Here is a 48,174-nt window from a genome sequence, read left to right on the forward strand (position 1 = left end):
TCATCCGCGGTCAACTGGCCGACGCCCGCGACGACAGTTCCGACACCTATGAGTCGCACACGGACGGTGCCAAGTCGTCATGACTCGGTTACGGCGTCTCCCGCTCGATGTGTGGTTCGAGCCGCTCATCATCATCGTGCTGGCCGTTGGCTGGGCCATCTGGTACCTCAATACCACGTTCACCTCCACCGAACAGGCCTCGATGACCTGGTCGAGCCTGCAGACAACGATCATCAAACACATCGAGTTGACGTTGTCCGCCACGGTCATCGTGGTGCTCATCGCGATCCCGCTGGGCATCGTGCTGACCCGTGAGTCCACCCGCTGGTTGAACCCGATCGCGGTGAACATCGCGAACATCGGTCAGGCCGCACCCGCTGTGGGGTTGTTGGTGCTGTTCACCTTCTGGCTCGGTACCGGCTTCACCACCGCGGTGGTCGGCCTGGTGGTCTATGCGGTGCTCCCGATCCTGCAGAACACCATCGTCGGCCTCGACCAGGTGGACAAGCGCACCATCGAGGCGGCCCGCGGGATGGGGTACTCGGCGGCACGCACCCTGTTCGAGGTGGAACTGCCGCTGGCCATCCCGGTCATTCTCAACGGCGTCCGCATCGCGCTGGTGATCCTGGTGGGCACCGCGACACTGGGTACCTTCATCGGGGCCACCAGTCTGGGCACCCTGATCACCACCGGGGTCACGTTGTTCCTACCCAAACTACTGATCTCCGGAGCCATCCTGGTCGGCCTGCTGGCCATGATCATCGACTGGCTCGGACGACTGGTGGAGTACGCGGCCACCCCGAAGGGTCTGTCATGATCGCGCGCCGGAGTCGACTGCTGGTGCTCCTGGTGTTGTCGGTGGTGCTGCTGGCCACCGGTTGCGGGCTGGTGAGCTCGTCGGGAACGTTCAAGAAGACGAGCCTGACCGACGGTCAGAAGCCGCTCAGCGGAGCCAAGTTGGTGGTGACGTCCAAGAGCTTCACCGAGGGCGTGCTGCTGGGCAAGATCACCGCCACCTACCTGGCCGCCGCCGGCGCCGACGTCACCGACCTGACCGGTGCTCCCGGTTCGGCGTCGTCGCGTCAGGCCCAACTCAACGGCGACGCCGACATCCTGTGGGAGTACACCGGCACCGGTTGGGTCAACTACCACAACGAGACCGAGACGATCGCCGACCCACAGCAACTGTGGCAGCGGGTGCACGACATCGAGAAGAAGGAGAACAACCTCGAGTGGTTGGCCCCGGCCAACTTCAACGACACGTATGCCTTCGCGGCGTCCGGTCCCACCGCGGCGAAGCTGAACGTCAAATCGCTCTCGGATGTGGCCAAGCTGCCCGTCAATCAGCGCACATTCTGTGTCGACGACGAGTTCTTCAGCCGCTCCGACGGTTTCGTGCCGATGCTCAAGGCGTACGGCATCCCGTTCAACGGTCCCAACGGCGTGCCGGCGGGCAACGTCACCCGTATGGACGCCGGGGTCATCTACACCTCCACCGCCAAGAGCGCGCCCTGCAATTTCGGCATGGTGTACACCACCGACGGTCGGGTGAAGAAGCTGAAGCTGGCGGTTCTCGACGACGACAAGAAGTTCTTCCTGCCCTACAGCGGTACCGCGGTGGTGCGGGAGTCGATCGTGGCCAAGTACCCGCAGTTGCGACAGCTCATCGGTGTGATCTCGCAACGACTCACCGAGAGCCTCATGCAGGACCTCAACGGTCGGGTGGACATCGACGGTGAGGATCCGTCGGTGGTGGCCTACGACTGGCTGAAGAGCCAGAAGCTGGTCACCTAGCTCGTACACCTGGCCGGGGTTGCCGACCTGCGCTGCCGCACCGCGGCCTCCGTCTCCTCGAGCACCAGATCCATGTTGAGCATGGATGCGGCGGTGAACCCCTCGGCCGCCGCGTTGATGACTCCGCCCTGCGCGTTGCGCGCGTTGCCCGCCACCCAGACGCCCAAGACATCCGTGCGGCCCATCGGATCGGCGGCGTAGACGTCGGCGACAGCGGGTCCGAGGGGGTGGTCGGCGCGGCCGACGCCCAACGCATCCAGCACGGCGGAGCGCGCCACCATCCGCGGACCCACCACCACGATCTCGCAGTCCACGACCGTGCCGTCGTCCAGGCGGACACCGGTGATCGCGTCGCCGCCCGTCGCATCGGGGGCGACGACCAGTTCTGTGGCCGCGCCCTCGACCACCCTGATGTCGCGCGCCGCCAGCTGCTCCCGCTGTTCTGGTGTCGGAGTGGGTGCCGTGTTGACCAGATAGGTGATGTCGTCGCTCCACTGACGCAACAGCAACGCCTGGTGGCCGCTCATCGGCCCGCTCCCGAGTATCACCAGCCGCCGACCCCGAACTTCCCAGCCGTGACAGTACGGGCAGTGCATGACGTCGCGACCCCAACGCTCGCGGACGCCGGTCACGTCGGGGAGCTCGTCGGTGAGCCCTGTCGCATCGATGATGCGGCGCGCGGAGATCTGTTCACCAGAGGCAAGTCGCACGGTGAATCCGTCGTCGGTCACGGCCGCCGACACGGCTTTTCCCGTGACGAACCGCCCGCCGTAACGGGCCAGTTCTTCGCGCCCGACGTCGACCAGCTCACCCGGTGGCATGCCGTCGCGAGTGAGAAAGTTGTGCACTCCGTCGGCAGGCGCGTTCCGAGGGGACCCGGCATCGATCACCACGACCGACCGCAAAGACCGACCCAGGGTTATCGCGGCACTCAGACCGGCCGCGCCCCCACCGATGACAACGACATCCACTGTCCGTGCTGCATCTGTACTCATGTTCACAGGATGCAAGCGAGCAATCGACGCGGCAAGGACTCTTGCCGAACTGGCAAATGCCAACCCCTGGACCACGCTGTGAAGTTGTCAAAGAACGCCTGGGACGTTGTCCCGGAATGTCGTCAGGCGGCTGCACCGACTACGTGTGGGTCGAGTCGCATGGTTCGTCGGTTGTGGGCGGGTTGGGGTTGTCGCCTCGGGTCGAGGGTTGCGGGTGGGATGAGCCAGGGGTGGCGGTCGTGGCCGAGGATCACTTCCCATCCCTGGTGGTGCACGGCGGTGTGACAGGACCGGCAGAGCAGGCAGCCGTTGTCGAGGATGGTCGGGCCGCCGTCGGCGTGGTGGATGATGTGGTGGCAATCCGCCCAGGAGGCGGGTGCACCGCATTTCACGCAGCACTGATCACGCACGATGATCGCCTTGCGCACCGCCCCGGTGAACAAGCGTCTCGTAGCCGAGATGGCGGTGGGTACACCGTGCTGGTCGAGGTCGACCCGGGTGATCCCGGCATCGCAGCCGGCCAGCGTGGCCGCCCGGTCGGAGATGGACCCTAACCATCCCAGGCGTGCGGTGCTTCTGTCGGCGACTGGCACGGTGACCACGACTTCGGTCCTGGGTGCTCTCACGGCCGCGTCGTCGGCGGCGGCGCGGGCCGCGCATTCCAGGAGTTGCCCGAAGGCGTCGGCGCGACGTCTGCCCGCGGATCGGGGATCCGGGGTGCCGTCGGGTAGGGGTCGTGGTCGTGATGCGGTGTCGACCGCGCAGATCAACCGTTCCCCGGTGAGAACATCGAGATCGAAGCTGCCTTGCAGGCGTCCGTCGTCACCCTGACGCCAACCCATCTCGTTCAGGGTGGCGTCCTCGGCGGCCGGTATTCCGTCGTCATCGGGTGCGGTCGCGATCGCCGCCGCACGCGCCAGAGCCATCAGTTCCGCGGGACTGGCACCGGAGATCGCCCGACCGACCAACGTGCTCTCCACCGTGGTGATCGCCTCCGAGCCCACCGGCTGCTTGGTACGCGTGCTCACATGTGCGACCCCGCGTACGACCGCGTCGACGTGTTCACCGGAGAGGAACCCATTACTGCTGTACCGATACAGAGAAGCCAACGCATCCACAGCCCGTCCCACCCGCAGACACCGATCCGCCGCGACCGGGGCCATTCCGTTGGCCACCAACAATTCCCGCGTCGTCATCCCGGATCGCTTCGCGACACCGACCCGCTCGGCCTGCGCCGCAAGCACCGCCAACAGATGATCGGTGACCGCCCGCAACCGCACCGCACCACCGATCGCGGCGACAATGTCGGCATCCACATCGCCAGCTGCTCGACCGTCCGCAGCGAACGCATCGACCAGCTGATCACCCACCTCGGTCAACATCTCTGCGTCCATGGCGGTCACCTCTCAGACCGAAACGTTGACACTGAGACCCATCCCACCGGCACACCTTTCGCCACATAATCTCGCGGGAAGGAGTGCGGTCCGCGTTGCTCGTGGTTCATACCCATTGGACGTCACGCGAGTCGCTCCGGTTCCACGAAGTCGAAAAAAGTATCGTGGCACAGGACGGGTCGGCGACTACCCACCCGTGACCGACAGACCTCACATCACTACGATAACTGTTGTATGCCTGCCGATTTCACCACAGGAGTGCCGGATTCATTCACCACCTCACATCGCGTGACGCTACAGTCCGTGAGTGTGAGCGACTGCGAATACCTTCTGGCCGGAGGTCACGCGACCGAAGGAGGCGTTGTCCGACACGGTGACACGGTGCGCAAACCCTGGACGACGAGCACACCCCGGGTACGCGGCTACCTTGTGGCATTGGCGGCGCGCAACGTGCGGGCCCCACGAGACATCGGGCGAGACACGCAAGCACGGCAGATCCTCGAGTTCGTCCCCGGCACGTCGGCGCACGATCACGGAGTTCTGGACGATGACCGCCTCACAGCCGTCGGACACCTCATCCGCCAGATACACTCCGCCAGCGAGTCCATCCCCTTCTCGAAAGATGGCTGGACGGTGTCCATACCGCCACCAGGACCGGCAACCATGCTGTGCCACAACGATCTGGCACCGTGGATCTCATACTGAACGATGAAACCATGATGTTCATCGACTGGGACGGCGCCGGTCCTAGCACTCCGCTGTGGGATCTCGCCTACGCCTGCCAAGCATTCACCGGAATGGACTCCTCCACCGCACCCGACGTCGCCGCTCGCAGACTGAATGCCTTGCTGACCGGGTTACAACGCCGGATCGCAGCTACGTCAACAGCTACCGGAGGCGATGGTTCGGCGAACGCAAGCGATGTACCACCTACTCCACACGTCGGCGCGGAACGCTCGACAACCATGGTCGGCGATGTTCACCGACGGACACGGAGCCTACTGACACGACGCCGTCCGCTAAGTCGACCGGCACCAAGAAGTATGGCATCGAACGGTTGCCACCTGAACTCCCGACCACCCCTACAACTCCACCTCGGCACCTCGACGCGGCGGACACGCCTCGAGCCAGGCGTTCTCGTTCGCATCGAAAACCCGTGCACGGGCGAGGAATCGCACTCCCTCGGGCGCCTCGAGGCTGAAACCCGCGCCTCGCCCCTTCACCACGTCGAGGATGAGTTGCGTGTGTTTCCAGGCGTTGAACTGGTTACCCTGGATCCACACTCGCACCAACGGTAGCGGGTCGGGCAGTGAGATCTCGCCGAGCAGCACGTCGCGTTGCCCGACCTTGAACTCGCCCACCAGATAACACATCGGCGCCGAACCGTCGCAGCAGCCGCCGGACTGGTGGATCATGAGGCCGCCGTGCAGCTCCGACAACTTGGTCAGGAGCTGCACGGCGGAATCGGTCGCCACCACCCGATCAGGCGTAGCAGTCTCTGTCATGATTCCAGCCTAGAAGAATCCCTTAGGGCTCTGGGCGTAACCGACCAGCAGGTTCTTGGTCTGCTGATAGTGCTCGAGCATCACCAGGTGGTTCTCCCGGCCGATACCCGACTGCTTGTACCCGCCGAACGCGGCATGCGCGGGGTAGTCGTGATAGGTGTTCGTCCACACCCGGCCCGCCTGGATCTCGCGGCCCGCCCGGTAGGCGGTGGCACCGTCGCGCGACCAGACGCCGGCTCCGAGCCCGTAGAGCGTGTCGTTGGCGATCGACATCGCCTCGTTGTAGTCCGCGAACTTCGCCACCGACAGCACCGGCCCGAAGATCTCCTCCTGGAAGATACGCATCTTGTTGCTGCCCGCGAACACGGTCGGCTTGATGTAGTAGCCACCGGCCAGATCGCCGTCGAGTTCCAGGATCTCACCGCCGGTGAGTACCTCGGCGCCCTCTTCCTTGCCGATCGACAGGTAGGAGGTGATCTTCTCGAACTGGTCGTTGGAGGCCTGCGCTCCCATCATGGTCTCGGTGTCGAGCGGGTTACCCTGCTTGATGTGCTTCACCCGCTCCACTCCGAGTTCGATGAAGTCGTCGTAGATTCCCTCCTGGATGAGCGCGCGGCTCGGACAGGTGCACACCTCACCCTGGTTGAGCGCGAACATCGCGAAACCCTCCAGCGCGCGCTGCCGGAACCCGTCGTCGGCGATCAACACATCGTCGAAGAAGATGTTCGGGCTCTTGCCACCGAGCTCCAGGGTCACCGGGATGATGTTCTCCGACGCGTACTGCATGATCAGCCGACCAGTGGTGGTCTCACCGGTGAACGCGATCTTGCGGATCCGGTTGCTCGACGCCAGAGGCTTGCCCGCCTCCACACCGAATCCGTTGACCACGTTCAGCACACCTTCGGGCAGCAGATCACCGATCAGCGAGATCAGGTACAGGATCGACGCCGGGGTCTGCTCGGCCGGCTTCAGCACGATCGCATTGCCCGCGGCGAGCGCCGGAGCGATCTTCCAGATCGCCATCAGGATGGGGAAGTTCCACGGGATGATCTGTCCCACCACGCCCAGCGGCTCGTGGAAGTGGTAGGCGACGGTGTCCTCGTCGATCTCGGAGATCGAACCCTGCTGGGCGCGCAGTGCACCGGCGAAATAGCGCAGGTGATCGACGGCGAGCGGGATGTCGGCGGCCAGCGTCTCGCGGACAGCCTTGCCGTTGTCCCATGACTCGGCGACGGCGATCTTCTCGAGGTTCTCCTCGATGCGGTCGGCGATCCTGAGCAGGACCAGCGAACGTTCCGCCGGGGCGGTCTTTCCCCACGCGGGTGCAGCCTTGTGCGCGGCATCCAGTGCGAGGTCGATGTCTTCGGCGGTGGACCGCGCGATCTCGCAGAAGGTCCTGCCGTTGATCGGGGACGGGTTCTCGAAATACTGGCCCTTCACCGGCGGCGTCCACTGATTGCCGATCCAGTTGTCATACCGCGACTCGAAGCTCATCACCGCACCGTCGGTTCCGGGATTTGCGTAAACAGCCATCTGACGTGCTCCTTGTTCTCCGACCGCGCGACCCCACGTCGGCCACGCGACCGGGCAGTTCATCGAAGTCGAGTTCTGTGATGTGGAGCACACGCTACGAGCGTGGTCGTTGCAACAGCGTTGCAGCGTCAGATGCCGAGACGTCGGTCCAACACCCGTACCCGCCCTGCGGCCATCGCACGGTCCGGGTCACCGACCGGCAACAATCCACCGAGACGGTTCCAGGCAGCCACGTCATCGCGTCCGTGTACCGACTCGATCCAGGCGCGGAGCGCACCCACGTCCGCCGACGCCAGCACCGCGGAACGGACGTCCTCCCGCAGTTCCTCGAAAATCTCGGCGACCCCGGGCGCGACGGACACCGCCAAGAGCCCGCCGGAGCCGAGTTCACGAACGGCCGCGAGCACGTCACCATGACCGATGGACTCGCGCACCCCGTCGACGTCGCACCGAATCCTCTCGACCAGCCGATACGGCCGGGAGGTGAGCATCCCGGCGGGTAGATCACGCCGTAACCGGGAGATCTCCGCGCGCACGGTCACCGGATCCACGCCGTTCTCGGCGAGAGCGATGGCGAGTTGCTCGGTGCCCATGCCCTCGCTGAAGTGATGCAACAGCACCAGGATCTCGGCATGTCTGCGGGACAAACTCATCGATCGGACGCCCAGCCGTAATCGGGTTCCGCCGTCCAACACCGTCAATCGGGCGGCAGCAGCTTCGGCGTGGACCGCGGCGAAGGCCGCCGGGTCACCCAGATCGGTCGACGGGTGTCGCAGTTCGCGTTCCACCGCCGCGACCACCGATCGCACCGCCGACAGTGCGAACGGGGCCGCCACCGCACCCCCACCCGTGATGTCGATGACGCCCAGGACGTGGCCGGTGACGGGGTCGTGCACCGGGCACGCCGCGCAACTCCACTCCTGCACGGGTTCGGCGAAGTGTTCGGCGCCGAGGATCTGCACGCCCCGGTCGATCGCCAGAGCCACTCCCGGCGCGTTGGTGCCGACGACCTCCTCGCTCCATACCGACCCCTCGACGAAATTGATCGCCCCGGCACGGTCCCGAGCAGCCGAGTCACCCTCCACCCACAGCAACCGACCCACCTGGTCGGTCAGCGCGACCACCACCCCGGAATCGGCGATGTCGTCGAGCATCAGGGACTGCACCAAAGGACGCACCGCGGTCATCGGATGGCCCGCACGGTAGGAGTTGAAGTCGGCTGCCGACATATCGGCGGTGACGGATGCGGTGGGGTCGGCGCCGCTGCGTACCGAGCGGGCCCAGGAGTCGCGGACAACCTCCCGCACCGATCCACCGGTATGCGAACCGACCTGCCGGAACGACTCGTAGGCGGCGCGAACACGCGACTGGCTGCCCGGACGTGGCGGATCCCGGGGTGGCGCATCGGCGCCGCTGCTCCGGACTTCGCTCATCGATGAGTCTCCCGTGCCGACATCTCCCCACCGATTGTGCCCGCGATCACACCGATACGGCCACCGGGGGTGTGCGTCAGCCGGTGGGGTGCGCCCAGTATGCCGTCTTCGCAACTCGACGAATGCCGAACCGCTGGCATAGTTGGGCACATGACAGCAGAGGTCACCACCGTCCAGGCGGGTCCGCAGAAGGTCAGCAGATCCGTTCAAATCACCGCACCCGCGGCCGAGCTCTTCGCCCTCGTCGACAACCCGCACCGCCACCCCGAACTCGACGGGTCCGGCACGGTCCGCGACATCCCCATCACCGGTCCGCAGCACCTGGCCACCGGTGACACCTTCACGGTGGGGATGAAGCAGTACGGCGTGCCCTACAAGATCACGTCCACCGCCACCGACGTGCAGGAGAACCGGGTGGTCGAGTGGCAACACCCTCTGGGGCACAAGTGGCGCTGGGAGTTCACCGAGGCCACACCGGGCATCACCACGGTCGTCGAGACCTTCGATTACTCCAGCGCCAAGGCAGCCAAGGTGGTGGAGCTGTTGGGCTTCCCCAAGAAGAACGGCGAGGGCATCAGCGAGACCTTGCGCAACCTGGCACAGCGGTTCGGTTGAGCCGCGGTCTCAGATCCCGGATCGACTGATCATCCCGTCGGCCCAGTCCGAGGAGACCGCCACCACTCGCCGCAGCACCTTGGCGTACCGCGGCATCACCTCGTTGGGTCGATTGCGCACGGAGTAGGTCAACCATTCGGCCGCCTCCTCCGGCGTCAGGGTCGGCAGCCGGGAGTACTCGGCGGTGGGGGCGATCATCGGGGTCCGCACCAACGGGTAGTAGACGGTGGTCACCGAGACGCCGGTACCCCGCAGTTCCGCACCCATGCTGCGACCGAACGCCGACAACGCGGCCTTGGACGCGGCGTAGGCCGAGAACTTCGGCATCGCACCGCCGACGATCCCCCAGGTGGAGACGTTCACGATGTGTCCGTCACCCCGGCGCCGCATCTCCGGCAACAACCCGAGGGTGAGCTGCACCGGCCCGAAGTAGTTGATCGCCATCGTCCGCTTGTAGTCGTGCAGCCGGTCGGTGGCGTCGATCACCGACCGCCGGATCGACCGACCCGCGTTGTTGATCAACACGTCGGGACACCCGCCGGCGAGCAGTTCGTCGACCAATCGTGCCGTGTCGGTCTCGTCGGTGAGATCGGCTTTCACGCATCGCACCACCACACCGAAGGCCCGGGCGCGGGCTCCCACTTCGGCCAGCCGCTCACCGTCCCGGCCGATCAGGATGAGGTCGGCACCGGCTCGCGCCAACGACTCCGCTGCGGCGGCCCCGATCCCCGACGACGCGCCGGTGAGCGCGATGAGGCGTCCACCCAGGTCGCGACCACCACCGAAGAGCCCGGCGACCTCACCGACGGTGTAGGAACGCTGCAACGCCAGTCGGGAGGCTCGCTCCAACGCTGCGGCGACCGGCTTCGTGACACCGGTCAATGTGGCGACGATCCCGGAGCAGCGGTTGCCCCGGCCGGAATGCGGGTGATGGCCGCGTGCGCGCGGGCCTCACCGTCGGCGAGGATCCACACGAGCACCCCGTCGGGCGTCTCGGCCGTGGTGATGGTCACGTGCTCGCCATAGGTGATGGCCTTGTTGTACTCGACGATCAACCTGAACGGCCCCGCGAACAGGTCGGGGTGGTCGGGGTAGAGCTCACGAACGGCCAACAGGTAGATTGCGTTGTTCACGTGCTGCTGCCGATCGGTGTCCGAATGCCGCAACGCGAAGGGCCGCTCGGTCCCGGGCTCCGGCGATGCGGTCAGCCACGGCTTCCATCGCAAGCGATGCTCGTCGGTGGTGGTCGACAGTCGATCGAAGAACTCGTCCTCCATCCGGGACGGGCCCTTGGTCTCCATGTTCATGTTGATCCAGAAGGCCTCGGTCTCCACCAGGCCACCCTTGCCGCCCTCGATACGCACCCGCATGTTGCACCATCGCGGAGACAGGCCGGCACACCACCGGGTGAGGGTCACGTCGTCGGGCCATCGGATGGGCCGGAGCACGTCGATCACCGTCCGACGCACCACCCAGAACCGATGCGCCTCGAAGGCACCCGCGTCGATGAGGTGCCGCTCGCCGATCTCCTGCAGGTACCGCGCCATCGAGTCGATGCTGAGCGTCTCGTGTTGATCGACGTCGGTGCTCGATACCCGCCACGACGAACGGAAGACGTAGCCGGTCTCCGGGAGTTCGACCATCGTCCGGTCGGATGACATGCAGGCGTTCCCCGTTCTGTCCGTGGGCCGAGCTGCCTCGGACGTCGTGAGCGCGACGCTACTACCGCTTCTTGCGCTCCACCTTTCCGCGGTCGACACATGTCGCGCGTCGTTGATTTTCTGACACGTCTGTCAGATTTCTGACATAAGTGATAAGTTCGGTCTGTGCCCACCCCACCACCGGAGTCGGACTCCGTCTCGTTCATTCAAGAGCAACGTCGGAGACAGCTCGTCGAGGCGACCATCGCGGTGATCGCCGACGGTGGTGTCGGTCGCGCGACATTCGTCGCGATCGCCCAGCGTGCGGGTGTGAGCCGGGGAGTCATCAACTATCACTTCACGGACCGCGCAGCCCTGCTCGACGCCGTCGTCGTGCACGTGTATGAGCTGGGCAGACAGGTCGTCGGACCACGGGTCGCGGCGGCGGACTCCGCGGCGGCCGAACTGAGCGCGATGATCACCGGCAGCATCGACTTCTATCGGGCATACCCACAGGAGATGTCCGCGCTGTCGTCCATCTTCTCGTCCGGGGAACCCGCACTCACCCGCGATGTTCGCGGCGAGCATCGCAGCGAGGTCGACGAGGTGTCCGCCATCTTCCGCCGCGGTCAACGCACTGGCGAGTTCCGCCCGTTCGATGTGGCCGTGCTGACCGTCGCGCTGCGCGCCACCCTCGACGCCGCCGTCTGGCAGATCGCCGGGGGCACGGATCCCGCTCTGCTCTCCACCGAGATCGACAACCTGTTCACCGCGGCAACCCGATCGGAGAGCCCATGAAACGCATCCTGGCCGCAACCGTGGCCGCGACCCTGGCCACCGCCGGAGCGGTCGCGTGCGACGACTCCTCCTCCCCACACACCGCCGATGCACCGACCACCGTCGTCACCTCCAGCGGCACCCTGCACGGCAAGACGGCGGGTGGTACCCGACAGTTCACCGGCGTCCGGTATGCGAAACCACCGGTCGGTGATCTCCGTTGGACACTGCCGCAACCACCGCCCGACACCACGGCGGACACCGACGCCACCGGTCCCGGCACGCCGTGCCAGCAGAGCGGGAAGGGCGCACTGTCCGGGGCGCTCACCGCACCCGGCGAAGACTGCCTGTTCCTCAACGTGACCACACCGCGGAGGTCGACACAGAACACCAAGCTGCCGGTGATGGTCTGGTGGCACGGCGGTGGGTACACCTCGGGTTCGGGTATCGCCTATGACCCCCAGCGCCTGGCCGACACCGGCAACGTCGCGGTGGTCACGGTGAACTATCGCCTCGGCGTCTTCGGCTACCTGGGACTCCCCGGTCTGGCCGGCTCCGGCGACTTCGGGTTCGCCGACCAGCTCGAGTCGCTGCGCTGGGTCAAGAAGAACGCCGCCGCGTTCGGTGCTGACCCGGACAACGTCACCGTATTCGGCGAATCGGCGGGCGGCATGTCGACGTGCGCCGCGCTGACGTCTCCCGCCGCGCGCGGCCTCATCGACAAGGTCGCGATCTCGTCGGGATCCTGCTATCTACGTTTTCCCACCGGCGCCTTCTATCCCGGCGTTCCCGAACAGACGCCGTACGCCTCCCTGGCCGATAACCTGACCACCGGGACCGACGCCGCCCGCACCCTCGGCTGTGCGGGCCCGAACGCCCTGCGCTGCCTCCGGGCACTGCCCGCCGACCGGTTGTTGACCGTCAACCAGGACTTCACCAATGACCTCGCGTACGGCACGGATCTGCTGCCCCACAACCCGGCCGACGCCGTGCGGGACGGACAGACGTTGCGGGTGCCCGTCATCTCCGGGGGCAACCACAACGAGCACCGGGCGTTCACCGGTGGCGTGGTGCTCGCCGATCCCAAGGCGATCACCGCCACCTCATACCCCGGCCTGCTCGCTGCCGCATTCGGTGACCGAGCCGCCGACGTCGCCCGGCGGTACCCGCTGGATCGCTACGCGAGCGCACCCCTGGCCTGGGCCACGGTGATCACCGACTCCGGTTGGTCGTGTGCGACGGCACGCGCCAATCGTGCGCTGGCCGCACACGGTCCTGTCTACGGTTACGAGTTCGCCGACGAGACCGCGCCCAACGTCGGCGGCATCGACACCCCACTGGTCCCCCAGGGCGCCACCCACGCATCCGATCTGCCGTACCTGTTCGACATCGCCGGCAAGAACCTGGTTCCCACACCCCCGCGTAGCGATCTGTCTCAGCGGATGATCGAGTACTGGACATCGTTCGCGCACACCGGGACTCCTCGAGCAACCAACGGCCCGGACTGGCCGCGGACGGACACCGACACGAGGAACGCACTCACCTTCACCGCGTCGTCGATCGCGATGGGTGATCAATCAACCGACCACCAGTGCGACTTCTGGGACACGGTCACGTCTCCGTGAACGGCGCGTCCACCGGAACCGGCCTGATCGGCGACGACGTGTCCCGGTACCTGCGGTCGGGGTCGTTGTAGAACGGGTCCGCACCCGCCGGGAGGTAGACGACCTCGCGTTGCGCGCGACCGATCGGCTGCCGGTGCACCTCCCAGTAGATGTCGGCGATGGCGTCCGACGCGAAAGGACCGGACTGCGCGACGATCCCGCAGACCGCGACGACGGCAACATGCACACCATGCGGCTTGAGCTGCTTGTGCAGTCCGAGCCCGACGCTGCGCAACGCTGCCTTGCCCGCGGCCAACGAGGCCCACTCCGGGTAGGGCTCCAGCGCAAGTCCGCCACCGGTCAACAGGATCGTCCCCGATGCCGCCGTTCGCATCGCGGGTAACACCGCGTGAATCGAGGCGAGCGCGCCACCGACGTCGGTACGCATCGCCGACAGAAGTTCCTCCACCCCGAGTTCATCGACCGCATCCGGAGTCATGTCGGCGGCGTTGTACACCAGGACCGTCACCGGTCCAAGTTCCTCGACGACCCGGGTGAAGGCATCGGTGAGCGCGGACTCGTCACCGGCGTCGACGCGCACCGAGAGCACTCGGACGTGAGCGGCGAGTTCGGCTCGCACAGATTGCAATCGACGCGGGTTTCGCGCGAACAACGCGATGTCATAGCCCTCTCGCGCGAACCTGCGTGCGACCGCGGAGCCGAGACCCATACCCGCACCGACGATCACGCAGACACCGGCCGAGGTTGTCCGTGGTTCATCGCTCATCTGGACAGTATGTCCACCCGCGCCGATCTTCGTGATTCTGAACTTGCACCCGAACTGATACATGGTCACGGAATGGTCACGGCAAGCTGAGATGCACCTGAGGTCAGCATATGGCTGGATTCCCATAGTGCCAGCGGCGCAATACATCCGAGGCGCACACTGCTGGAACGGAACAACGCCCTCTGAGGTGGCAACGGGATCAGAGGGCCCCAGTGAGTCGTGTGTGACCCATCGCCAATCGCGGTCGGATGTGTTTACCGTGTCAAAGTACGTTGGGATGAACGGAACCGCCGCGTCGGGGATCTTCAGACCATCCACATTTCTCGATCAACCGAGAGGGAGTACAGGGACAATGACTGGTTCCAACACCAAAGATCTGGACGCAGTTGCCACTTCGACCGTTTACGACCGGGACGGCGAGAAGGTGGGTAAGGTCGAGCAGCTCTTCGTCGGCGACGAGTCGGGCCTGCCGACCTGGGTCTCGGTGAAGACAGGATTCTTCGGGTCGTCCGCCTCGCTGGTGCCGCTCGCCGGCGCCAAGCACTCCGGTGACCGTCTCGATGTCAGCGTCACCAAGCAGGCCATCAAGGATGCTCCCGGTCACGACGCCGGGAAGGTCGTCACCGACGACGAGCACGCCAGTCTGCTGAAGCACTACGGACTCACCTCCGAGACCTCGGGCTGGGACGCCTACGGCAAGCACTCCCAGGATGACGGCCACACCGGTTCGGCAGCCGGCGCGGCAGGGGCTGCGGGTGCAGCGGGAGCAGCGGGCGCGGCCTCGGGCCGCACCGACGACGCCGACCTGCGCGACGAGAAGGGCACCCACGGCACCGCCACCCATGACGCCACCAAGCACGGCGACGGCACCATCACCCGCTCCGAGGAGCGACTGAACGTCGGCACGCAGCGTGTGGAGGCCGGCACCGCCCGTCTGCGCAAGTACGTGGTGACCGAAGAGCAGTCGGTGACCGTGCCGGTCACCCACGAAGAGGTCGAGGTCGTCCGTGAACCGATCACCGACGCCAAGGGTGTCGGCGACGTCAAGCTGGGCGACGAGACCGCTGAGGTGACCCTCCACGAGGATCGTGTCGTCACCGACAAGGAGACCGTCCCCGTCGAGCGCGTCGGCCTCAAGGTCAACGAGACCACCGAGGATCAGACGGTCACCGACACCGTCCGCAAGGAAAAGATCGATACCGACACCGGTACCGTCGGTACCAACACCGCCGACACCAGCAAGCACCAGAAGTAATCAACGCCCGAAGGGAGACAGCACATGTCGTTCGTGGACAAAGTCAAGGATTTTCTGGGTAAGCACGACGCGCAGGTCGATCAGGGCATCGACAAGGCAGGCGGCGCCGCCAAGCAGAAGTTCCAGGGTCACGATCAGCACATCGACACCGCTGTGAACAAGGCCAAGGACGCGACGCGGCCGCAGGACTGACCAGGTTGTAGCGCTCAACCGATCACTTACGACGAACGGGCCGGGCACATGGACGTGCCCGGCCCGTTCGTCGTCGTCTGTGCCCTGTGCGGCTACCGCGCGTTGAACAGGGAGTACAGGATCGTCGCGGCCAACAGCGCGAGCGACGAGACCACAGCGGGCCAGAACCACACGTTGTAGAGATCCGATTTCACCGCGACGATCACCCAGATCATCACCAGGACGGCGGTGGTCAGGGTGGACACCATGCGTACCGCCAGCAGCAAGAATGTGACGATCGACCAGACCGTCTCCACGGCGAGTTCCCGGATACGGCGATGCCGTACCCGGGGCGTGGCGGTCGATGCAGTCATCGGAATCTCTCGTGTTCTGTCGGTCGGTGCGAACCCGATTCTCCCGATCCGGTCAACCGATCGCAGCGATTAGTGACATAGGTCACACTAGCATGTCGGTTCGACGGCATCGGATTCGACCTGTCGACGCCGAAGCCGACGCGGGGTCACACTGGATCCATGAACCTGATCCTCAACATCATCTGGTTGATCTTCGGCGGATTGTGGATGGCTCTCGGCTACGTGGTGGCCGGGATCATCTGCTGCATCCTCATCATCACCATCCCGTTCGGGATCGCGTCCTTCCGAATCGCCAACTACGCGTTCTGGCCCTTCGGCCGAGTCGCGGTCCGCGACCCGCATGCGGGCTCGGCGTCGTTGGTCGGCAACGTGATCTGGGTGATCTTCGCGGGAATCTGGTTGGCCATCGGACACCTCGTCACCGGTGTCGCGATGTGCGTGACCATCATCGGAATCCCACTCGGAATCGCCAGCTTCAAGCTCATCCCCGTCTCACTCCTGCCGCTGGGCACCCGAATCGTGGAGACCGACCAGCGCCTCGCCCCGCCGCAGCACTACGCAGCCTGATCGCCTCAGCCCACGTGGGCGTGGTCCGGGGTCGGCACACCCGCGCCCGAGTGGGCGACCGGGCATCCGCGGGGAAAGGTGCCCAACTCGTCGATGCTGAAACCCTGCGGATAGCTGCGCATCGTCGAACTGTCCACTTGCCGTACCCGTTCGGTGCGGACCGGCAGCAATCGGACCACCGTCGCCCGAAGTCGCAGTCCGGCGGTGGCCGACATTCGTTCCCACCGGTGCGGATGCGGATAGCGGAAGGCGTCCAACAGGTGCTCGTCCATGAGGGCGTAGGCGAACCGTCGCACCACCGGGGCGGGAAGCCAGGAAAACGGCACGAAGGTCGTCATCAACTCGAGTGTCGCGTCACCGACCTTCCGGGCGCCCTCGTCGAACGCGAAGTTCTCCGCTTCGTAGGTGTCGAGCAACTCGGCAAACCCGTCGTAATCCCCCGGGATGCCGGAGATGTTCATGTGCCTGCCGAGCGCGCGGTAATAGTTCGTGCCTGCTCGGACCTCGACCTCGCTGACCGGCCGCCAACCGAAGCGCTCGAGCCATCGCACCGGGGTGACGACGAACGTCGCGAGCACGTACAGGAAGTCCTCGTTGCTGATGTCGTAGGCCTTGTGCATCTGATTGATCCGGCGCACCGCATTGCGACCGTCCACCGAGGACAGCCCCGACTGCAACACCTCGTCCAGCAACAGTCCGGTGTCGTCGTAGCGCTTCTGCACCCGCTCGGTGAACTCACCGGTCTCGTAGAGCAGATGCCCCACGGTGGGGACGGCGTAGGTGCGGAAGAGGGCGAAGCTCAACGCTTGCTGTGTGTCCCACGGGAACTCCAGGGTGGCGTGTAGTCGCGCGATCTCCTCGTAGTCGATGTCCGGGTCCAACCGGTTGATCTCAGCGAGTCGGTCGTATCGACGCTCGGTTGCGTATCGGCGCGCCACCGCCCGCACACCCGCGACCACCCCGGACGGACGCGGAAGCGTCGACAGCCTGGACATTATCAGCCTCCTGAGATGCGGATCACTTGATCAGACAGTATGTCCAGCGAGCGTGTTGGTCAAGGTTGTCGCCAGGTGCCGACGGCAGGGTTACCCTCGGATGCGATGTGCAGGAGGCAGCAGTGACGACGGTGACGCCCCGATCCCAGGTAGCGCGGGAAGCCAGGAAACGCGACATCGAACGCCATCTGCTCGAGGGCACCGAACGGTTGATGGGCGACGGTGCTCGTTTCACCGAACTCAGCGTCGACCGCCTCGCGACGGCGGGCGGGATCTCGCGGGCCACCTTCTACGTGTACTTCGACGACAAGTCGCACCTCCTGCAGCAACTCGCCGCACACGCGATGAACGACCTCGCCGACGCGGCCCGGGTCTGGTGGTCGAGCGCATCGCGTCGAGACCCGGCCGACCTCGTCGCCGCCATGGCGGGCATCATCTCCGGGTACCGCACCCATCGACTGGTGATCGGCGCGGTGGTGGAGATGTCGGCATACGACGCTGCGGTGGGCTCCTTCTACCGGCAGTTGCTGGACGGGATCATCGCCGAGCTCACCGACGTGCTGTTGGGGGAACGGGCCTCGGGCACGTTGCGGGCAAGCGTCGACCCGGTGATCACCGCCACGGCCATGACGTGGATGGTCGAACGGACGTGCGTGCAACAGGTGCCGCGCTCAACACCGGCCGACGATCCGGCGCTGGCACACAATCTGGCCGAGATCATCTGGGGCGCGATGTATCTCGAACCTCTCCCGCCGTACGGCCCGACTACGCTGAGCAGTACGACCCCGAACTGATCGCCGACGTCGCAGCGGATACAAGCGTCGGACAGACACGAACGCGTCCGACTCCACACGAACGTGAGGAACATTAATGCATCTCGGTTTCCACATCCCGGTGTTCGACATCGACGGCGGCACTCCCGCGATCCCGGGTGAACTCGCCCGCGTCGGCGCGGCGGCCGAGGCCGCGGGCGCGACCTGGCTGTCACTGATGGACCACTATTTCCAGATCGAGCCCACCGGCCTGCCCGCCGAGGCGAACATGCTGGAGGGCTACACCACCCTCGGATTCCTGGCCGGACACACCACGCAGATCGAGCTGGGACTACTCGTCACCGGTGTCACCTATCGACACCCCGGCCTGCTCGCGAAGATCGTCACCACCCTCGACGTGCTGTCGGGTGGTCGCGCCGCTCTCGGTATCGGCGCCGCCTGGTTTGAGCGTGAACACCTGGGCCTCGGGGTGCCCTATCCGGCCCTGTCGGAGCGGTTCGAGCGGCTCGAGGAGGCCCTGCAGATCACCCAGCAGATGTGGGATCCGGAGAACAACGGCGCCTATTCGGGCAAGCACTATCAACTCGCCGAGACCCTCAACAACCCGCAGCCGCCGCACCGGCCACGCATCCTCATCGGCGGCAGCGGCGAGCGCAAGACCTTGCGTCTGGTCGCCCAGTACGCCGACGCGTGCAACCTGTTCGGCTCGTCGCCTGAGGATGTCGCGCACAAACTCGACGTGTTGCGTAGGCACTGCGACGACGTGGGCCGCGACTACGACACGATCCAGAAGACGATCATGGCGAACAACCCGCGGCCGACTCCGGATACCCGTGACGAGTTCGTACGGGCGATGGCCGCCTACGCCGACCTCGGTATCGACGCCGTGATGGTCACGCCGACCAGCGGCTCGCCTGCCGCCTGGATCGATCAGATGGCGCCCGCGGTGGCCCAGTTGGCCGAACTGGGCTGAGTCGGCCGCGGTTCATCCTCCCGGCAGCAACGACCGGACCGCCTCGATGGTGTCGGCCTGGGCGGCGGTCTTGTCGGGCCGGTAGCGCAGCACCCGGGCGAAGCGCAGAGCGACTCCGCCCGGGTAGCGGCTACTGGTCTGTACGCCGTCGAGTTCGATCTCGACCACGATCTCCGGCCGGAGATACACCGTTGTCCGATCGCGGTGGGTCTCGTGTCGAGGGAACTCCTCGGTCTGCCAGGCCAGCAGCTCGTCGGTGAGACCCTTGAACGTCTTGCCCACCATCACCGGTGGTCCGCCGTCGGGATCGCGCGCGCCGAGATGCAGGTTGGACAGCAACCCGGTGCGTCTGCCGTATCCCCATTCCACGCCGAGCACCACCAGATCCACCGTGTGTTCGGGTTTGACCTTCTGCCAGGCCTTACCGCGGCGCCCCGCCGCGTAGACGCTGGTCAAATCCTTGATCATCACCCCTTCGTGCCCGGCATCGATGGCGGCGTCGAAGTGGTCGGTGAGTTGTCCGGCGTCGGGACGGCGAATCGACGGGATCAGGTGCGGGCCGGCCACCTCGGCCAGAGCATCCAGCCTGGTCTGCAATGTCTCGTCAACGAGATCGGTCCCGTCCAGGTGCAGACAGTCGAAGAAGTACGGATGCAGCAACAGGTCGCCGCTCGCCGACCCGAAGCGCGACATGGTCTCCTGGAACGGACGCGGCCGACCGAAGTCGGTGAGCGCCAGGGTCTCACCGTCGAGCACCACCGACCGACACGGCAAGGCGCGAACCAGGTCGACGAGTTCCCCCACACCAGATGTGATGTCGCGCAGCGTGCGGGTGTAGATGGTGACGTGGTCTCCGTCGCGGTGCACCTGGATCCTCGCCCCGTCGAGTTTGAACTCCACCACCACATCCGCGCCGAGGTCCGTATGGGCGGCCTCCAACGACTCGGCGGGCGAGGCGAGCATCGGTCGAACCGGCCGGCCCACGGTCAATCGGATGTCGGCGAGCGCCGCTGCTCCCCCCGTACGGGCGGTGACAGCGGTGTCGGTCAGTCGACCGGAGAACATGAACGCACGCCGCACCGGGTCCACGGGTAGCTCGGCCGCAGCGGCGAGTGCCTCGACCATGAGTCCTTCCAACGCGCCCTGGCGCAACTCACCGGTCAACAGTCGGATCAGGAAGTCGCGTTCGTCGTCGCTGACCGCCGCGAACAACTCCACCAGCAGTGCGCGGCGTCGTGACGACGACCCGGTCCCCGAGGTGCCCGCCAGTGCGGACAGCTGTCCATCGACCCAGCCGATGGTCGCCCACGGCTCCGCGGCCACTCCGGTCGGGATATCCGACAGTGTGCGCCAACCGATCCCGAGACGACCCTGCCGTGGCTCACCGACCAACCAACCGACCACCGCGGCCAACTCGGTGACCTCCACGGCCCGGAGCAGATCACGCAATGCCGCGATCTTGGTCTTGCGGGAACGCGTGGCCCCGACCTGCGCCGAGGTCGCCACCACGTCGGCCAGCAGCATCTGTGTCAGAGGTTCTCGAGCGTCGAGCGCATGTCCTCCTCGACCTTCTTGCCGATGTAGGTGAAACCCGCAGTCGCGATCGGGTTGATCAGAGGCGCGGCCTTGCTGTTGAAGGTGATCTTGGCGTGATAGGTGATACTCGACGTCTCGTTTCCGGCCTCGCGGATGGAGATGTCGTCGACGCTGGTGGCGGACTTGTTGGTGCCCTCGAAGACCAGATGGTCGGGGTCGTCGCGCACCAGGCGGTAGGTGAGTTCGGTGGTGATGCCGAACAGTTTGCTGACGTTGCGCCAGCAGGTGCCGACCGTGATGTCACCGCCACCGATCTGGCTGCACGACTGCGTCCCCGGATCCCACTGCTCCGCGTGGGCGAAGTCGCGGAGGTAGGACACCACGGTGGCCTGCGGTGCCTTGACCGTGAACGTGCGCTGGATGTCGACCATGATGCCTCCTCGGCGTCGAAGACCGCGACGATCTGCACGGCATTGCCCGACCACCGACGGCCGGGCTCTGCATCGACTCTACGGTCGGGCACCGACGCCGCGGCCGCACGACGACAAGAGGTACGACACCGTGACCGCTGATCACGCGCAGGTCACGACGTCACCCAACCCCGACCTGCGCCACCACGAAGATCCGTCGGAACGGGAAGAACGTTCCACCGTCCTCCCGGCGCGGATAGGCCGCCGCCAACCGGGGTCGCAACTCCGCCAGGAACTGCTCCCACTCGCTGTCGTCGAGAGCCGCGCGGACCGGGGTCAACGCCGTACCCATCACCCATTCGAGCACCGGGTCGGGACCGTCCAGTCGCTGAACGTATGTGGTCTCCCACACGTCCACCGCACACCCGGCTGCGTCCAGCAGGCCCGCGTAGTCCATCGGTTCGTCGACCGTGCCGTCACCACGTAACACCCCACCCAGCCGGTCCCTCCAGCGGTCACCGGCCGCGAGCTCACGGATGGTCACATGCGACGGGGACCCGAAGTTACCCGGCACCTGCATGGCGATCCACGCACCGTGAGGCAGCTCGGCGGCCCAGCGTTGCAGCAGTTCTCGATGCTCGGGAACCCATTGCAGGACCGCATTGGTGATCACCACGTCGGAGTCCGCGGGTGGCGTCCAGTCACGGACGTCCGCGACCGCGGCATCGAGACCGCGCTCCCGCGCCTGCTGCACCATTTCCGGCGAACTGTCGAAGGCATCGAGTTGTGCCTGCGGCCATCGGTCGCGCAGTCCGACGGTCAGATTGCCGGGGCCGCACCCCAGATCGACCACACGTCGCGGTTCGTCGGCTCTGACACGCCCGACCAGCTCGTGGAAGGGTCGACCGCGATGGTCCGCGAATGCCAGATACTGCCGTGGATCCCATGTCATCTGATGACCTCCTCCCCTCTCACAGTACACGCGTACTGTTAAAGTCGCGGTCGGATCGTCCCGACGACCACCGTTCCGTCGACTGTCCGGTCGCGGAGCACTGTCGTGTCGAAACCGTTGTGCTGCAATATTTTCTCTGTCGTTGCGGCCTGCTTGCGCGAGGTCTCGAGCACCACTGTGCCGTCATCGGCCAACCACCATGGGGCATCTACCGCGATTCGACGGTGCAGGTCGAGTCCGTCCTCGCCGCCGTCGAGAGAACGACGCGGTTCGTGCTCTCGCGCCTCCGGTGGCATGAACTCGACCTCGCGGGTGGGTACATACGGCGCGTTGGCCACGACCACGTCGCACTGGCCTAGCAGGTGGTCCGGCAACCCGCCGAACAGGTCGCCGGAGAACACCCGATCAGGCGCGAGGTTGCGCCGGGCACAGGCGACCGCGTCGTCGTCGATGTCGGTGGCGTAGACCGTGGCGTCACTGTTCGTCGCGATCGCGGCGGCCACTCCCGCGCACCCACAGCACAACTCCAGCACGGTGGCCGAGGAGGTCACGTGGTCCAGGGCCGCGCGGACCAGCGCCTCGGTCCGCACCCGGGGGACGAAGACACCGTCGCCCACATGGATCCGCAGCCCGTAGAAGTCGACCGACCCCACGATGTGCTCGAGGGGCGCACCTCCGACCCGCCGTCCGAGCATCTGCGTGAGATGCGTGTCGTCGTGCGCGAAGTCGAGGAGGATGCGAGCCTCCTCCTCGGCGAACACACAACCCGCGGCCCGCAACGCCGCGACCGTCGAGTCGTAGGCTGTGCCGCCTACCGTCATCGGCTCGAGCCCCCGTCGAGCGCCGGAGTACGCACCGGTGAGAACGCGATCATCGTGCCCATCACCAGTCCCGCGGCAAAAGCCAACCCGTGTGCATCTCGCGCGACGATCAGCCCCGCGGCCACCGCGGTGACGACCACCGCGCCGGTCACCGTGGCCGTCGACGGGCGTCGTACCGCGACCATCGCCACGACCGACGCGGCGAGAGCGAATGTCGCGCCCGAATTACCCGCTCCTATCGAGCTGAACAGGTACACCGCGGCGAGGTCGAAGAGCACCGCGCCGAGCACGAAGACCACCAGCGCAGCCCACGACCCCGCTGTCACCACCGCGACCACCGCGATCAGATAGAGGACCACCAGGTTGAACACGGTGCCGAACACACCCCCGTCCTGCACCACCACCGAACTGATCAGTCGCCACAGCTCGTGGTGGATCCGGATCAGATCGGGATCCCTCCGCAGGAGACGCAGCAGTTCCGGCACCGCGAACTGCACCACCGACGGAATCGCGACGATCCCCCACAACGCCATTGCCGTCGGCGGCGGACGACGCAATGCCGACAGACAACCGGGCACCGCCGCGTCCGCGGTACGTAACGCGACGACGATCACGAGCAGATAGGCGAGACCGTTCCACAGGCCGCCCCCGTCGGTGCTCATGCCCCATCCTCCCACGATCGTGATCACCGAGCGTCGACCGCGAGGACCGTTCAGCCCACACGCGCGACCTGCTCGGCCAACCGCATGATCGGCGTCACCGGCGCGCGGTCGGACATCAACACCGTGGCCCTGGGGCGGTCACCACGCACCAGTGACACGTACGCGGAATAACCACCTGTCTCACCGTTGTGCCAGAACGACATCGGCTGCCGTCCGCGCGCCCACAACCATGGGTCGCCGCCGCCGCCGTCCACCGGACTCAACGCCGTCGCCAACCCCGGCACGTCGCCGCCGACCATCGCGGCGGCGAAACGGGCCATGTCGTCGGGAGTGGACACCACCCCACCGGCGGGTGCGTATCCCTCACTCGACCACTGTGCGGGTCGCAACCCTCCACGCCATCCCCGCGGGGCGTGTCGCGCGCGTGTACTGACCCCGGTCGCGGTCATTCCCATCCGAGCCCAGACGCGATCCCGAACAGTGACGTCGTAGGACTCCTCCCCCGATGCGGCCACGGCCAGGTGTCCCAGTAGCGCCGCACCCATGTTGGAGTACGTCCGTACGTCACCGCGATGTCGGATCCGAGCCCGGTCGACTGTCGCGAGCAACCGGTCGCGACCGGTGCCCCGGTACGGGTTCGCCCCCCAGATCGCAAAGGCGAGACCTCGCAGCATCGTGGTGGCATCACCTGGGATACGTGGAAGGCCCGACCTGTGCGTCGCGAGTTGCCCCACGGTGGCTGTGGCGGCATCGCCGGTGAGCGGACACAGTTCACCTGCGGTCGTGTCCGCGGTGAGCACTCCGCGATCCACCGCATCTGCGACGAGCAGAGCCGTGAAGACTTTGCTGACGGAACCCACTTCGAAAGCCGACGTACGATCCGCCCGAATGTAGGCCGAACGCACACTTCCGGGTTCGGCGACGATGACCACCAGTCGGTGGGTCGCGCGAGTGGCGTGGGAATCCAGGAATCGCGCGAGCGTGGGGTCGCCCACGGCTGACGGAGGTCGACGCACGCGGGCGAGACCAGCGAGCACCAACCGCACACCGATCACGCCGGCGACCACCACGGAGATGACGAGATCCGGATCGGTCAGCATGTGGAGCGGGCCGCGATCACGAGACTGACTGACGATGCGGCGCAACCGTGCGAACACCGTTCCGCACGCTCTGCTACCGCCCGCGCATCAGGGTGCGAGCGGCCCTGACCCTCGCCTCGAGACCCGCGATGACATCGCCGACCACCTGGGTCAGCTCCGCGGTCAGGGGGTGTTCGGGACCATCCGGAACCTCGAGCCCGTCATTGATGCGGGCCTGCACGAGGTCCTCCGCCCACACCTGGAATTCGGCTGACTGCGTCGGCCAGACCCGCTCGACCAACTCCACCGTCGCGGGCGTCGCCTCATCCGCGAACTCGGTGTTCCACCGTTGTATCGCCGTCGCGGTCGATCGTCTCCCGGTCGCCGAGTGTTGCCCGTCCTCGACGTCGGTCCGTCCCTGCCCGAGTTGCCGACTCAGCACCGACTCCTCGGCCGACGACTGCGCCTGGGCGTACAACGCCGCGAGCGTCGCCGTCTCGGGTCGCCGACCGCCGTTGGCGGCGCGCCACCGCGCGATGACCGCCACTTCCGTCGCAGCACGGAGGTTCTCGACCGCCACCCGCAGGCGCTCGGTCTCGACGATCACGAACTCCTCGAATTCGATCCGGTCCATCACCGTCAGCTCTTCGCGGTACCGGTCGGTCACCGCAGCTCTGATGTCCACCATGGTCTGTTCCTCTCCCGACTCGTTGATCGCGCAAGGAGACCTCGCAGCCGCGTTCAACATGGGCTGGTCGGTCACGACACCGTCATCATCACCCAGGTCGGCGACTCATGGGTGAGATGGCGGGTGCGACACGCACGGGACGTGGCCGACCGGCTCGGTGTCACCCTCACCCGGACTGTTGGGCCTGCACCCGGTTCAGACCGGACCAGGATGACCGCACGAAAGGGTCGAGAGTTGTGACGAAGTAGGCGACCGCACAGCAGACGAGGGTGGTCGTCAGACCCAGGTGCGACACCGCCACACCGGCGACCAGCGCCCCGAACGGCACCCCCAACCAGGCCACTGCGTTCACGGCACCGAGAACTCGCGCTTGCAGAGCCGGCGCGATCATCTCGTACTGGGCAGCACCCAGCAGTGGGTTGATCGCGCCCGCAGCCACTCCCGACACGACCCATACGGCGGCAACGACCGCAAACGGCAACGGAACCACGAGAACGATGAATCGCGGTGCGCCGGCGAGGAGGAACGCGCACGCGAACGTCATGCGCCGCGGCATACGGGTACCCGCCGCGGCCGTGACGACGGTGCCCACCACCGCGCCCGCGGCGAGCATCGCGAGTAACAAACCGGCCCGCGCCGGCCCGCCGAACTCCGACCGCACCCAGAGCAGCAACAGCAGTCCGCTCATCGCGGCATCGGCGACGTTGCAGACGAACACCATCCCGCAGATCGAGCGCAGCAGTGGTTGCCTCCGCAGGTAGGCCACGCCCTCGTGCAACTCAATGGCTATCTGTTTCACCCCGTCGGATTTCCCGGCGCCCGACTTCCACGTGGGCACCCATGCGGCGACGGCGGCGGCGAGCACCAAGGCCACCGACGACAGCATCACGGTGGCGGGGCCGCCGGCCATGGCGAGTACGGCACCGGCGGTCGGTGCCCCCACGAGCAGCGCAGCCCTCCCGGCACCGTCGATCAGGGCTGCTGCCCGGTCGATACTCGTGCCGGCGGCCTCCGCCACAACGGGCAAAGTCACCCGTGCGGCGATGTCGGCGGGACCACGACTGCACCCCACCACGAACACCGCGACGAGAACCGCCGCGACGGAGAGGTGTCCGACACCTGACAACATCGGGATCACCAGCAGGCAGGCGCCGGATACGGCGTTGTTGGCGATCATCGTCCGTCGGGCACCGAACCGGTCGACCAACGGTCCGCCGATCACCTGCATCACCACGTACGGCGCGATCTCGACGGTCCCCACCAGCCCGGCCATGGCCGGGCTCCCGGTGTCGGTCAGAACCAGCCACGGCACGGCGAGTTGCGAAACCCGTGTTCCCACAGCGCCTGTGGCCTCCACGACCAGCAGCGCCCAGAACCCGCGCCTGCCCGTCATCGCTCCGGTGGTGACTGGTGCGGGTAGGGGAAGAGTTGATACTGCAGCGACACCACGACCGCACCCTCCGGCACGTCGGTCTCTGCTGGGCGGTGTCGTCGAAAGCCTTGCACCAGTTCCTCGATACCCTGCCCGAGTTGGTGCGCTTCGTCCGATGTGAGGCGGAACAGCACATCGCTGATGTCAGCCGCCCGCTGCCATCGCCGCGGCCAGGAGTCGCGCTCGTCCACCCACGCCGTGGTGTTGGCGAACAATCGGTCGATCACAGCACGGGTGAAGTCGATGTTCGCGGCCACGCTGTCGATGTCGTGGTCATCCGCCGGTTCGTACCTGGTCGACACACGTGTTGCTGCCCACCAGCGTTCGCGGCCCCCCGTGCGCTGTACGCCCGGGAGCTCCGAGGTGGTGACGTCGACGATGTGTCCGCCATCGGCCAGCGCACGAAGGTGGTAGCTCGTCAGCCCTGACGATTCGTTCACCGCCGCGGCCAGTCGGGACGCGGTCGACGGGCCCTCGACGCGCAGCATCGCCAGCAATCTCAGACGCAGCGGATGCGCCAGGGCGCGCAGTGCGGCGGCATCGGTCACCATGTCGTCCGGCCGATCCGGATCGTGGTCCATGTATGCAAGGTATCGTTTGCATCGCGGCTTTGCAAGCAAATCCTTGTATACCCGTCGTGAGCATCGGTTAACCTTCGGTGACCGTGATCACGGCTGCACCGACATACGGGAGACGCACTCATGGGTCGCTACCAGGACGCATTCACCCAGGCTGCCGAGGACCCGGACACGTTCTGGCTCGGCGCCGCGCGCGGCGTCGACTGGGTGCACGAGCCGACACGCGCCCTGGACGACCACCACGCCCCGATCTACCGCTGGTTCCCCGACGGCACGCTGAACACCTCGTACAACGCTCTGGACCGCCACGTCGCGGCGGGCAATGGCGACCGCCCCGCGCTGATCTGGGATTCGGCCATGACCGGGGCCTCCCGGACCTACACGTATGCCGAGTTGCTCGACGAGGTGGCACGGTTCGCCGGCGTGCTGAGTGCTACCGGGGTGGCCTCCGGTGACCGGGTGATCATCTACCTGCCGATGATCCCGGAGGCCGCGATCGCGATGCTCGCCTGCGCCCGGATCGGTGCCGTGCACTCGGTCGTGTTCGGCGGGTTCGCCGCCCCCGAGCTGGCAGCGCGCATCATCGACGCCGACCCCGTGGCCGTTGTCACCGCCTCCGGCGGGCTGGAACCCGGCCGCACCGTCGACTATCTACCCATCGTCGCCGCAGCACTCGAACTCGCCGACGCGGCGTCGACCACGGTGGTCGTCAAGGACCGACCGGAGATCCCCGGCGCGGCAGCCGATCACGGCGGCTGGCTGGACTGGGACGAGCAGCTCGCCACCGCGACATCCACACCTCCGGTCACGGTGGCCGCCACCGACCCGCTGTACATCCTCTACACGTCCGGGACCACCGGGAAGCCCAAGGGCGTGGTGCGCGACAACGGTGGCCACGCCGTCGCACTGACCTGGTCGATGAGCAACGTCTACGACATCCACGCCGGCGACGTCTGGTGGACCGCATCGGATGTGGGCTGGGTGGTCGGCCACTCCTACATCGTCTACGCGCCGCTCTTCGCGGGCGCGACCACCGTGATGTACGAGGGAAAACCGGTGGGGACACCCGATGCGGGCGCCTTCTGGCGCGTGATCGACGAGCACCACGTCAAGGCATTGTTCACCGCTCCCACCGCGATCCGCGCCATCCGCAAGGCCGACCCCGACGCCACCGAACTCCGGCGGTACGACGTGTCGTCGTTGCGAACCCTCTTCGCCGCGGGTGAACGGCTCGACCCGGAGACGTTCACCTGGGCAGGCACGGTCCTGGGTGTCCCGGTTGTCGACCACTGGTGGCAGACCGAGACCGGATGGGCGATCGTCGCGAACCTCCGTGGTCTGGAGCCGATGCCCCTGAAGGCAGGGTCTCCCACGGTTCCCGTTCCCGGATTCGTCGTCGAGGTGGTCGACGCGGATGGCACGCCCGTCGGCGCGGGTGACGAGGGCAACATCCTGGTGCGACTGCCCCTTCCGCCCGGCACCTTGACCGGGCTGTGGAACGACGAAGATCGCTTCCGCTCGTCATATCTCCGCGCGTTCGACGGTTACTACCTGACCGGCGACACCGGGTATCGCGACCGAGACGGATACGTGGTGGTGCTGGGTCGCTCCGACGACGTGATCAACGTGGCCGGGCACCGATTCTCCACCGGCAGCTTCGAGGCGGTGGTCGCCTCCCACCCCGCGGTCGCCGAATGCGCGGTCATCGGTATCCACGACGACATCAAAGGTCAACGACCCAGCGGTTATGTGGTTCTCAAAGCCGGCGTGGACATCGACTCCGACGTCCTGCGCGACGAGTTGGTGACCCGGGTTCGCGACGAGATCGGCTCGGTGGCCACGTTCCGTGACGTCACGGTGGTGCCGGCGCTGCCCAAGACACGCTCGGGCAAGATCCTGCGCAAGACGATGCGGCAGATCGCCGACCACGAGGAGTACACCGTGCCGTCCACTGTGGAGGACGCGACGGTGGTGGAGGCCCTGGCGCAGCAGTTGGGTGGCTGACGTGTGATCCTGCTGTCAGTTGCCTGCCAATCCGACTCCCGCTCTCGCAGTCGCGGGCCGGCTGTGACAGCGTGCAAGGTGTGATACACGCGTCGAGGACACGATCGAGAATTTTCGTGGCGGCCATCGGGGCCGTCCTGGTGGGATCCTGTGGGTTCGCCGCGTCGGCGCAGGCCGACACCCCCGCAGCAGACGTCGGGCACTTCGCCAACGGCGGAGTCGCCATCGCCCGCGGTGCCACGCTGCTGCACACGAACACCTTCGGAAAGTACGGCTGCGAGGACTTCGTCGACGCGGCCTACGGCCGGACCACCGCCAACGGCATTCCTCACGACGGCGCGATCGCGTTCTATCAGCAGCTCGCGGCCCGCGGGCTCGGACACTCAAGCCTTCCCGCGCCGACCGGCGCCCTGGTGTTCTCCCAGGGTGAGGACGGCGGTCACGTGGACATCGCGATCGGCAACGGTCAGTATTTGAGCGGTGGAGTGCAAGGGCTGTCACCGGGCTGGGGCGACCGCACCGACATCCAGATCCTGCCCTCGGCCAACCTGGGCTCGTTCCGCGTGGTCGGATGGGCGTACGCCCCGTGGAGCAGCGTCGGCCTCTGATCGAGGTCGGCGTCATCCTGTGCTCGTCAGTCCACCACGAACCGCGCACGTGTGTCTCCGGTCCAGCCCAGTTCGCGCTGACGCCTGATGACGTAGCGACCGGGAGCAATGCCGGTTGCGCCGTGTTCGGGATGGATGAGGTAGGCAACGACCGGCGTGTCCACGATTCCGAGGCTCAGCCCATCGAGATCCTGTACCGGAGAGGACCATTCGCTTTGGCCGCCCTCCGCGACCAGGCTGTGCGGGTTACCTCCCGCCCCGTTTCTCAGTAGTTCCAGACCGATCCGAGGCACCAGTTCTGTACGGGTCCATGCCAACGGCTCGACTGTTCCGAGCAGCATCCGATGGGGTATGACGATCAGGTCGCCCTGCGCCTGAACACCGTCGGACACCGGCACGGAGATCTCGGCGTCCAGATGGTCCAAGACCTCGATGCCGGTCGACGCTGACAGTTCGGACAGAGTGGTCATGTGGTTCATGGGTGCGTCACCTTGATTGATGTGTCGTAGTTTCTGTTGTCGGGCAACGATTGTCATGTCCGTCGGCTCAGGCACGCATATTGTGCGGCGTTCATCCCGTATGTCCATGCCGCAGCGTCGAGAGCAGAGGCGATCGCTGCCGGCACGCGTAGCCCGTACCGGCGTCGATGTCCGTCGCGCTCGTACGAACCGTTCACGGCGAGCAGAATGCGTTCCCTCCTCGCCCAGCCGGATGGGGCGTCGTACAGCTCGACCCTGCACCCCGGGTTGCCGGGGTCGTCGGCACGGTCTACCAGACGCAACCCGGCGTCCCGGATGTAGTGAGCCCACCCGATCCGCTCGATCGCACAGCGCCGTACCTCGACATTGCGTTCGACATTGATGCGATCAATGGTTGGCGCACGAATCACCCACTCGGGCAGAACCGTGCCGTGATGTACGTATGCACCCCGTCCGTCGGCGAAGCCGATGGCCACGCCGTCATCGCAGTGCAGGCGTCGCTGACCGTGTACGCCACCGGGCGTCGGCTCGGTCTCCGTCACGATCGGGCGGTCCGCCATGACGCACACGCGGTCGAAAACCCACCACCAGCCGGTGGATCGGCACAACTCCCCCAGCACATCCAGTAACTCGAGATCACCGTCGTGGAATCGCGTCAGGCCCAGTTGCCGGAACGCGTCGTAGAGGGCGACTCGGTGCACCTCATGCTGCCCGTACCAGCTGAGACAGTTGGGAACGATCGGGCAGAGACCGCGGATTGCCGGGACCACACCATCAATCAGGGACGTCCGAAGCGACCGCGACACCGCCGGGCCGACGACGAGTTCCGGGGCGACTCCCAGCTGTATTGCGGCATCGGCGGACCTGGTACGCGCGATGTCGGCCGATGCCGGGTTCCGCGCGGCCGACACCGACAGTCGGCTGATCACGCTGTCCCGCATGCGCTGGAGCGAGTCTCGAGTCCTCGATGCGATCCGAGGGCCGGGACCGTCATAGCTGCTCTCCGCCAGCACGCGCGGCGCGAGCTTCTCGGCGGCAACCAACTCCAACGCGGCGAGCGGTGATGGCACCCAGAGGAATTCGGGCGGATCACACCCGACCCTTCGATGGAGCTCGATCACCGCAGCTTCTGCTGCGGACCGCCACGACCGATCCGTGGACAGCCCGACGGAGAGCCAGGCATCACATATCTCATCGATCGCCGTGACGAAAGAATCGTCGTATGCGGATGCCGCCCGACCCAGGGCAGCAGAGCGAACCGGTGCGGCGCTCACGCGATGGTGGCGGAGTCCGCCTTTCCGTTGGTCATGGGAGAAGACTCTGGCACGAGGGGCGGATGAGCGCAACCGCCGGCACTGAGACCGCCACACCCGACACCGTCGTCGAAGACGGGCAGCCGGTACACACGGGGTGTCGCGGCGCTGACCGGTAACCGACCCGTCAGGCCGTGATGTCTGCGAACGTCGCCTGCGCCGTCCCGAGCAGCGTCGGCGCGGCGGGAGTCGGGGTCGCGCGCCCGGAGAAGGTGACCGGAATGCCGGGCTCGGTGAGCGTGCCCAGGGGGCCGACCACGGTGTAACACGGTATGTGGGGCTCGGGCATCTCGATGCCGGCGACGTGATCCGGAGCGAACAATCCGTACGAGCGGACCCACATGCAGACTCGGGCCAGATTCACGCGAACTCTCCAGGAGCCACCCTCCACCGCGCGCCGCCGCAGGGCCGCGACCGCCCCCGCCGCGACGAGGTACGCGGCGAGATAGTCGTTGAGCAGGTGCGTGGGTGGGAGTGCGGGTTGTCCGGACGGTAGACCCCGCACCGCACCCTCATCGAGGGCGAAGCCGGTAGCAGCACAAGCGAGTTGGTCGAAGCCACCCCGATCACCCCAGGGTCCGTCGATGCCCCAACAGTGCACATCAGCGGACACGATCCCCGGGTGCCGTTCGGCGAGCTGTTCCGCACCGAGGCCGAATCGCGCGACGTTGCGGTACGAGTTGAGCACAACGTCGGCAGAGGCGAGGAGATTCGCGAATACCGCGCGACCCGCCGGATACCGCAGATCCGCGTAGGCATTCCGCTTGCCACCACCGGTCACGGCGAGCATTCCGATCGGGTCGGGCCGGTCCGGACGCGACGTGTGCACCACATCGGCCCCGAACGTGGACATCAGACGCGCGGCGACCGGTCCCGCGATCACATGGGTGTTGTCGACCATGTTGATCCCGGCCAGTGGCCGCCACCCGTTCGGGTCGGTGGTCGATTCGATCAGCGGCGGTAGCGGTCGCAAGGGTCCATCACCGATCCGTTCCACCTCCACCACCGGACGGTCGGCGAGATACCGCGCCACCGGATGCTGTTCCCACTCGGACGCGGTGTGGGCGACCACCGCCACGCCACCCGCGGCGACAACCCGCTCCTGCAGTTCATGGCCAGTCCACCGCTGGCTCGCGACCCTCATCGCCGATGCCGTGGGCGGGCAGTCGAGGACGGTGCACACCGCTGCTCGCAGGTGCGGGTACGTCGAGAGCAGGAAGATCCAGCCGTCTCGCGTCGGGTAGAAGTCGTTCAATCCGAGCAAGGTCGGATCGTCGGAGAGTAGGTGGGGGCCCACACCGTTGATCTGCGCGAGAAGTGCCGCGCGGAGCTGATCCAACGCGTCGGTTGCGGTGATCGTGATCTGTTGTGGCGCAGCACCGCGGTCCTCGTCAACTCCGGCGACCTGCAATGCGAACGCGCCCATCGCAGCTGCGGATGTGTCGGCGAGGCGGTGTGGTGACGGGCAGATCGGATCGGCACCGATCGTGGTCACCCGGGAGCGGACCGAGCCTTCCCCGAAGAGCACCAAGGCGAGGTCGTCGAGGATCTGGGACGTCGGAGGTAGCGCAGTGGTGGTCATGTCTCGAGTGTCCGTTCGCTCGGTGCTCACACGAACACGTTCCGGATATCCGGACGTACGATGTCAGCGTGACGACGGCAGATCACGGACATCACGGGGTGGACCGCATCGACCGCGTGCTGGATGTGGTGGCCCGTGCCGAGATCGCACCCACGCTCACCGAGGTCGTACAGGCGACGGGATTGCCGCGCAGCACCACCGCCGACCTCGTGAGTGCGTTGCGCCGTCGTGGGTACCTTCATCGGTCCGGCACCCGGTACTCCCTCGGCAGACGTTTGCAGGTGCTCGTCTCGATCGCAGGAGGAGCTCCCGCGGCACCCATCGATCACAGACGACTGGTGGCGCTGAGCCGCACCGCCCGGGCTCCGCTTGCCCTGGCGGTTCTTGTCGGTGGTCAAGTCCTGTATCTCGACACGGCGGGCCCGCGGGCGCCGCAGCGCCTCCAACAGGTGGCCGATGATCATCGCCCGCGTCCGGCGCTACGCACCGCCGCGGGTCGTCTCCTGCTGGCGACCACCGACGCCGCACAACGTGTCGAGGTCCTGCGCGCTGTCGGAGAATCCGACCCCGAGGCCGTCGAGGCGTTCGCCGCCGAATGCCACCACATCCAGCACCTCCGCCGTGCGCGCAGCGACGGGCTCGCGGATCCCGGCATCCGCGCCATCGCCGTACCCGTGTTCGAGGGTGGCGTCGTCGCCGCGGCGCTCGTGGTGCTGGGTCCTCGGTCTTCACGGCACACGACATCCCATGCGTGGCTGGCGTTGGAGCGTGCGGCAGCTCGGGTGGTAGTCGAGTTGGAGGGTGGTGTGGGCGCCGGATGAGTAGAAGGGACTGCGCGATGCCCCGACCCGAGACGCCGCTCGTCCGGTCTCTCACGAACGAGACCGCGTATCGACTGAGGAGAGCGCCGTTCACCTACGACACGATCGGCGTCACCGGGCCTGACGACGGGCATTCGCTCGGTGACGGCTTCCACCACCTGACGAGAACGGCAGTCATCGGCCATGGTGCTGAGGCTTTCCACACGGCGGCAGCGGATCTGCTCAGTTGGCAGATACAGTTACGTGCTGGACTCGGCGTACGTAGCTCGGATCAGGTCATCCGTTCAGGCAGCGTGGCGCTTCTGACTGTGGGCGTCGGCCCCGTCACCACAATCGTGGCTCCGGTCCGCGTTGTGGGCGTGGACACGAGTGCCGACAGGGCAGCCTTCACCTACGGCACCCTGCCGGGGCATCCCGAGTCAGGGGAAGAGCGATTCGACGTCTCACTGCATGAGACTGGCGCAGTACGCTTCACCATCACAGCCGTCTCGCGCCCTCAGAGTCGGTGGGCCCGGCTGGCAGGTCCTCTCGGCTGTGGCCTTCAAAGCTGGGTCACCGATCGCTACCTGGCCACGCTCGTTGTGCACTAGATGGAGTCTTGGACGCATCACAGGGCGCAGCAGTGCCGCGGACGACCCGGAGCGCCGGACCGAACGTTTCTCGGATCGGTCCGTTTGTGCGTGTCTCACAGGCCTGCGCGCGGTATGAAGGATGCTGATGAGATGACGAGGACTCACGCGCAGGACGCATACGACCTCCGTTGCGAGTGGGGTCTCAGCGGTGCCACATTCGCCGCCGCTGACGCCGACGTCGTCGTGGTGGTCGATGTGCTGTCGTTCACGACCGCAGTCTCCGTTGCGATGGATCGCGGAGTGCACGTGTTTCCCTATCGGTCCCAGGACGACTCGTCCCGCGAGTTCGCCGCAACTCATCATGCGGTGTTGGCCGTGGGACGCAGTCAGGGCGGTCCCGGAAAGGTGTCGCTGTCGCCGGCATCGATCCGATCTGCGGACCACTTGGAGCGTCTGGTTCTCCCGTCGCCCAATGGCTCCACAATCATTCACACTCTCACCGATACCGGCACGGTCGTTCTCGCAGCCTCGCTGCGCAACGCGGCGGCGGTCGGTAGGTGGATCAGCGCGCACGCACCGGTGAACGGTGCGATCGCGGTGATTCCATCTGGAGAACGTTGGCCCGATGGTGGCCTTCGCCCAGCAATCGAAGACCTCTGGGGTGCCGGCGCAATCATTGATGCACTCAACGACGGCACGCGGCGCCTATCGCCAGAGACAATGGGAGCCCGTGTGGCGTGGCTCTCAGTGTGTGGCGATATCGTTGCTGCGCTGAACAACTGCGTCTCGGGGCGAGAGCTCGTCGACATGGGTTACGCTTCCGATGTGGCGGTCGCCGCCGAGATCAATCAGAGCACTGCGGTACCGGTGCTGACCGGGGGTGCCTACTTTCAGGGTTATGACGCCTGACCGTTCGCCGATGCTCGATCGGTGCGTGACGTGATGCGTAGTGGCTGGGTGGCTCTCGCATTCATCACCCTCGTGGTCACCATCGGCGCAGGACTGTCGGACGTCTCGCATATCTCTCTCTCGTGTTCCAAGACCGGCAGGTTCAATGACCGCGGCGCGGCAGACGGCGTGTCCTGCTCGGACTCGATCGTGTCAGTGGTCGGTGTCGGCCATCTCGTCGCACTCGCGGTGCTCCTCGTACTGCCACCACTTCCCGCGGCATTCACGCGCCGCAATGGGGTGGGGTGGCTTGTCGTCGTGGGGTACATCGTGGTGGCCGTCGCAGGCTTGACGCAGTGGAGCGGGTTCTGGGGTTTGCTACTCCTCGCCGCTCCTCTGGCCATCGTCGCCACCGTCATCGCGCTGACCGAGTGGCTGACGAGTCTGTAGGCACCACGACACCGTGCGCCTTGCCGCCGCACAAACGATTCACTGTCATCTCGACGCCACCGGAACGGACGACGGCACAGCGTGGTTGACAGTTCCGTTGGTCAGAACCGGCGGGCAATATCCGGTCTCCGTCACCTGGACAGACCGCCCGGAACCGATACACGATGACCGGATATTTGTCGATGTCTGGGCACCGCATACTGCGAAGTGGCCGTCCAGAGCTGTTGAATGCTCTCACGAGCTCGGAAAGGCTACGGCCCCTGTACTCCTTCATCTCACCGGTGACGGTGTACGGCCCAGGTTCGACTCCCTCGTAGAAGCATCGGAGTGCTGAGGTGGGCGACCCGGGCACGAGAGTCGCGGTCGAACCGTCGCCGGCCACCGCGTCTGCCTGCGACGGTGAGCGACTCAGCTCGGCCGGACATTGCTCTACACCCGTTGTTGGGGCCACCGACGGGGTCGGTTGCTGCGAAGTGGCGGCGCAGGCGCCGACCAGAGGGCCGATCGCAAGAACGCCGACTACGTACGCCGCTGTCCTCCGCATACATCTCCACTCGGTCAGGCGATCTCGTGCGTCCCACATTCGGGGGTCGATAGTTGCACCGATTGTCTCGCATCTACCCCACCGCGGCGTCCACATCGACAGGTGTGAACTAAGCGACCCGCCCCCGACCCCGAACGCTCACCATCAGCGCGCTGGCGAGCAGGAACGGGACCGCGCACAACACCGCAGTGGTGTAACCGCCCCGGAGCGGCAGGGTGCTTCCGGACGGGGTGTTCGCCGCCAAGAGCAAACCGGCCAGGGCGCTTCCCAAGCTGAACCCGATACTGCGGACGATCTGGAGGATCGATAGGACACTTGCGGTCTCCGATGTCGGTACCCCGACAAGGACGAGCTGCGGCATCACGGCAGACATCCCACCGACCGCGAAGCCGAGCAAGGCGATACCCACGACGACCGCGATGAATGACCCACTCGCACCGGCGAACACCGCGGTGGCAGCGATCCCGACAACCGCGGACACACCGTACGCACCGCTCGCCGTCACACGTACGGCCAGCGACGGCAGCACCTTCCCGGCGACAAACCCCAGCAACGAGAAAGGGATCAATGCCGCACCCGCCGCAACACCGGGTAACGCGAATCCGTATCCGGCGTCACCCGGCGTCTGCACGTAACGGGTGAACAGGCTGAACAGCACATAGAGCCCCACGCCCGCGATGAGCATCGCCGCATTGGCGCGGACGACACTCCCTCGGCCGAGGAGACGGAGATCGACCAGGGGTTGCGCGGTTCGCATCTCGACCACAACCCAGACCGCGAGAATCACCACCGCCGCAACAAGGACAACCGCAGCGTGCCAGGGGGTCGACCAGAGTGACGGTTCGGAGACGACCACCAGTATTCCCACCGTTCCCAGCGCCAGGAGTACCGCACCGGTGACATCGATCGAGGGATTGGTCCCGGGTTCTTCCGCCGGTAACGCACACCACGCGACGATCACACCGGCGATCGAGAGCACCAACCCGAGCAGATACGCCGCACGCAGGCCTGCGATCTGGTCCGCAAGGCTGATCACCGGATACCCGACGCCGATGCCGACCGTCGACGCGACCGACAACGCGGCGATCGTCGACGCGGCTCGATCTGAGGGTAGATGGGACCGAGCGACACTCATGAGCAGAGGGATGACCGCGATGCCGAAACCCTGGAGTCCACGACCGATCAACAGGACCACGAACGGAAGCGGCACTGCTGTCAGCACTCCGCCCACCACCACGAGCCCCAGGACCACCACGATCGTTCGCCGACGTGAGGGACCGCTGCCGAGCCTTCCGATCACCGGACTGGCGATTGCACCGGTGAACAGGGTCACCGTCAACGTCCACTGCGCTGCACTGAGAGAGACATGCAGCGACGTTGCCACCGGTGTGATCAGCGGTGCTCCCACACTGCCGATCACGGCCGCGGTCAACGCCGTACACACCAGGGCAGCGCTCAGTCGTCGCTGCCGCGGGACCGACAGTTGGTCGTCGGTCGTCACCGGTTCGTGTCTCGCGTGATGTGATCGAACAAGCCCAGTTCGATCCGGGTGCGAACACCCTGTGCCCAGGGCTCGTCGAGTTGCTCAACGTCCATCGCTGCGCCGACGTTGAGCAACATGCCGTAGGCAAGGAACGTCTTCACCGTCACCGCGTCGAGTCCCGTGCCACCATCGGTGGTACCCCACAACCGCGCGAAGCAATCCCGGACCTCGTCGCGCACCTCGGGATCTCCGCAGGCCGCGAATCCCTGGAGTTGCAGCAACAGGCCGGTCCTGTCGGCGAGCAGGTCGAAATACTGTGCGCCCATGGCGGACAGGGCGGCTCGGCCATTGAGATCCGCCCCCGCCTCGTGCATACCATTGCTCACCCGATCGAAGGCCGCACGCACGAGTTCCAGGAACAACGCCTTCTTGGTTCCGAAGATCCGGAACACATACGCCTGGGTTATCCCTGCGTCACGCGCGATCGCCTCGGTGGATGCGCCGTGCAGCCCGTGCTCGGCGAATTCCCTCGCCGCGATGACCAACACCTGGGCACGACGGTCCGCACCGCTCATCCGCTCCGCCATTCGGCTAAGTTACCAGTTACTAACTACTAATCAATACGTTGGCTTGTCGGTGTTCGCGGTTGCCGTCACGTAGCCACCACGGGCATGACCCCGCGCAGGTCCGGCCTGATGACCGCGGCCGCGCCTGCGACCACGAACACCGCAGGCTCCCTGGTGTCGCGTTCCGGGCGCGTCAACTGGATCGAGCTGGTAAATCGGTCCGCAAACTTGATCCGAAGACCCTCCGGTTGGCAGCCGGAGGGATTCTCGTTCTAGCCTGTGAAGCTCTCGTCAGGTATCAAACTATTTGCCGCTCAACGAGTTGCCCAGACTTGGGCAACACTTCCTGCAGCGGAGGGGCAATGTCAGGCAGGCCGCGCTCCAGAGCAACCAGGGAACCGATGTAGTCCACGATCGACATGCCGTGCTCGCCTGCCCCCTCGTCCATTGCCGCACGAAGCGCAACAGTGACAGCAAGGTTGACGCGTCGCATCGGCTGACCGCTGGGGTCTTTGGGTGGTCGTCCTGCCATGCGCCCATTCTTTCGTCAAAGTTTGACGAGACTGGGGAGCGGCACGACGGGCATTGCGCCAACTTCTGCGATGTAGTCTCCCGAGTCTTATCTCAGCGCACGATGCAGGCGGGGCCGATTGGGATACCGGGTTTCACGGTGACGGTCCGCTTGGGTCCACCGGCCGAGGTTTGATAGGCCGTGAGGGTGTGTGTTCCGACGCTGGTGGGTGTCCAGAGCGCGTAAGCGTGACGGTTGACGACGGGCGCGAGGTAGATCTGTTTGCGGTCGTAGAAGTAGTCCTGCGGAAGGAAACGTCCCCTGCCTCCAACATCAGCGAATGACACTCCGCCATTCCATTCATCGGTGCGCGCGACGAGCAGGTAGGTGCAGCCGGTTCCGTATCCGGTGCCCGCCCCCAGCGGAACGACGGTGAGTTGCCCTATGTCGGCGCTGGCGGTCGGCGTTTCGGCAACAGATATTGCGGCAGCGGCGGCGAGCACAGCTGCGGCGACGCCGGCCCGAAAACGGGCGATTCGGTTCATATCCGACCCATCGCGTGACCTACCGCAGTTGTTACCCCGGTGGTCGGCGCCGCGCGGACCCTGGGCAGGGAATCCGAATGACCCCCACGCTGGCCTCACCGCCACGTCAGTTCACCGTTTTCGATTGTCGGTGTCGAACCGTCGAACGCCTCGCCGGTATCGATGGCGGTGGCAACGTCGGCCAGCAGCGCCCCAATGCTTGGCCAGGTAGTCGCGTCGTCGTCAGCGTCGACCTTGTCGAACGCGATCACGCTGTGGGTCGATTCACCCGGCCGACCATCAACCACCCACAGATAGCCGTCGCGCTCGGCGATGGGCACGTACTGGCGGATAAATCCGTAAGCGGGTGGCCCCGAGTACAGCGGATACCCCGACGGGGCCGGGTGTGTGCTGAGCATCATGCTCCATATTTGCGCGATCTGGGCAGCGCTCAACAAGTCCAGGTCTGGGAAAAGTCGAGCCCACTGCCCATCGAAAAACCCGTTATGGCAGGACAGCCACTCCGATAGGTCCCCGTACACACGGCGACAGCGGACCCCATTCGACGCATCGAGTACCCCCGCGACCTGGTCCTCGGGCAACGCCGGTGCGATAGCAGCAAGCGTGCTGTGCGCACGTCGCTGCTGTAACACCGACACCAAGCGATCCCACTGAGTCCGAACCTCACCCATACCGCCATCCTGGTGCACCCGTCGAATGCCTGCGGCAAACACATGCAGACGAAGGGCCCCTTCCCAACCTCTGGAAGAGGCCAGTCGCATTCGCTCACCTGTCGAGGATCGATAACCACGCGTTCACGCGGCTGCGGCATCCATTGGCGCCGACACGGCTACTCGCCGTGGGTTGCCCCTCGGCCCCACCCACTTCCCGTGACACGGGAACTCTGATGCCAGAGATGGGTGACCCGCCTGTTCCTGCAGATATGGTGGCGTCCGACACCACCATCCTGGCGTCGGACGGCCGCCGCGAGAACGACTCAGCGTTAGCGCTCCCCTACATTCGGGCAGGCAGCATCAAGGAGGACGAGCACTTCGCCGCCATGCTCGTCGCCGACGTCGACATCAGCGACATCCAACGGTGGGACACCACCTTCCACGCCGACAGGTCGGTGGAGAGCGTGCAACGACCTCGATGCGCAGCGACCGGTGGGTGGGGTGTTCACCGATCCTGGTGACGCGTTCGACCGGCCTCAGGCCGAGGACCTCGAACGCACCGAGAATGGATCGGGGTGGTGGAGACAGGACTGGCCCCGACTGACGGGTATTCAGGTTGACTCGCCGGTCTGATGCTTCCGAGCGTGGTCCCACCGAACCCCGGGTTGCATCGCCACGGGGCAACGGTGAACCGCGCGGAGTCCAGTACCTCTCGCGACAGGTGTACTCCGGTCAGCGCTTCAGCGAGCGCGAAGCACCCTTCGATGTGGTGGTCGTTGTCGGTATAGTCGCCCGGCTCGACGTAGATCCCCCCGGTGCGGTTGACGATGAGGTCTTTGACCGTCGCACCGGGCCCGTCACCAGACCAGTGCGACCCTGCGTGTAAGACGTGCATCGCGAGCATCGGCTCGAACGCGATCTGTTCGACCCCGTCGCGCCACCAACAGAACCCGCCGTACCCGCCGATGTTCGAATGACACACCAGCTCGAAGCGTTCACCGAGCACCGGCAGCATCGCCACGGGGTCGATACCGACGTAGTAGCTGTCCTGTTGGGCAAGCAACGTCCACTCACCACCGTCGCCGGAGACCGACGCGACTGCCAAGGTCTGCTCGGTTTCCAGATCCACGGACCACGTGCCGTCTTCGACCACGCTGGCACCGATGCCACCACCGACACCGACCACGTCGACCCGTGGTGACACCCAGCCGAGTGCGGTAAGCAGCGACTCCGGATCCGTGCGCACCAGTGCGGCGGCGTAGCCGTTTCCCAGCCACGTCGGGTACGTCTGTCGCAGCCACAGGTAGTCGCGGTAGGTAGGCACCTCACCCACCTCACCAGAGACGAGACGGCGAAGTCCGGCAAATCGAGGTGATGTTTTGCGATGCTCATTGCCATGGCGACGACCTACCGGGACTACCTGTGGTTCAAAGACGACGAGTTCACCGGGTGGCGGGGCAACGGTCACGTCGTCAGTCTCATCCGCGATGCCACTGCCGCTGGCGTTCTCGACGCCCTGGGGGCCGTCGGCCGCCGCCGTACCGATATGGGCTTCAGCGGGTTCGGTCAGCAGGCCATGGAGTTCGAGATGCTTGGCCTGGTCCGACCGGACCCCTACGCCGTGCAGACAGTGCAGACCGTGGGCGTCGCGGACATCGGTGACGGATGGGTACTACTGATCCAGCAGGCCAGTGACTACCTCGGCATCGACGACGAGTTGTTCGGCCCTGTGATCGCACACCACGAGGTCGTCAGCCACTACAGCAACGTCAACGCCAACAACCGGTTCGCGTGGTGGCGCGACGGCAAACGTGTCGTCTCATTTGAGCCGATGAGTCCCACGATGGATCTCGAGTGGGCCCGTGCGACCGCACCCGAGGAAACCGACACCGTGCTGGCGCTCATCGCCGAGGTCGGCGGCATCGAGCTCGACGACCACGAAGGAACGCGGACCGAGTTCTTCCACATCGAGGGCAGTTTCGCCCTGGCCGAACGCCTCACCGGCGTCGAGGTGAGCAAGGAACTCCTCGCATCCGCCGAGTTCACCGTCGCGATGATCCCCACCACGACCCAACCCGACGATCCCTACGCCCACGAGCTACCCCCAAGCGTGCCCCTGCTCGCCGACAGTGCCACCTGGGACGAGGTCTACCTGTTGTACCGGTCCGCGGCGGAGTCGACAGTGCACGCAACGATGGTGCTCACCCAGGGAGGCAGCGGTAGCGAAGAGCGCGATGAGGCCGAATTCTGGTACGCGCCGTTTCGAGGCACACGCCAAGTCGACGCCGACGGACTGCTATGGGTCGACCGGTTTCCGGGCGAGCACTGGCACCGAGGTCCGTACACCCCCAACACCTGGCCCGAGAACTTCATCGCCCTTCAACGGCGCTGGGAACCCGAGACACCATTCCGGTCGCTCCTCGACCCACTCACCCCGGCGACACCGACCGAGGTGAACGGGCGTCGGGCATGGGAATTCGTCCTCCCCGCCGACGCCATGTCCAGTTCAGACCTTGCGGTCGCGTTCGATGCCCACACCGGTATCCCGCTCCGCGCGGAGACCACACACCGCACCGAGGAACTACACGACGTCGTGCTCGACGAAACCTTCAGTGACGACCTGTTCGCAGTACCCGACGAGCACCCTGAATAACGGGTGTGACGTCATGGCGCAGAGACGTGCGGTAGACACCCGGCGGACGCCGCAACCGGTAGCGGTGCGCCTAGTGGCGGGCGGTGTAGCGGTCGTGGGGAACAACCAGCTCGAGCAGGCCCCGCTGCACCAGTCCTTTCAGGCGTCGTTGGGCTGTGGTGTGCTCCACCGATATCCACCCCGCGACACAGCGATCCGCCAGCGTCGATCCGTGGTGTCGGAACCGTCGGAGACCCGGTGATGCACCGCCGCCACGAGATCGGGGTCGTCCCAGCAGGCCACCTGGGCCAGCACGTCAGCGATCAGTGCCCGGTCCTCGGCATTCACCTCAGGTTGATAGCCGCGGAAGCGTTCAAAGACCCGACGCCAATGCTTGTAGCTGTGCGACACATGCCGGGCTGAGTACCGCGTCCCCCGCGTAGCGTCCTGCTGATCGCGTTCCCCGGAACTTCACGAAACACGGGTAGCGGTCATAGAACGGTTTCGCCGTGCGCCACGACCGGATCTTCAGCTCACTCAGCACCCACGCACCCGCGGTGGCCGCATCCGACCGTTCCCCCGGCCAGGGAACCCTGTTAAGCACCCGCAGATGCTCCACCGGCGATGCCCCGCGTGGCACGCTGACGGTGACGGTCGACCACCGAGATCGGTAGCCGCTCAGGTCTCGTCGATCATCTCGATGACCTCGTCGACGCCGGGCGCCAGGAGATAGCACGCGAGAAATGTCGCAGGCTCGTGCGCGGACGCGTTGTCGAAGTGGGCGATCGTCTCGTCGCGAGGCTCGAAGAACGCATCACCCGGATGGAGGATGAGCGCTTCGGTGCCGTGTCGCTGGTATCGGATGGTCCCGTCCAGTACATAACCGGCCACGTCGCACGGGTGTCGATGAACGCCGACCGACTGCCCCCGATCCAGCTCGATCCGGACCATCCGTGCGCTCTCGATGTTCGGGACATCGGCGAGTACCGATTGCTGGAGGTCCGTGCGTCGCATTCAGGTTCCTTCGGCTGGGGGGGATCAACGATGTCGCGGCAACTGTACCAACTAGTATGTACGTCGGTTGCACGGCAGTGGCGTGCAGCCGACTGACCCTCACGTGGTCAGAGACCTGACCACGTGACGTGGCGCGACGTCGAGTCTCATGCGCATCGAGCCAGGTGCCGCATGCCGGGGTGTGCGCACGTGCACGAGTCGACGGCCGCGCAGCTCAACCACGTTGTCGGCCGCGGCGGCGAGGCGAGGGTCGTGGGTGATCACCAGGACGGTGCGATCGACCGCGAGACGACGCAGTGCCTCGACCACGCGTGCGGCGGTGGCCGTATCTAGTCCCGAGGTCGGTTCGTCCAACACCAGGATCGGGGTGTCTCGCAGGATGGCGCGGGCGAGCGCGATTCGCTGGCGTTGACCACCCGACAGCGCGAGGCCCTCCTCGTCCAGGACGGTCGCATACCCCAGTGGCAATGCGCGGATGAAGTCGTCGGCGTCGGCGGCGACGGCCGCGGCGACGACCTGCGACTCCGTCGCACCGGGCTGCGCGTAGGCGATGTTGTCGGCAACTGTGCCTGCCTTGATCGTGGTCTGCTGCGGGAGCAGAGTGACATGTTCACGTACCGACGCAGCGGTCATGGTGCGGATGTCGGTGCCGTCCAGCAGGATCGAGCCGCGTTGCGGGGTGTCGAACCGCACCAACAGACCGGCCAGAGTCGACTTTCCGCTCCCACTCGGCCCGACCAATGCGGTCAGTTCACCGGGGCGCACATCCAGGGAGGCGTTGTCGAGCAGCGACTCGGGGCCATACCCGTACCCGACGCCACGGAGTGACAGTGTGCTGTGGGGTGACACCGACGGCGATATCGCATCGGCCTGGTCGGTGTCCGACGGTGGAAGGTCGAGAAGTTCGGCGACGCGTTCGGCACTGACCACCGCGGAGCTCACCGACAGCCGGAGGTCGGCGATCTCCTGCATTTTCGGGTACAGGTAGCCGAGGTAGCCGGTGAGCGCGACCAACCCGCCGACGCTCAGGTGACCCTGCCGTATCTGCCAGACCCCCATCACCGCGATGATCAGGGTCAGCAGGACCTGGCCCACCGACATCACCGATCCGAAACCCACCTCGACTCGCGACTGGAAGATCCGGGCGCGTAGCCAGTCCTGACCGAAGCCGGCGACGCGAGCGTGTTCGCATGATTGCTGGTTGTAGGCGACGGCGGTCTCGTGACCGGCGAGCCCTTCGTGCACCGCGACTCCGATGTTGCTGTTCGCGGCGCGCTCGAGTCGGGTGGCACGGGTCTGCGCGGTCGCAAACGATCGCGAGATCAGCCACATGACCGGTATGGCGATCACGGCCACCACAGCGACCTGCCAGGACATGATGAACGCGGCGGTTACGAGGCCGACGGTGCTCAGCGTGGCGATCAGCAGCTGCATCAGCCCGGACCCGGTCAGGTGCTCGATCGCTTCCAGGTCGCTGAGATGGCGATTGACGAGGTCGCCGAGACCGTAGCTGCGGTGCAATCGCGGATGCAGCCGTTGCACCCACGCGAAGAGGTGGTTGCGGAGGTTGCGGACGACGTCCTCGGACGCGGCGATCGCGCGGAGTTGCCCGAAGTAGTCGGTCACGGCGCCGACGAGCGTCAGAGCCAGCCACGCGGCGGCCGTGGCGGCGAAGGTCTGCCACGAATCCGACGACAACGCCATGTCGAGGACATCGGACAGCACGAAGATCCCGATGATCTCGGCCACCGCCGACACCACCAGGAAAATCGCGGCGAGCGCGTAACGCCGACGGTGGTGCACTACCAGCGGGGCGAACCGTCGCGCCGCATCCCGAACAGTCACAGTGTCTCCTTCACAACAGTGTTCGCCAGGACTCGGCCCTGGCGAACACTGTGGCGGATAGTGGTACTCGGATCAGCTCCAGACCCAGACCCAACGACGCTCGCTGGGACGCCAGACACGGCGGCGCCGACGCGGCTGCTGCTGGGTGTTGGTCTTGGGTCGATTCTGCTGGATCATCGTAAGTGCCTTTCTCCGAATGCTTTTCGTTGACATGAGAGACACTAGGGACGTTCTCTGCCCGCCGGCTTCTCCGACGCTGGCAGTCTGCTGAGATCGGGATCGTGCCGTGTCGGCACCCGGCAAATGCCGCTTGTTGCCCCGGCCTGCGGAACTCATTGACCGTAGCGTAACGGTGTTGTACAACGGACACATGAGCTCATGCCCGGCGACTGTCACACCGGTGAGCCGCGCCGAACGCGACTCACCGCTCAGGGCGCGCGGGTCGCGGCCGACCGTCTGGGATCGGGTGGGCGGGGTACGCGGTCTGGTTCAGTCGGCGATCCCGTCGGTGGTCTTTGTCAGCGTCCACACGCTGGTCGGGATGGCCTCCGCCGTGGCGATGGCGATAGCGGCGGCTCTCGTGGTCCTGGCTGTTCGTAGATGTCGTGGTGTCACCGTCCGCCCCGCGATCGGCGGAGTGGTCGGTGTGGTGGTCTCCGCCGCCGTCGCCGGTGGCACCGGGGATGCGAGAGACTATTTCTTGCCTGACATCTGGGGTTACACGATCGGGTCCGCGGTGCTGATGCTGTCGGTGATCGTGCGATGGCCGCTCGCCGGGGTGGTGTGGACCGCGATGAACGGCTCGATGACCACGGCGTGGCGTGCGGACAAGCGCGCGCTGTCCGGGTACACGGTTGCCACGGTGGCTGCCGCCATCGCTTTCGCCGTCCGCGCGCTGATCCAGACCTGGTTCTACCGCCACGACGTGGTCGGCGCGATGACGGTGGTACGAGTGGGGCTGGGGTATCCGCTCTGGGGCATGACCGCATTGGTGTGGGCGTGGGCAATTCATCGAGCCGACGGTGGTCGGTGAGTCCGCGCGCCCTGGATCCGAGCGTCCCTGCCGCATTGACGCACGCCGCCATGGAGATCTTGGCTGGCGAAGGGCGCGGTGCGCTCAGCGCGCGACGGCTCGCTCGGGAGGCCAAGACGTCGACGACGGCCGTGTACACGTACTTCGGCAGTATGGACGACGTGCACCGTCAGGTGCGGAAGTACGCGATCGGTGAACTCCTGTCCGAGTTCGACTCCGAGCCGGTGACCGACGACCCGGTCACCGACCTGGCTCGTGTGGCGGCGATCCACGTGCGGCATGGTTGCGCCCATCCCGCGATGTATCGCGTCATGTTCGTTGACCAACCGCCGGATACGGTCGACGATCCGGGAGCGGAGGTGTTTGCGCGGTTCACCGAGCTCATCGAGCGGTGCATCGAGGAGGGACGGTTCCAACCCGATGAGCCGCACCATCCCCACATGTGGGCAGGTGAGCTGTGGGCGATGGCGCACGGAGTCGTGGTGTCTGCGCTCGCCGGGTTGTTCTCGTCCGAACACGCGATGGTCCTACACCAAGACATGCTCTTCCGGCATTGCGTTGGACTGGGTGACGACCGGGCCCGAGCTCGTCGGTCGGTGGAGAGTGTGGCGATTTGAGCAAACGCGGACGGCTGACGACCGGTCAGATGTTCACGCCGCCAACGGTTCGTCGTCGGGTGGTTCGCCGAGGGGTATGAGGTGGAGGTCGTGTTCCCAGCGGTGGCCTTCGGCGAGGTGGGCAGGGTCCAGCGTCAGTTGTTCCCGGAAGGTGTCGCGAAATCGTTGCGCTGTGCGAGCCTGACCGGTTTCCAGGGCGAGTTGGTGGCGGTTGGCGGCGGCGCGCGCGGCGATCGTTCTGTCTTGTCGCAAAATCGGGTTGGGAAGCAACTGTTCTGCGGTGCCGCGTTGTTTCCACCCGACCCGTCCGACCCATTCGGGCGGCCCGGTGTCGGGGGTGATGATCTCGGTGATCCACCCATGCTCGCTGTCATTGACCTGGGCGTGATCGGCATCGCACGCCAGGGCGAGCACGTCGATGTCGGTCAACCCACCGTTCTTCCATTCCTGCACGTGGTGCACCGCGGCGCGGGTGGCGGGTTGATCACAGCCGGGGCGGGTGCAGCCGCGTTGGGAGGCGATCAACGCCATCCGTTGATCCGGGTTAGCGAGTCGTCGTTGCCGGCCGAGGAACAACGGCCGGTCCTTGTCGTCCAACAGGGCGAGGAACGGGCGAGACGTCCCGGCCAGGGCGAGGGCGTCCCGGACGGGGAGGGTGCCGCCGGAGGCGG

Annotated in this window: 53 protein-coding genes (1 of these 53 only partly in view); 21 read left to right on the top strand and 32 right to left on the bottom strand. The window is 66.1% G+C overall.

Going from position 1 to position 48,174, the window contains the following annotated elements:
• The 3 genes in view from BW971_RS18650 to BW971_RS18660 are tightly spaced (each overlapping or abutting the next) and all read left to right on the top strand, a layout consistent with a single transcriptional unit that may run on beyond the window.
• Positions 1-83, top strand: the final stretch of a protein-coding gene (locus BW971_RS18650; RefSeq protein WP_076482570.1) for an ABC transporter ATP-binding protein. It extends 1,138 nt beyond the left edge of the window; 83 of the gene's 1,221 nt are visible here — the last part of the coding sequence; its start codon lies off the left edge, out of view; its stop codon occupies positions 81-83.
• Positions 80-817, top strand: a complete 738-nt coding sequence (locus BW971_RS18655; RefSeq protein ID WP_076482571.1) for an ABC transporter permease — start codon at positions 80-82, stop codon at positions 815-817. Before BW971_RS18650 ends, BW971_RS18655 begins: the two co-directional genes overlap by 4 nt.
• A complete protein-coding gene (locus BW971_RS18660; protein ID WP_076482572.1) occupies positions 814-1,794 on the top strand; it encodes a glycine betaine ABC transporter substrate-binding protein in 981 nt (326 codons plus the stop codon). Before BW971_RS18655 ends, BW971_RS18660 begins: the two co-directional genes overlap by 4 nt.
• Here BW971_RS18660 and BW971_RS18665 read toward each other — a convergent pair.
• From BW971_RS18665 to BW971_RS18690, 5 genes are all read right to left on the bottom strand, one after another.
• A complete protein-coding gene (locus BW971_RS18665; RefSeq protein WP_076482573.1) occupies positions 1,791-2,789 on the bottom strand; it encodes an NAD(P)/FAD-dependent oxidoreductase in 999 nt (332 codons plus the stop codon). The two genes, BW971_RS18660 and BW971_RS18665, sit on opposite strands and share 4 nt — an antisense overlap.
• Positions 2,790-2,911: 122 nt before the next feature.
• Positions 2,912-4,183, bottom strand: a complete 1,272-nt coding sequence (locus BW971_RS18670) for an HNH endonuclease (protein WP_143690459.1) — start codon at positions 4,181-4,183, stop codon at positions 2,912-2,914.
• 1,082 nt (positions 4,184-5,265) lie between these two features.
• Positions 5,266-5,688: a DUF779 domain-containing protein gene (locus tag BW971_RS18680; RefSeq protein WP_143690460.1), complete on the bottom strand. Its 423-nt coding sequence runs from the start codon at positions 5,686-5,688 to the stop codon at positions 5,266-5,268.
• A 9-nt stretch (positions 5,689-5,697) separates the two neighbouring features.
• Entirely contained in the window at positions 5,698-7,221 is a 1,524-nt protein-coding gene (gene exaC / locus BW971_RS18685; RefSeq protein WP_076482575.1) for an acetaldehyde dehydrogenase ExaC, read from the bottom strand.
• Positions 7,222-7,349: 128 nt separating this feature from the next.
• A complete protein-coding gene (locus tag BW971_RS18690) occupies positions 7,350-8,654 on the bottom strand; it encodes a sigma-54-dependent transcriptional regulator family protein (protein ID WP_076482576.1) in 1,305 nt (434 codons plus the stop codon).
• Positions 8,655-8,804: 150 nt separating this feature from the next.
• Here BW971_RS18690 and BW971_RS18695 point away from each other — a divergent pair, with 150 nt between their 5' ends.
• Entirely contained in the window at positions 8,805-9,269 is a 465-nt protein-coding gene (locus tag BW971_RS18695) for an SRPBCC family protein (RefSeq protein WP_076482577.1), read from the top strand.
• Positions 9,270-9,278: 9 nt separating this feature from the next.
• On the opposite strand, the gene BW971_RS18700 is transcribed toward BW971_RS18695, so the two are convergent.
• Both BW971_RS18700 and BW971_RS18705 read right to left on the bottom strand, forming a co-directional pair.
• Entirely contained in the window at positions 9,279-10,151 is an 873-nt protein-coding gene (locus tag BW971_RS18700) for an SDR family NAD(P)-dependent oxidoreductase (RefSeq protein WP_083710362.1), read from the bottom strand.
• Positions 10,148-10,930: an acyl-[acyl-carrier-protein] thioesterase gene (locus BW971_RS18705; protein WP_076482578.1), complete on the bottom strand. Its 783-nt coding sequence runs from the start codon at positions 10,928-10,930 to the stop codon at positions 10,148-10,150. The genes BW971_RS18700 and BW971_RS18705 overlap by 4 nt, the downstream gene beginning before the upstream one ends.
• Positions 10,931-11,095: 165 nt before the next feature.
• On the opposite strand from BW971_RS18705, the gene BW971_RS18710 reads away from it, so the two are divergent.
• Both BW971_RS18710 and BW971_RS18715 read left to right on the top strand, forming a co-directional pair.
• Positions 11,096-11,707 (top strand): TetR/AcrR family transcriptional regulator, encoded by a 612-nt coding sequence (locus BW971_RS18710; protein ID WP_076482579.1) that lies wholly within the window; start codon positions 11,096-11,098, stop codon positions 11,705-11,707.
• Complete coding sequence (locus tag BW971_RS18715) at positions 11,704-13,311, top strand: carboxylesterase/lipase family protein (protein ID WP_076482580.1); 1,608 nt, start codon at positions 11,704-11,706, stop codon at positions 13,309-13,311. The genes BW971_RS18710 and BW971_RS18715 overlap by 4 nt, the downstream gene beginning before the upstream one ends.
• Here BW971_RS18715 and BW971_RS18720 read toward each other — a convergent pair.
• Positions 13,298-14,077: an SDR family oxidoreductase gene (locus BW971_RS18720; RefSeq protein ID WP_159441886.1), complete on the bottom strand. Its 780-nt coding sequence runs from the start codon at positions 14,075-14,077 to the stop codon at positions 13,298-13,300. The genes BW971_RS18715 and BW971_RS18720 overlap by 14 nt on opposite strands.
• A 352-nt stretch (positions 14,078-14,429) precedes the next feature.
• Between BW971_RS18720 and BW971_RS18725 the strand changes: the two genes are divergently transcribed.
• Both BW971_RS18725 and BW971_RS18730 read left to right on the top strand, forming a co-directional pair.
• The gene (locus BW971_RS18725; protein WP_076482582.1) at positions 14,430-15,332 is read left to right on the top strand and encodes a DUF2382 domain-containing protein; all 903 of its coding nucleotides are present in this window, start codon (positions 14,430-14,432) and stop codon (positions 15,330-15,332) included.
• A gap of 24 nt (positions 15,333-15,356) precedes the next feature.
• Positions 15,357-15,524, top strand: a complete 168-nt coding sequence (locus BW971_RS18730) for an antitoxin (RefSeq protein ID WP_076482583.1) — start codon at positions 15,357-15,359, stop codon at positions 15,522-15,524.
• A gap of 92 nt (positions 15,525-15,616) precedes the next feature.
• Here the strand turns inward: BW971_RS18730 and BW971_RS18735 are convergent, their stop codons facing one another.
• Complete coding sequence (locus tag BW971_RS18735) at positions 15,617-15,877, bottom strand: hypothetical protein (RefSeq protein ID WP_234974489.1); 261 nt, start codon at positions 15,875-15,877, stop codon at positions 15,617-15,619.
• A 159-nt stretch (positions 15,878-16,036) separates the two neighbouring features.
• Here BW971_RS18735 and BW971_RS18740 point away from each other — a divergent pair, with 159 nt between their 5' ends.
• Positions 16,037-16,444 carry a YccF domain-containing protein gene (locus BW971_RS18740; protein ID WP_076482584.1) on the top strand — a complete coding sequence of 136 codons (408 nt, stop codon included), beginning with the start codon at positions 16,037-16,039 and terminating at the stop codon, positions 16,442-16,444.
• 5 nt (positions 16,445-16,449) lie between these two features.
• Here the strand turns inward: BW971_RS18740 and BW971_RS18745 are convergent, their stop codons facing one another.
• Positions 16,450-17,439 carry an oxygenase MpaB family protein gene (locus BW971_RS18745; RefSeq protein WP_083710366.1) on the bottom strand — a complete coding sequence of 330 codons (990 nt, stop codon included), beginning with the start codon at positions 17,437-17,439 and terminating at the stop codon, positions 16,450-16,452.
• 122 nt (positions 17,440-17,561) lie between these two features.
• On the opposite strand from BW971_RS18745, the gene BW971_RS18750 reads away from it, so the two are divergent.
• Both BW971_RS18750 and BW971_RS18755 read left to right on the top strand, forming a co-directional pair.
• Entirely contained in the window at positions 17,562-18,233 is a 672-nt protein-coding gene (locus BW971_RS18750; protein WP_076482638.1) for a TetR/AcrR family transcriptional regulator, read from the top strand.
• A 76-nt stretch (positions 18,234-18,309) separates the two neighbouring features.
• Positions 18,310-19,185: an LLM class F420-dependent oxidoreductase gene (locus BW971_RS18755; RefSeq protein WP_076482585.1), complete on the top strand. Its 876-nt coding sequence runs from the start codon at positions 18,310-18,312 to the stop codon at positions 19,183-19,185.
• Positions 19,186-19,197: 12 nt separating this feature from the next.
• Here the strand turns inward: BW971_RS18755 and BW971_RS18760 are convergent, their stop codons facing one another.
• The 9 genes from BW971_RS18760 to BW971_RS18800 all read right to left on the bottom strand — a co-directional run bounded on the left by BW971_RS18760 (position 19,198) and on the right by BW971_RS18800 (position 27,346).
• Entirely contained in the window at positions 19,198-20,709 is a 1,512-nt protein-coding gene (locus BW971_RS18760) for an ATP-dependent DNA ligase (RefSeq protein WP_076482586.1), read from the bottom strand.
• 5 nt (positions 20,710-20,714) lie between these two features.
• Positions 20,715-21,152 carry an SRPBCC family protein gene (locus BW971_RS18765; RefSeq protein ID WP_076482587.1) on the bottom strand — a complete coding sequence of 146 codons (438 nt, stop codon included), beginning with the start codon at positions 21,150-21,152 and terminating at the stop codon, positions 20,715-20,717.
• Between the two features lie 160 nt (positions 21,153-21,312).
• Positions 21,313-22,083 carry a trans-aconitate 2-methyltransferase gene (locus BW971_RS18770; protein WP_076482588.1) on the bottom strand — a complete coding sequence of 257 codons (771 nt, stop codon included), beginning with the start codon at positions 22,081-22,083 and terminating at the stop codon, positions 21,313-21,315.
• 38 nt (positions 22,084-22,121) lie between these two features.
• Positions 22,122-22,904, bottom strand: a complete 783-nt coding sequence (locus BW971_RS18775; protein WP_076482589.1) for a putative protein N(5)-glutamine methyltransferase — start codon at positions 22,902-22,904, stop codon at positions 22,122-22,124.
• Positions 22,901-23,566: a rhomboid family intramembrane serine protease gene (locus BW971_RS18780; protein ID WP_076482639.1), complete on the bottom strand. Its 666-nt coding sequence runs from the start codon at positions 23,564-23,566 to the stop codon at positions 22,901-22,903. Before BW971_RS18780 ends, BW971_RS18775 begins: the two co-directional genes overlap by 4 nt.
• Before the next feature lie 50 nt (positions 23,567-23,616).
• Positions 23,617-24,723, bottom strand: a complete 1,107-nt coding sequence (locus BW971_RS18785) for a serine hydrolase domain-containing protein (protein ID WP_143690461.1) — start codon at positions 24,721-24,723, stop codon at positions 23,617-23,619.
• A gap of 16 nt (positions 24,724-24,739) precedes the next feature.
• Positions 24,740-25,408, bottom strand: coding sequence for a hypothetical protein (locus BW971_RS18790; RefSeq protein WP_076482591.1), 669 nt, complete (start codon positions 25,406-25,408; stop codon positions 24,740-24,742).
• Between the two features lie 91 nt (positions 25,409-25,499).
• Complete coding sequence (locus tag BW971_RS18795) at positions 25,500-26,726, bottom strand: MFS transporter (RefSeq protein ID WP_076482592.1); 1,227 nt, start codon at positions 26,724-26,726, stop codon at positions 25,500-25,502.
• Positions 26,723-27,346 (bottom strand): helix-turn-helix domain-containing protein, encoded by a 624-nt coding sequence (locus BW971_RS18800; protein WP_076482593.1) that lies wholly within the window; start codon positions 27,344-27,346, stop codon positions 26,723-26,725. Before BW971_RS18800 ends, BW971_RS18795 begins: the two co-directional genes overlap by 4 nt.
• A gap of 120 nt (positions 27,347-27,466) precedes the next feature.
• Between BW971_RS18800 and BW971_RS18805 the strand changes: the two genes are divergently transcribed.
• Positions 27,467-29,347, top strand: a complete 1,881-nt coding sequence (locus tag BW971_RS18805) for an acetate--CoA ligase (RefSeq protein ID WP_076482594.1) — start codon at positions 27,467-27,469, stop codon at positions 29,345-29,347.
• Between the two features lie 116 nt (positions 29,348-29,463).
• Complete coding sequence (locus BW971_RS18810) at positions 29,464-29,955, top strand: hypothetical protein (protein WP_234974490.1); 492 nt, start codon at positions 29,464-29,466, stop codon at positions 29,953-29,955.
• A 26-nt stretch (positions 29,956-29,981) separates the two neighbouring features.
• Here the strand turns inward: BW971_RS18810 and BW971_RS18815 are convergent, their stop codons facing one another.
• From BW971_RS18815 to BW971_RS18825, 3 genes are all read right to left on the bottom strand, one after another.
• A complete protein-coding gene (locus BW971_RS18815; protein ID WP_076482595.1) occupies positions 29,982-30,434 on the bottom strand; it encodes a hypothetical protein in 453 nt (150 codons plus the stop codon).
• Between the two features lie 53 nt (positions 30,435-30,487).
• Positions 30,488-31,504 carry a DUF6745 domain-containing protein gene (locus BW971_RS18820; protein ID WP_234974491.1) on the bottom strand — a complete coding sequence of 339 codons (1,017 nt, stop codon included), beginning with the start codon at positions 31,502-31,504 and terminating at the stop codon, positions 30,488-30,490.
• Between the two features lie 370 nt (positions 31,505-31,874).
• Positions 31,875-33,329: a CoA transferase gene (locus BW971_RS18825; RefSeq protein ID WP_076482597.1), complete on the bottom strand. Its 1,455-nt coding sequence runs from the start codon at positions 33,327-33,329 to the stop codon at positions 31,875-31,877.
• A gap of 68 nt (positions 33,330-33,397) precedes the next feature.
• Between BW971_RS18825 and BW971_RS18830 the strand changes: the two genes are divergently transcribed.
• From BW971_RS18830 to BW971_RS20925, 4 genes are all read left to right on the top strand, one after another.
• The gene (locus BW971_RS18830; protein ID WP_200799472.1) at positions 33,398-34,150 is read left to right on the top strand and encodes a helix-turn-helix domain-containing protein; all 753 of its coding nucleotides are present in this window, start codon (positions 33,398-33,400) and stop codon (positions 34,148-34,150) included.
• Between the two features lie 17 nt (positions 34,151-34,167).
• The gene (locus BW971_RS18835; RefSeq protein WP_076482641.1) at positions 34,168-34,740 is read left to right on the top strand and encodes a DUF1990 family protein; all 573 of its coding nucleotides are present in this window, start codon (positions 34,168-34,170) and stop codon (positions 34,738-34,740) included.
• 132 nt (positions 34,741-34,872) lie between these two features.
• Positions 34,873-35,631 (top strand): 2-phosphosulfolactate phosphatase, encoded by a 759-nt coding sequence (locus tag BW971_RS18840; RefSeq protein WP_076482642.1) that lies wholly within the window; start codon positions 34,873-34,875, stop codon positions 35,629-35,631.
• A 21-nt stretch (positions 35,632-35,652) separates the two neighbouring features.
• The gene (locus BW971_RS20925; protein ID WP_083710371.1) at positions 35,653-36,060 is read left to right on the top strand and encodes a hypothetical protein; all 408 of its coding nucleotides are present in this window, start codon (positions 35,653-35,655) and stop codon (positions 36,058-36,060) included.
• Positions 36,061-36,713: 653 nt separating this feature from the next.
• On the opposite strand, the gene BW971_RS18850 is transcribed toward BW971_RS20925, so the two are convergent.
• From BW971_RS18850 to BW971_RS21345, 5 genes are all read right to left on the bottom strand, one after another.
• On the bottom strand, positions 36,714-38,105 hold the full coding sequence (locus BW971_RS18850) for an MFS transporter (protein WP_076482599.1): 1,392 nt from the start codon (positions 38,103-38,105) through the stop codon (positions 36,714-36,716).
• Positions 38,102-38,674 (bottom strand): TetR/AcrR family transcriptional regulator, encoded by a 573-nt coding sequence (locus tag BW971_RS18855; RefSeq protein ID WP_234974492.1) that lies wholly within the window; start codon positions 38,672-38,674, stop codon positions 38,102-38,104. The genes BW971_RS18850 and BW971_RS18855 overlap by 4 nt, the downstream gene beginning before the upstream one ends.
• A 277-nt stretch (positions 38,675-38,951) precedes the next feature.
• Positions 38,952-39,185, bottom strand: coding sequence for a hypothetical protein (locus BW971_RS21340; protein WP_143690462.1), 234 nt, complete (start codon positions 39,183-39,185; stop codon positions 38,952-38,954).
• 92 nt (positions 39,186-39,277) lie between these two features.
• A complete protein-coding gene (locus tag BW971_RS18860; RefSeq protein ID WP_076482600.1) occupies positions 39,278-39,709 on the bottom strand; it encodes a hypothetical protein in 432 nt (143 codons plus the stop codon).
• Positions 39,710-39,804: 95 nt separating this feature from the next.
• On the bottom strand, positions 39,805-40,029 hold the full coding sequence (locus BW971_RS21345; RefSeq protein WP_076482645.1) for a hypothetical protein: 225 nt from the start codon (positions 40,027-40,029) through the stop codon (positions 39,805-39,807).
• Between the two features lie 602 nt (positions 40,030-40,631).
• Between BW971_RS21345 and BW971_RS18870 the strand changes: the two genes are divergently transcribed.
• Entirely contained in the window at positions 40,632-40,883 is a 252-nt protein-coding gene (locus BW971_RS18870) for a hypothetical protein (protein ID WP_076482601.1), read from the top strand.
• On the opposite strand, the gene BW971_RS18875 is transcribed toward BW971_RS18870, so the two are convergent.
• Complete coding sequence (locus BW971_RS18875) at positions 40,868-41,686, bottom strand: DUF6461 domain-containing protein (protein WP_143690463.1); 819 nt, start codon at positions 41,684-41,686, stop codon at positions 40,868-40,870. The genes BW971_RS18870 and BW971_RS18875 overlap by 16 nt on opposite strands.
• Before the next feature lie 72 nt (positions 41,687-41,758).
• Here BW971_RS18875 and BW971_RS18880 point away from each other — a divergent pair, with 72 nt between their 5' ends.
• Positions 41,759-43,015, top strand: a complete 1,257-nt coding sequence (locus BW971_RS18880; protein WP_076482603.1) for a DUF6461 domain-containing protein — start codon at positions 41,759-41,761, stop codon at positions 43,013-43,015.
• A gap of 138 nt (positions 43,016-43,153) precedes the next feature.
• Here the strand turns inward: BW971_RS18880 and BW971_RS18885 are convergent, their stop codons facing one another.
• The 3 genes from BW971_RS18885 to BW971_RS18895 all read right to left on the bottom strand — a co-directional run bounded on the left by BW971_RS18885 (position 43,154) and on the right by BW971_RS18895 (position 45,853).
• The gene (locus tag BW971_RS18885; protein WP_076482604.1) at positions 43,154-43,342 is read right to left on the bottom strand and encodes a hypothetical protein; all 189 of its coding nucleotides are present in this window, start codon (positions 43,340-43,342) and stop codon (positions 43,154-43,156) included.
• Positions 43,343-43,672: 330 nt separating this feature from the next.
• Entirely contained in the window at positions 43,673-44,008 is a 336-nt protein-coding gene (locus BW971_RS18890) for a cupin domain-containing protein (RefSeq protein ID WP_076482605.1), read from the bottom strand.
• A 99-nt stretch (positions 44,009-44,107) separates the two neighbouring features.
• Positions 44,108-45,853, bottom strand: a complete 1,746-nt coding sequence (locus BW971_RS18895) for an ABC transporter ATP-binding protein (protein ID WP_083710375.1) — start codon at positions 45,851-45,853, stop codon at positions 44,108-44,110.
• 400 nt (positions 45,854-46,253) lie between these two features.
• Here BW971_RS18895 and BW971_RS18900 point away from each other — a divergent pair, with 400 nt between their 5' ends.
• Entirely contained in the window at positions 46,254-46,886 is a 633-nt protein-coding gene (locus BW971_RS18900; RefSeq protein ID WP_076482607.1) for a DUF3159 domain-containing protein, read from the top strand.
• Complete coding sequence (locus BW971_RS18905; RefSeq protein ID WP_159441887.1) at positions 46,883-47,503, top strand: TetR/AcrR family transcriptional regulator; 621 nt, start codon at positions 46,883-46,885, stop codon at positions 47,501-47,503. Before BW971_RS18900 ends, BW971_RS18905 begins: the two co-directional genes overlap by 4 nt.
• Before the next feature lie 33 nt (positions 47,504-47,536).
• Here BW971_RS18905 and BW971_RS18910 read toward each other — a convergent pair.
• Positions 47,537-48,174 (bottom strand): HNH endonuclease signature motif containing protein (locus BW971_RS18910; protein WP_143690464.1); only part of this gene is annotated, 638 nt, incomplete at its 5' end.

The sequence above is a fragment of the Williamsia sterculiae genome (assembly GCF_900156495.1).
Classification (GTDB): Bacteria; Actinomycetota; Actinomycetes; order Mycobacteriales; family Mycobacteriaceae; genus Williamsia_B; species Williamsia_B sterculiae.

Coding starts and splice junctions, on each gene's coding strand:
- BW971_RS18655 (WP_076482571.1), top strand. CDS start 80: ATGACTCGGTTACGGCGTCTCCCGCTCGATGTGTGGTTCGAGCCGCTC.
- BW971_RS18660 (WP_076482572.1), top strand. CDS start 814: ATGATCGCGCGCCGGAGTCGACTGCTGGTGCTCCTGGTGTTGTCGGTG.
- BW971_RS18665 (WP_076482573.1), bottom strand. CDS start 2,789: ATGAGTACAGATGCAGCACGGACAGTGGATGTCGTTGTCATCGGTGGG.
- BW971_RS18670 (WP_143690459.1), bottom strand. CDS start 4,183: ATGGACGCAGAGATGTTGACCGAGGTGGGTGATCAGCTGGTCGATGCG.
- BW971_RS18680 (WP_143690460.1), bottom strand. CDS start 5,688: ATGACAGAGACTGCTACGCCTGATCGGGTGGTGGCGACCGATTCCGCC.
- exaC (WP_076482575.1), bottom strand. CDS start 7,221: ATGGCTGTTTACGCAAATCCCGGAACCGACGGTGCGGTGATGAGCTTC.
- BW971_RS18690 (WP_076482576.1), bottom strand. CDS start 8,654: ATGAGCGAAGTCCGGAGCAGCGGCGCCGATGCGCCACCCCGGGATCCG.
- BW971_RS18695 (WP_076482577.1), top strand. CDS start 8,805: ATGACAGCAGAGGTCACCACCGTCCAGGCGGGTCCGCAGAAGGTCAGC.
- BW971_RS18705 (WP_076482578.1), bottom strand. CDS start 10,930: ATGTCATCCGACCGGACGATGGTCGAACTCCCGGAGACCGGCTACGTC.
- BW971_RS18715 (WP_076482580.1), top strand. CDS start 11,704: ATGAAACGCATCCTGGCCGCAACCGTGGCCGCGACCCTGGCCACCGCC.
- BW971_RS18720 (WP_159441886.1), bottom strand. CDS start 14,077: ATGAGCGATGAACCACGGACAACCTCGGCCGGTGTCTGCGTGATCGTC.
- BW971_RS18725 (WP_076482582.1), top strand. CDS start 14,430: ATGACTGGTTCCAACACCAAAGATCTGGACGCAGTTGCCACTTCGACC.
- BW971_RS18730 (WP_076482583.1), top strand. CDS start 15,357: ATGTCGTTCGTGGACAAAGTCAAGGATTTTCTGGGTAAGCACGACGCG.
- BW971_RS18735 (WP_234974489.1), bottom strand. CDS start 15,877: ATGACTGCATCGACCGCCACGCCCCGGGTACGGCATCGCCGTATCCGG.
- BW971_RS18740 (WP_076482584.1), top strand. CDS start 16,037: ATGAACCTGATCCTCAACATCATCTGGTTGATCTTCGGCGGATTGTGG.
- BW971_RS18745 (WP_083710366.1), bottom strand. CDS start 17,439: ATGTCCAGGCTGTCGACGCTTCCGCGTCCGTCCGGGGTGGTCGCGGGT.
- BW971_RS18755 (WP_076482585.1), top strand. CDS start 18,310: ATGCATCTCGGTTTCCACATCCCGGTGTTCGACATCGACGGCGGCACT.
- BW971_RS18760 (WP_076482586.1), bottom strand. CDS start 20,709: ATGCTGCTGGCCGACGTGGTGGCGACCTCGGCGCAGGTCGGGGCCACG.
- BW971_RS18765 (WP_076482587.1), bottom strand. CDS start 21,152: ATGGTCGACATCCAGCGCACGTTCACGGTCAAGGCACCGCAGGCCACC.
- BW971_RS18770 (WP_076482588.1), bottom strand. CDS start 22,083: ATGACATGGGATCCACGGCAGTATCTGGCATTCGCGGACCATCGCGGT.
- BW971_RS18775 (WP_076482589.1), bottom strand. CDS start 22,904: ATGACGGTAGGCGGCACAGCCTACGACTCGACGGTCGCGGCGTTGCGG.
- BW971_RS18780 (WP_076482639.1), bottom strand. CDS start 23,566: ATGAGCACCGACGGGGGCGGCCTGTGGAACGGTCTCGCCTATCTGCTC.
- BW971_RS18795 (WP_076482592.1), bottom strand. CDS start 26,726: ATGACGGGCAGGCGCGGGTTCTGGGCGCTGCTGGTCGTGGAGGCCACA.
- BW971_RS18800 (WP_076482593.1), bottom strand. CDS start 27,346: ATGGACCACGATCCGGATCGGCCGGACGACATGGTGACCGATGCCGCC.
- BW971_RS18805 (WP_076482594.1), top strand. CDS start 27,467: ATGGGTCGCTACCAGGACGCATTCACCCAGGCTGCCGAGGACCCGGAC.
- BW971_RS18815 (WP_076482595.1), bottom strand. CDS start 30,434: ATGAACCACATGACCACTCTGTCCGAACTGTCAGCGTCGACCGGCATC.
- BW971_RS18825 (WP_076482597.1), bottom strand. CDS start 33,329: ATGACCACCACTGCGCTACCTCCGACGTCCCAGATCCTCGACGACCTC.
- BW971_RS18835 (WP_076482641.1), top strand. CDS start 34,168: ATGCCCCGACCCGAGACGCCGCTCGTCCGGTCTCTCACGAACGAGACC.
- BW971_RS18840 (WP_076482642.1), top strand. CDS start 34,873: ATGACGAGGACTCACGCGCAGGACGCATACGACCTCCGTTGCGAGTGG.
- BW971_RS18855 (WP_234974492.1), bottom strand. CDS start 38,674: ATGGCGGAGCGGATGAGCGGTGCGGACCGTCGTGCCCAGGTGTTGGTC.
- BW971_RS21340 (WP_143690462.1), bottom strand. CDS start 39,185: ATGGCAGGACGACCACCCAAAGACCCCAGCGGTCAGCCGATGCGACGC.
- BW971_RS18860 (WP_076482600.1), bottom strand. CDS start 39,709: ATGAACCGAATCGCCCGTTTTCGGGCCGGCGTCGCCGCAGCTGTGCTC.
- BW971_RS18870 (WP_076482601.1), top strand. CDS start 40,632: ATGGTGGCGTCCGACACCACCATCCTGGCGTCGGACGGCCGCCGCGAG.
- BW971_RS18880 (WP_076482603.1), top strand. CDS start 41,759: ATGGCGACGACCTACCGGGACTACCTGTGGTTCAAAGACGACGAGTTC.
- BW971_RS18890 (WP_076482605.1), bottom strand. CDS start 44,008: ATGCGACGCACGGACCTCCAGCAATCGGTACTCGCCGATGTCCCGAAC.